General features: G+C 73.4%; 51 protein-coding genes and 1 riboswitch (1 of these 52 only partly in view). Of the genes, 28 read left to right on the top strand and 23 right to left on the bottom strand.

Annotation, left to right across the window (positions count from 1 at the left end; all coding sequences use genetic code 11):
• Window positions 1–910: the 3' portion of an LCP family protein gene (locus ABT127_RS35175; RefSeq protein ID WP_351459286.1), read on the top strand. 602 nt of this gene lie to the left of the window's left edge; only the last 910 of its 1,512 coding nucleotides appear in the window; the start codon falls outside the window, past its left edge; the stop codon is at window positions 908–910.
• Here ABT127_RS35175 and mgtA read toward each other — a convergent pair.
• Entirely contained in the window at window positions 901–3,525 is a 2,625-nt protein-coding gene (mgtA, locus tag ABT127_RS35170; RefSeq protein WP_502971832.1) for a magnesium-translocating P-type ATPase, read from the bottom strand. The genes ABT127_RS35175 and mgtA overlap by 10 nt on opposite strands.
• Window positions 3,526–3,535: 10 nt before the next feature.
• Complete coding sequence (locus tag ABT127_RS35165; protein WP_351459334.1) at window positions 3,536–3,877, bottom strand: ArsR/SmtB family transcription factor; 342 nt, start codon at window positions 3,875–3,877, stop codon at window positions 3,536–3,538.
• A gap of 192 nt (window positions 3,878–4,069) precedes the next feature.
• On the opposite strand from ABT127_RS35165, the gene ABT127_RS35160 reads away from it, so the two are divergent.
• Both ABT127_RS35160 and ABT127_RS35155 read left to right on the top strand, forming a co-directional pair.
• Window positions 4,070–4,459 (top strand): BlaI/MecI/CopY family transcriptional regulator, encoded by a 390-nt coding sequence (locus tag ABT127_RS35160; protein WP_351459283.1) that lies wholly within the window; start codon window positions 4,070–4,072, stop codon window positions 4,457–4,459.
• A gap of 4 nt (window positions 4,460–4,463) precedes the next feature.
• Entirely contained in the window at window positions 4,464–5,402 is a 939-nt protein-coding gene (locus tag ABT127_RS35155; RefSeq protein WP_351459280.1) for a M56 family metallopeptidase, read from the top strand.
• A gap of 74 nt (window positions 5,403–5,476) precedes the next feature.
• Here the strand turns inward: ABT127_RS35155 and ABT127_RS35150 are convergent, their stop codons facing one another.
• The 3 genes from ABT127_RS35150 to ABT127_RS35140 are packed head-to-tail and all read right to left on the bottom strand — an operon-like array spanning window position 5,477 to window position 8,362.
• Window positions 5,477–5,932 carry a tellurite resistance TerB family protein gene (locus ABT127_RS35150; RefSeq protein ID WP_111662923.1) on the bottom strand — a complete coding sequence of 152 codons (456 nt, stop codon included), beginning with the start codon at window positions 5,930–5,932 and terminating at the stop codon, window positions 5,477–5,479.
• A gap of 55 nt (window positions 5,933–5,987) precedes the next feature.
• Entirely contained in the window at window positions 5,988–7,031 is a 1,044-nt protein-coding gene (locus ABT127_RS35145) for a hemolysin family protein (RefSeq protein ID WP_351459276.1), read from the bottom strand.
• On the bottom strand, window positions 7,028–8,362 hold the full coding sequence (locus tag ABT127_RS35140; protein ID WP_351459274.1) for a hemolysin family protein: 1,335 nt from the start codon (window positions 8,360–8,362) through the stop codon (window positions 7,028–7,030). Before ABT127_RS35140 ends, ABT127_RS35145 begins: the two co-directional genes overlap by 4 nt.
• 272 nt (window positions 8,363–8,634) lie before the next feature.
• On the opposite strand from ABT127_RS35140, the gene ABT127_RS35135 reads away from it, so the two are divergent.
• The 4 genes from ABT127_RS35135 (at window position 8,635) to ABT127_RS35120 (ending at window position 12,236) form a co-directional block, all read left to right on the top strand.
• Window positions 8,635–9,639 carry a sporulation protein gene (locus ABT127_RS35135; RefSeq protein WP_351459271.1) on the top strand — a complete coding sequence of 335 codons (1,005 nt, stop codon included), beginning with the start codon at window positions 8,635–8,637 and terminating at the stop codon, window positions 9,637–9,639.
• Between the two features lies 1 nt (window position 9,640).
• Window positions 9,641–9,853: a twin-arginine translocase TatA/TatE family subunit gene (locus ABT127_RS35130; protein ID WP_351459269.1), complete on the top strand. Its 213-nt coding sequence runs from the start codon at window positions 9,641–9,643 to the stop codon at window positions 9,851–9,853.
• Between the two features lie 72 nt (window positions 9,854–9,925).
• Complete coding sequence (locus tag ABT127_RS35125) at window positions 9,926–10,573, top strand: TetR/AcrR family transcriptional regulator (RefSeq protein ID WP_351459266.1); 648 nt, start codon at window positions 9,926–9,928, stop codon at window positions 10,571–10,573.
• Between the two features lie 16 nt (window positions 10,574–10,589).
• The gene (locus ABT127_RS35120; RefSeq protein ID WP_351459263.1) at window positions 10,590–12,236 is read left to right on the top strand and encodes an acyl-CoA dehydrogenase family protein; all 1,647 of its coding nucleotides are present in this window, start codon (window positions 10,590–10,592) and stop codon (window positions 12,234–12,236) included.
• A 4-nt stretch (window positions 12,237–12,240) separates the two neighbouring features.
• On the opposite strand, the gene ABT127_RS35115 is transcribed toward ABT127_RS35120, so the two are convergent.
• A complete protein-coding gene (locus ABT127_RS35115) occupies window positions 12,241–13,431 on the bottom strand; it encodes an NAD(P)/FAD-dependent oxidoreductase (RefSeq protein ID WP_351459260.1) in 1,191 nt (396 codons plus the stop codon).
• Between the two features lie 120 nt (window positions 13,432–13,551).
• Window positions 13,552–14,499, bottom strand: a complete 948-nt coding sequence (sigJ, locus tag ABT127_RS35110; RefSeq protein WP_351459258.1) for an RNA polymerase sigma factor SigJ — start codon at window positions 14,497–14,499, stop codon at window positions 13,552–13,554.
• Window positions 14,500–14,605: 106 nt separating this feature from the next.
• On the opposite strand from sigJ, the gene ABT127_RS35105 reads away from it, so the two are divergent.
• Complete coding sequence (locus ABT127_RS35105; protein ID WP_351459255.1) at window positions 14,606–17,107, top strand: polysaccharide lyase family 8 super-sandwich domain-containing protein; 2,502 nt, start codon at window positions 14,606–14,608, stop codon at window positions 17,105–17,107.
• Between the two features lie 8 nt (window positions 17,108–17,115).
• On the opposite strand, the gene ABT127_RS35100 is transcribed toward ABT127_RS35105, so the two are convergent.
• From ABT127_RS35100 to cobN, 3 genes are all read right to left on the bottom strand, one after another.
• Window positions 17,116–17,712 carry a Uma2 family endonuclease gene (locus ABT127_RS35100; protein ID WP_351459252.1) on the bottom strand — a complete coding sequence of 199 codons (597 nt, stop codon included), beginning with the start codon at window positions 17,710–17,712 and terminating at the stop codon, window positions 17,116–17,118.
• A 71-nt stretch (window positions 17,713–17,783) separates the two neighbouring features.
• Complete coding sequence (locus ABT127_RS35095; protein ID WP_351459249.1) at window positions 17,784–19,766, bottom strand: WD40 repeat domain-containing protein; 1,983 nt, start codon at window positions 19,764–19,766, stop codon at window positions 17,784–17,786.
• Between the two features lie 221 nt (window positions 19,767–19,987).
• The gene (cobN, locus tag ABT127_RS35090; RefSeq protein ID WP_351459247.1) at window positions 19,988–23,668 is read right to left on the bottom strand and encodes a cobaltochelatase subunit CobN; all 3,681 of its coding nucleotides are present in this window, start codon (window positions 23,666–23,668) and stop codon (window positions 19,988–19,990) included.
• A gap of 55 nt (window positions 23,669–23,723) precedes the next feature.
• A riboswitch (cobalamin riboswitch) is annotated at window positions 23,724–23,819 on the bottom strand.
• Window positions 23,820–23,905: 86 nt separating this feature from the next.
• On the opposite strand from cobN, the gene ABT127_RS35085 reads away from it, so the two are divergent.
• The 3 genes from ABT127_RS35085 to ABT127_RS35075 are packed head-to-tail and all read left to right on the top strand — an operon-like array spanning window position 23,906 to window position 27,221.
• Window positions 23,906–25,033: a ferredoxin-like domain-containing protein gene (locus ABT127_RS35085; protein WP_351459244.1), complete on the top strand. Its 1,128-nt coding sequence runs from the start codon at window positions 23,906–23,908 to the stop codon at window positions 25,031–25,033.
• Between the two features lie 14 nt (window positions 25,034–25,047).
• Window positions 25,048–25,704 (top strand): precorrin-8X methylmutase, encoded by a 657-nt coding sequence (locus ABT127_RS35080; RefSeq protein WP_351459241.1) that lies wholly within the window; start codon window positions 25,048–25,050, stop codon window positions 25,702–25,704.
• On the top strand, window positions 25,701–27,221 hold the full coding sequence (locus ABT127_RS35075; protein WP_351459239.1) for a precorrin-2 C(20)-methyltransferase: 1,521 nt from the start codon (window positions 25,701–25,703) through the stop codon (window positions 27,219–27,221). Before ABT127_RS35080 ends, ABT127_RS35075 begins: the two co-directional genes overlap by 4 nt.
• Here the strand turns inward: ABT127_RS35075 and ABT127_RS35070 are convergent.
• A complete protein-coding gene (locus tag ABT127_RS35070) occupies window positions 27,194–27,937 on the bottom strand; it encodes a cobalt-precorrin-6A reductase (protein ID WP_351459236.1) in 744 nt (247 codons plus the stop codon). The two genes, ABT127_RS35075 and ABT127_RS35070, sit on opposite strands and share 28 nt — an antisense overlap.
• A gap of 375 nt (window positions 27,938–28,312) precedes the next feature.
• Between ABT127_RS35070 and ABT127_RS35065 the strand changes: the two genes are divergently transcribed.
• Window positions 28,313–29,083 carry a calcium-binding protein gene (locus ABT127_RS35065; protein ID WP_351459233.1) on the top strand — a complete coding sequence of 257 codons (771 nt, stop codon included), beginning with the start codon at window positions 28,313–28,315 and terminating at the stop codon, window positions 29,081–29,083.
• A gap of 18 nt (window positions 29,084–29,101) precedes the next feature.
• On the opposite strand, the gene ABT127_RS35060 is transcribed toward ABT127_RS35065, so the two are convergent.
• The 4 genes from ABT127_RS35060 to cbiE all read right to left on the bottom strand — a co-directional run bounded on the left by ABT127_RS35060 (window position 29,102) and on the right by cbiE (window position 31,960).
• Window positions 29,102–29,680 carry a YdeI/OmpD-associated family protein gene (locus tag ABT127_RS35060; protein WP_351459230.1) on the bottom strand — a complete coding sequence of 193 codons (579 nt, stop codon included), beginning with the start codon at window positions 29,678–29,680 and terminating at the stop codon, window positions 29,102–29,104.
• Window positions 29,681–29,712: 32 nt separating this feature from the next.
• Complete coding sequence (locus tag ABT127_RS35055; RefSeq protein WP_351459228.1) at window positions 29,713–29,931, bottom strand: hypothetical protein; 219 nt, start codon at window positions 29,929–29,931, stop codon at window positions 29,713–29,715.
• A gap of 62 nt (window positions 29,932–29,993) precedes the next feature.
• Window positions 29,994–30,743 (bottom strand): precorrin-4 C(11)-methyltransferase, encoded by a 750-nt coding sequence (gene cobM / locus ABT127_RS35050; RefSeq protein WP_351459225.1) that lies wholly within the window; start codon window positions 30,741–30,743, stop codon window positions 29,994–29,996.
• Complete coding sequence (cbiE, locus tag ABT127_RS35045) at window positions 30,740–31,960, bottom strand: precorrin-6y C5,15-methyltransferase (decarboxylating) subunit CbiE (protein ID WP_351459222.1); 1,221 nt, start codon at window positions 31,958–31,960, stop codon at window positions 30,740–30,742. Before cbiE ends, cobM begins: the two co-directional genes overlap by 4 nt.
• A 160-nt stretch (window positions 31,961–32,120) precedes the next feature.
• Here cbiE and ABT127_RS35040 point away from each other — a divergent pair, with 160 nt between their 5' ends.
• Window positions 32,121–32,540 (top strand): bleomycin resistance protein, encoded by a 420-nt coding sequence (locus ABT127_RS35040; protein ID WP_351459219.1) that lies wholly within the window; start codon window positions 32,121–32,123, stop codon window positions 32,538–32,540.
• A 131-nt stretch (window positions 32,541–32,671) separates the two neighbouring features.
• Window positions 32,672–34,561 (top strand): DUF6049 family protein, encoded by a 1,890-nt coding sequence (locus ABT127_RS35035; protein ID WP_351459216.1) that lies wholly within the window; start codon window positions 32,672–32,674, stop codon window positions 34,559–34,561.
• Here ABT127_RS35035 and ABT127_RS35030 read toward each other — a convergent pair.
• The 3 genes from ABT127_RS35030 to ABT127_RS35020 form a co-directional block, all read right to left on the bottom strand.
• A complete protein-coding gene (locus ABT127_RS35030) occupies window positions 34,552–34,977 on the bottom strand; it encodes a hypothetical protein (protein ID WP_351459213.1) in 426 nt (141 codons plus the stop codon). The two genes, ABT127_RS35035 and ABT127_RS35030, sit on opposite strands and share 10 nt — an antisense overlap.
• A gap of 113 nt (window positions 34,978–35,090) precedes the next feature.
• Window positions 35,091–36,056: a S8 family peptidase gene (locus ABT127_RS35025; RefSeq protein ID WP_351459211.1), complete on the bottom strand. Its 966-nt coding sequence runs from the start codon at window positions 36,054–36,056 to the stop codon at window positions 35,091–35,093.
• A 27-nt stretch (window positions 36,057–36,083) separates the two neighbouring features.
• Window positions 36,084–37,058, bottom strand: coding sequence for a LysR family transcriptional regulator (locus tag ABT127_RS35020; RefSeq protein WP_351459209.1), 975 nt, complete (start codon window positions 37,056–37,058; stop codon window positions 36,084–36,086).
• 82 nt (window positions 37,059–37,140) lie between these two features.
• Between ABT127_RS35020 and ABT127_RS35015 the strand changes: the two genes are divergently transcribed.
• Entirely contained in the window at window positions 37,141–38,418 is a 1,278-nt protein-coding gene (locus ABT127_RS35015) for an MFS transporter (protein WP_351459207.1), read from the top strand.
• Here the strand turns inward: ABT127_RS35015 and ABT127_RS35010 are convergent.
• Together ABT127_RS35010 and ABT127_RS35005 are read right to left on the bottom strand one after the other, a co-directional pair.
• On the bottom strand, window positions 38,357–38,545 hold the full coding sequence (locus ABT127_RS35010; protein WP_351459332.1) for a DUF397 domain-containing protein: 189 nt from the start codon (window positions 38,543–38,545) through the stop codon (window positions 38,357–38,359). The genes ABT127_RS35015 and ABT127_RS35010 overlap by 62 nt on opposite strands.
• A complete protein-coding gene (locus ABT127_RS35005; RefSeq protein WP_351459204.1) occupies window positions 38,520–39,371 on the bottom strand; it encodes a helix-turn-helix domain-containing protein in 852 nt (283 codons plus the stop codon). Before ABT127_RS35005 ends, ABT127_RS35010 begins: the two co-directional genes overlap by 26 nt.
• A 204-nt stretch (window positions 39,372–39,575) precedes the next feature.
• Here ABT127_RS35005 and ABT127_RS35000 point away from each other — a divergent pair, with 204 nt between their 5' ends.
• The 6 genes from ABT127_RS35000 (at window position 39,576) to ABT127_RS34975 (ending at window position 45,422) form a co-directional block, all read left to right on the top strand.
• Window positions 39,576–39,986: an ATP-binding protein gene (locus ABT127_RS35000; protein WP_351459201.1), complete on the top strand. Its 411-nt coding sequence runs from the start codon at window positions 39,576–39,578 to the stop codon at window positions 39,984–39,986.
• Window positions 39,987–40,068: 82 nt separating this feature from the next.
• On the top strand, window positions 40,069–40,881 hold the full coding sequence (locus ABT127_RS34995) for a DUF4389 domain-containing protein (protein WP_351459198.1): 813 nt from the start codon (window positions 40,069–40,071) through the stop codon (window positions 40,879–40,881).
• Between the two features lie 109 nt (window positions 40,882–40,990).
• On the top strand, window positions 40,991–41,761 hold the full coding sequence (locus tag ABT127_RS34990; RefSeq protein WP_351459195.1) for a nucleotide-binding protein: 771 nt from the start codon (window positions 40,991–40,993) through the stop codon (window positions 41,759–41,761).
• Window positions 41,761–42,582, top strand: a complete 822-nt coding sequence (locus ABT127_RS34985) for a ParB/RepB/Spo0J family partition protein (RefSeq protein WP_351459193.1) — start codon at window positions 41,761–41,763, stop codon at window positions 42,580–42,582. Before ABT127_RS34990 ends, ABT127_RS34985 begins: the two co-directional genes overlap by 1 nt.
• A gap of 27 nt (window positions 42,583–42,609) precedes the next feature.
• On the top strand, window positions 42,610–44,001 hold the full coding sequence (locus ABT127_RS34980) for a helix-turn-helix domain-containing protein (RefSeq protein ID WP_351459190.1): 1,392 nt from the start codon (window positions 42,610–42,612) through the stop codon (window positions 43,999–44,001).
• An 80-nt stretch (window positions 44,002–44,081) separates the two neighbouring features.
• Window positions 44,082–45,422 carry a PP2C family protein-serine/threonine phosphatase gene (locus ABT127_RS34975; RefSeq protein ID WP_351459188.1) on the top strand — a complete coding sequence of 447 codons (1,341 nt, stop codon included), beginning with the start codon at window positions 44,082–44,084 and terminating at the stop codon, window positions 45,420–45,422.
• Here ABT127_RS34975 and ABT127_RS34970 read toward each other — a convergent pair.
• Window positions 45,350–45,991, bottom strand: a complete 642-nt coding sequence (locus ABT127_RS34970; RefSeq protein WP_351459185.1) for an NAD(P)-dependent oxidoreductase — start codon at window positions 45,989–45,991, stop codon at window positions 45,350–45,352. The genes ABT127_RS34975 and ABT127_RS34970 overlap by 73 nt on opposite strands.
• A gap of 119 nt (window positions 45,992–46,110) precedes the next feature.
• On the opposite strand from ABT127_RS34970, the gene ABT127_RS34965 reads away from it, so the two are divergent.
• Window positions 46,111–46,521 (top strand): hypothetical protein, encoded by a 411-nt coding sequence (locus tag ABT127_RS34965; protein WP_351459183.1) that lies wholly within the window; start codon window positions 46,111–46,113, stop codon window positions 46,519–46,521.
• Window positions 46,522–46,582: 61 nt separating this feature from the next.
• Here ABT127_RS34965 and ABT127_RS34960 read toward each other — a convergent pair whose 3' ends face one another.
• Window positions 46,583–47,026 carry an SH3 domain-containing protein gene (locus ABT127_RS34960; protein WP_351459181.1) on the bottom strand — a complete coding sequence of 148 codons (444 nt, stop codon included), beginning with the start codon at window positions 47,024–47,026 and terminating at the stop codon, window positions 46,583–46,585.
• A gap of 109 nt (window positions 47,027–47,135) precedes the next feature.
• Between ABT127_RS34960 and ABT127_RS34955 the strand changes: the two genes are divergently transcribed.
• The 3 genes from ABT127_RS34955 to ABT127_RS34945 all read left to right on the top strand — a co-directional run bounded on the left by ABT127_RS34955 (window position 47,136) and on the right by ABT127_RS34945 (window position 50,644).
• Window positions 47,136–48,065 (top strand): hypothetical protein, encoded by a 930-nt coding sequence (locus ABT127_RS34955; RefSeq protein ID WP_351459178.1) that lies wholly within the window; start codon window positions 47,136–47,138, stop codon window positions 48,063–48,065.
• A complete protein-coding gene (locus ABT127_RS34950; protein WP_351459175.1) occupies window positions 48,062–48,532 on the top strand; it encodes a DUF7144 family membrane protein in 471 nt (156 codons plus the stop codon). Before ABT127_RS34955 ends, ABT127_RS34950 begins: the two co-directional genes overlap by 4 nt.
• A 138-nt stretch (window positions 48,533–48,670) precedes the next feature.
• Window positions 48,671–50,644 (top strand): FUSC family protein, encoded by a 1,974-nt coding sequence (locus ABT127_RS34945; protein WP_351459172.1) that lies wholly within the window; start codon window positions 48,671–48,673, stop codon window positions 50,642–50,644.
• Window positions 50,645–50,650: 6 nt separating this feature from the next.
• Here the strand turns inward: ABT127_RS34945 and ABT127_RS34940 are convergent, their stop codons facing one another.
• Complete coding sequence (locus tag ABT127_RS34940) at window positions 50,651–51,031, bottom strand: VOC family protein (protein ID WP_351459169.1); 381 nt, start codon at window positions 51,029–51,031, stop codon at window positions 50,651–50,653.
• A 245-nt stretch (window positions 51,032–51,276) separates the two neighbouring features.
• On the opposite strand from ABT127_RS34940, the gene ABT127_RS34935 reads away from it, so the two are divergent.
• The 3 genes from ABT127_RS34935 (at window position 51,277) to metG (ending at window position 55,261) form a co-directional block, all read left to right on the top strand.
• Window positions 51,277–51,549, top strand: coding sequence for a hypothetical protein (locus tag ABT127_RS34935; protein WP_351459168.1), 273 nt, complete (start codon window positions 51,277–51,279; stop codon window positions 51,547–51,549).
• A gap of 204 nt (window positions 51,550–51,753) precedes the next feature.
• Window positions 51,754–53,385, top strand: a complete 1,632-nt coding sequence (locus ABT127_RS34930) for a VWA domain-containing protein (protein WP_351459165.1) — start codon at window positions 51,754–51,756, stop codon at window positions 53,383–53,385.
• Window positions 53,386–53,530: 145 nt separating this feature from the next.
• Complete coding sequence (gene metG, locus ABT127_RS34925; RefSeq protein WP_351459162.1) at window positions 53,531–55,261, top strand: methionine--tRNA ligase; 1,731 nt, start codon at window positions 53,531–53,533, stop codon at window positions 55,259–55,261.
• Window positions 55,262–55,383: the final 122 nt, after the last annotated feature.

Genomic DNA, 55,383 nt, shown 5'->3' with positions numbered 1-55,383 from the left:
GTGTCTGCCGAACGACATCTACGAGAACGACCTCAATCCCCATCGCGCCGCCCAGGGCGACCGGATCTTCACGAAGGGCGTGCAGACCGTGTCCGGGCAGCGGGCCCTGGACTACGTACGCATCCGGCACGGCATCGGCGACGGCTCCGACATCGGACGCATCAAGCGCCAGCAGGCGTTCGTCTCCAGCCTGATCAGGAAGATCAAGGACGACGGGTTCACCCCCACCCGGCTGCTGCCGCTCGCCGACGCCGCCACGAAGTCGATGACCGTCGACAGCGGGCTCGGCACGGCCGACAAGCTGCTGTCCTTCGCCATGTCGATGAAGGACGTGGACCTGCACAACACCAAGTTCATCACCGTGCCCTGGAAGTACCAGGGCAGCCGGGTCGCCGTCGTGCAGCCGGACGCCGACGCGCTGTGGGCGTCGCTCAAGGACGACCGGACCCTCGACGGCAAGGACGCCAGCGGCGGGAAGGCGGCCCGGGCCGCCGCGTCGAGCGCCGCACCGTCGGCCGCCGCCACCGAGGACGTGCGCGGGGACGGGGCCGCCGTCGCCGTCTACAACGGCACCCGCACCTCCGGTCTCGCCGGTGCCGCCGCAGCGCTCCTCGCCGGGCACGGCTTCACCGTCACCACCACCGGCAACGCGGCCGGCCAGGACCACACCACGACCACCATCACGTACGGCAGCGGTGAGAAGTCCGACGCGCAGGCCCTCGCCCGGCTCTTCCCCGGCGCCGAACTCGTCGGCGGGGACGGGCTGAGCGTCGTGCTCGGCTCCGACTACACGCCCGGAGACGGTGCGCAGGCCTCGGCGTCACCGGCGCCGACCGCCGTGCCGTCCGGCGTCGCCGCCGAGGCCCGCTCCGCCGACGACGACCTCTGCTCCCACCTGTCCTACGGCTGAGGGGCCCCGGCCTGCGGCTGCGGCATCCGGCGGCGCAGGGCCACCAGCGCCGCCGCGTACAGCGCCAGCACCGCCGCGAGCAGCGGGTAGTAGATCGGCGGCAGGCCCGTCATGCCGAGCAGCGGGCCGAGCGGGGAGAGCGGCAGCAGGACGCCGACGGCCGCGAGGGCGGTCGCCGAGGCGCGGATCGGCGTGGGGGCGCGGCCCTCGGCGGTGCGGCGGCCGGTGCGCAGCAGGAGCATGACGAGGGCCTGGGTCAGCAGGTTCTCGGTGAACCATCCGGCGTGGAAGCCCTCCTGGTCGCCGAGGTCGAGGGTGCCCGGCAGACACCAGGCGAGGACGCCGAAGGTGGTGAGGTCGGCGAGGGCGCCGAGCACCCCGAAGCCGGTGAGCGAGCGCAGGAAGGCCCGCGGCCGCAGGACCGTGGGGCGGCGCAGCGCGGCCGGGTCGGGGCGGTCGTGGGCGAGGGCCAGCTGGGCGCCGTCGAAGCACAGGTTCTGCACCAGGACCTGGGCGGGGAGCATCGGCAGGAACGGCAGCAGCAGGCCCGCGGCGAGCATCGCGATGACGTTGCCCAGGTTGGAGGAGAGCGTGATGCGCAGGTAGGAGGCGATGTTGGCGCTGGAGTGCCGTCCGGCGTCGACGGCGTGGCCGATGGCGGTGAGGTCCTTCTCGGCGAGGACCACGTCGGCGTCCTCGCGGGCCACGTCGACGCCGTCGCGCGGGCAGACCCCGACGTCGGCGGCGCGCAGCGCGGGCAGGTCGTTGACGCCGTCGCCGAGGAAGCCGACGGTGTGCCCGTGCAGGCGCAGGGCGGCGACGACGCGGGCCTTGTCGGCGGGGGTGCAGCGGGCGAACACGGTGGTGCGGGCGGCGAGTTCGGCGAGCGTCCGGTCGTCGAGGTCCGCCGTCTGCGCGCCGACGGCCACATCGCCGGGGTCGATGCCCAGGTCGCGGCAGGCGCGGGCGGCGGTGGCGGGGTGGTCGCCGGTGAGGACCTTGACGGTGACGCCCTGCTCGGCGAGGGCCCGTACGGCGTCGTGGGCGGTGTCGGCGAGCGCGTCGTGGAAGGCGACGAAGCCGTGGAAGTCCAGGCCGCGTTCGTCGGCCGGGGTGTAGCCGCGGGTGCGGGCCGGGCGGCGCGCGGTGGCCACGGCCAGCAGCCGGACCCCGTCGGCGGCCGCCGCGGCGGCGCGGGCCGACAGCTTCTCCCGCTCGGCCGGGTCGTCGAACGCGCACCGCTCGACGACCTCCTCGACCGCGCCCTTCACGACGAGCAGATGGGTGCCGAGTGCGCCGGGTTCCCGTACGACGGCGGTGGCGAGGCGGCGGACGGGGTCGAAGGGCAGCGCGTCGACGGGGTCGTACGTCTCCACGCGGTCGAGGTCGGCGCCGTCGAGGAGTGCCTCGTCGAGCGGGTCCGGGTGCGGCAGCTCGGCGGCCTGAAGGGTCCACCACGCGCAGACGGCGGCCCAGTGCAGGGCGTCGGGGTCGGTGCGGCCGGGGTCGACGACCGGACAGTCCTGGGTGAGGGTGCCGGTCTTGTCGACGCACAGCACGTCGACGGCGCCGAGGTCGTGCAGGGCGGGCAGGCGCCGGACGATGACGCCGTGGGTGCGGGCGAGCAGGGCGGCGCCGCGGGCCAGGCAGGTGGTGACGATGACCGGCAGCATCTCGGGGGTGAGCCCGACGGCCACCGCGACGGCGAACGGGAGGGTCTCCAGGCCGCGGCCGCGCAGGGCCGCGTTCGCCATCAGCACCAGCGGCGGGGTGATCAGCATGAACCGGATCAGGGTCCAGGAGATGCCGTGGACGCTGCGGTCGAAGGCGCTGAGCGGGGCCGGGGACGGGCCGGTGCCGTCCCGGGCGCGCTCGGCGGCCCGCCCGTGGCCCGTGCCGCGCACCGCGGCGAACCGGGTGTCCGCGCCGGTCGCCACGACGATGCCGGTGCCGCTGCCCGAGGCGACGCTGCTGCCCTGGAAGCACAGGTGGGCGGTGTCTCCGGCGGCGGGGGCGTCCACGGGGTGTTTGGGCGCGGGCGCCGACTCCCCGGTGAGCGCCGCCTGTTGCACGGTGAGTCCGTGGGCCTTGATCAGGCGCAGGTCGGCGGGGACGAGGTCGCCCGGCGCGAGCCGGACCACGTCGCCGGGGACGAGGTCGTCGACCGGGATCTCGCGGGCCCGCGGTTCGGCGGCGGGGCTCTCCCTGCGCCGGACGCTCGCGGTGCCCGCGACCAGCTCGCGCAGCCCGGCGCCCGCCCGGTCGGCGCGGTGCTCCCCGTGGGCGCGCAGCGCGCAGCTGACGATCACCAGGGCGAGGATGACGCAGGCGGTGCCCCACGCGGAGACCACCGCGGAGACGAGCCCGAGGCAGAACAGGACGGCGGTGAACGGGTCGCGCAGGCTGCGCCAGAACCGGACGGGCAGCGAGATCGGCCGGGCCGTGGGCAGCGTGTTCGGGCCGGAGCGGGCCAGCCGGTGTCCGGCCTCGGCCTCGGTCAGGCCGCGCGGTCCGGTGTCCAGGGCGCGCAGGGTCTGGAGCACGGTCTGGTCGCCGGCGACGGGGCCCACGGGGGTCGCCGGCCGGGATCCCGGACCGGGGTCGGGCAGGGCCACGGCGGTGCCTTCAGGCTCCGGCGGCGCGGTGCCGGCGCGCTGGAGCCCCGGCCTGCTCGGCACGCTCGGTCAGCTGGCCGACCATCAGCCGCACCACGGTGACGATGTCGGGGTCGTCGACGTAGTACACCTGGCGGCGGCCCTCCCGGCGGGACCGGACGAGCCCGGCGAGCTTCAGCTTGGTCAGGTGCTGGCTGACGGCGGGCAGTGCGCCGCCCACCCGCTCGGCGAGCCCGGTGACGTCGCTCTCGCCCTGGGCGAGCGCCCACACCATGTGCAGCCGCACCGGGGACGCGAGGAGTCCGAACGTCTCCGCCGCCCGGCCGAGCACGTCGGCGGACGGGTCGCCCACGGACGGCTCGCCGGTGGACGGACCGCCGGACCGTCCCGAACCGCCTGACCCTGGCCTCACCGACCCACTCCCGTCCCGTGTCCCGTCCGTCAGTTCCGGCCGCAAGTCTAGAGGCGGCGGCATGCGGACCGCTCCCGCCCGCTCCGGCAGGGATGATGGAGGGGCCGTCCCCGCGACACCAGGAGGAGCAGCGTGCCTGATCCACGTCCACCGTCCCGTCGACGCGCGCAGGGCGAACTGGAGCTCGCGGTTCTGGCCGCGCTGCGTGCGGCGGACGGACCGGCGAACGCCGGCTGGGTGCGCGACCGGCTCGGCGGCGATCTCGCCTACACCACGGTCATCACGATCCTGGCCCGGCTGCACACCAAGAACGTGGTCACGCGCGAGCGCGACGGTCGGTCGTTCGTGTGGACGCCGACGTCCGACGAGGCCGGGCTCGCCGCGCTGAAGATGCGCAAGGTGCTGGACGGCGAGCCGGACCGGGAGGCGGTCCTGGCCAGCTTCGTCACCTCGCTGCCCGAGGGCGACGAGCAGGTGCTGCGGGCCCTGCTGGAGCGCGCCGACGAGGAAGCCGAATCCTGAGACCGTGGGCATCTTCGTCTTCCTGCCGCTGGTGCTGCCGCTGACGGCCTGGCCGGTGGCCCGGCTCGCCGCCCACCGGCTGCATCCGCGCACGGCGACCCGGCTGCTCACGGCCGTCGCCGGGGTGATGGCCGCGTGCAGCACGCTGTGTCTGGCGCTGCTGGTGGTGGTCGGTACGGCGCAGCTGCCGGGCAATCCGCTCCCCGACGGCTGGTCGGACCCGGAGGTGCGGGCCGCGGTGCCGCAGGACGAGATCGCGGGCAAGGCGGCCATTCCGGCGCTGGCCGCGGTCGTCGGCGCCGGGGTGCGCACGCTGTGGCGGCACGTCGGGCTGCGGCGGCGGGCCCATGAGGCGCTGGCCGGTCTGCCGTCCACGGAGGTCGCGGTGCTGCCGGACGCGGAGGCGTACGCGTACGCGCTGCCCGGTCGGCGGGGTGGGCGCGGGCGGATCGTCGTCAGTGCGGCGCTGCTCGCGGGACTGCGTCCGGCGGAGCGGCGGGCGGTGTTCGCCCACGAGCGGGCCCATCTGGCGGCCCGGCACCACCGGCATCTGCTCACGGTGCGGCTCGCGGCGCGGCTCAATCCCTTTCTGCGTCCGCTGAGTTCGGCCGTGGCGTACACGGCGGAGCGCTGGGCGGACGAGGAGGCCGCCGCCCGGGTCGGGGACCGCAGGGCGGTCGCGCGGGCCATCGGCAAGGTGGCCCTGTCCGGCGGCGCGGTGCGCGAGCCGGTCTTCGCGGGTCTGGCCGCGCCGGGTCCGGTGCCGCGCAGGGTCGCGGCGCTGCTGGCTCCGCCGCCGCCGGTGTCCGGCCGCCTCACCGTGTTCACCACCGTGGGGCTCGCCGTGTGGACGGCGGGCGCGGGTGCGGCCGCCTCCGCGATGTCCTCCGCGAACTCGGCCCTCACCCTCGCCGTCACCCTGCACGCGGCGACGCCGTGGTGATGGCGGCAGTTCGTCGTCCGCGGCCCGGTGGGGCCACCGGGCCGCGGACGACGACGGACGCCGGCGCCCGGTGCCTAGAGGTCGAACTCGTGCGGGGCGAGCCCCAGCATCTGGCACGCCTCGCGGACGACGGCCCGCTCGGTGGCGTCGAAGTCGCCGTCGGCGCCGCCGATGACGATGCCGATCTGGATCACCGCGCGCGCCTCGGCCTCCTTCTTCTTGGCCTTGGCGACCTCCTGGAGCACGCTGACCTTGCCGAAGTCGAAGTCGGCGGTCAGCTTGTCCAGGTTGGCCTCGAAGCGGCGCTGGAGGTCGTCCGCCGGGAAGTTCTGCAACACCTCGTTGCTCATGATCAGTTGGGCGACGCGGCGGCGCTCCGACGGGTCGATCGTGCCGTCGGCGGCCGCCACCAGCGCGCACATCGCCATCGAGGCGTCGCGGAAGGCGCCCGACTTCAGGTCGTTCTTCTTCGCCACCAGCTGCGTCTGCATCGTCGACGCGGATTCCTTGATGCGGTCCCACAGGGCCACGAGCGTTCCTTCGGGTCGAGGGTGAGGTCGGAGTCGTTCCAGGATTCTTCTACAGCTATGTAGAAACTATTCGCTCCCCCGGAAAGTTCCGCCCGCCCACGAGTTCGGACAGCACGTCCTCCATCGTCACGAAGCCGATCACGGTGCCCTTGTCGCCGGTGACGGCGGCGAGGTGGCTGCCCTGGGCGCGCAGTGCCGTGAGGGTGTCGTCGAGCGGGGTGTCGATGCGGACCCGGGTCAGCGGGTGCAGGCTGCCGCGCGGGAAGGGGCGGTCCCGGCCGGCGACGCCGAGGGTGTCCTTGATGTGCAGATAGCCGAGGAGCGCGGTGCCGTCCGGACCGGTCACCGGGAAGCGGGAGAACCCGGCCGCGGCCGCCGCCCGCTCCAGACCGGCGGGCGTGACGGTGTCCGGCACCGTGCGCATCGACCGCGCGGGCACGACGATCTCGCCCACCGGCCGGGTGCCCAGCTCCAGCGCGTCGCGCAGCCGCTCCCCGTCGGCGGGCAAGAGCAGGCCCGCCTCGCTGGAGTCGAGCACGATGCGGGCCAGCTGGTCGTCGGTGAAGACCGCCTCGACCTCGTCCTTCGGCTCGACCCCGACCAGCCTGAGCAGCGCGTTCGCGAAGGCGTTGATGCCGAAGACGACCGGGCCGAGGGCGCGGGTGAGGCCGACCAGCGGCGGGCCGAGCAGCAGGGCCGTGCGCACGGGCGCGGCGAGGGCGATGTTCTTCGGCACCATCTCGCCGAAGAGCATGTGCGCGTACGTCGCCGCGGTCAGCGCGATGACGAAGGACAGCGGGTGGACGAGGGCGTGCGGCACCTGGACAGCCTCGAAGGCGGGCTCCAGCAGGTGGGCGATGGCCGGCTCCGCGACGGCGCCGAGCACCAACGACGAGACGGTGATGCCCAGTTGGGCCGTCGCGAGCATCGCGCTGATGTGCTCGAGCGCCCACAGTGCGGTCCTCGCCCGCTTGCCGCCCTCGCGGGCGCGCGGCTCGATCTGGTCGCGGCGTACGGAGATCAGGGAGAACTCGGCGCCGACGAAGAACGCGTTGGTCAGCAGGGTGAGGGCGCCGATGGCGAGCTGGAGGGCGGTCATCGGGCGTCCTCGGGCAGGTGCGGTACGGGCGCCGCGGGTGCGGTGACGCGGACGCGGTCCGCGCGGTGGTGGTCGACGTCGAGCACGGTCAGCCGCCAGCCGCCGAGCTCCACGGTGTCGCCGGGCGCGGGGATGCGGGCCAGGCGGGTGGCGACGAGTCCGGCCACGGTCTCGTACGGGCCGTCGGGCGCGGCCAGTCCGATCCTGGCCAGCTCGTCGATGCGGACGCCGCCCTCGGCCTCCCAGCGGGACCGGCCGTCGGGGCCGGGGTCGGCGGGCCGCAGGTCGGGGGCGCTGACCGGGTCGTGCTCGTCGCGCACCTCGCCGACGACCTCCTCGACGATGTCCTCCATGGTCGCCACCCCGGCGGTGCCGCCGTACTCGTCGATGACGACGGCCATCGTGCGGGTCTCGCGCAGCCGCTCCAGGAGCCGGTCGGCGGGCAGGCTGTCGGGGACCAGGAGGGGCTTGGTGGCCAGCTCGGTGACCGGGGTGAGCGGCCGCCGCTCGGGCTCCAGGGCCAGCACGTCGCGGATGTGGACGGTGCCGATGACGTCGTCGAGGCCGTCGCGGTGGACCGGGAAGCGGGACAGGCCGGTGGCGTGCGTCAGGTCGGCCGCGTCGGCCGCCGTGGCGTGCGCCTCCAGGGACCGGACGTCGACGCGCGGCGTCATCACGTTCTCCGCGGTGAGGTCGCTCAAGTGCATCGTGCGCACGAACAGTTCGGCCGAGTCGGCCTCCAGGGCGCCCTCGGCGGCGGAGTGCCGGGCCAGCGCGACCAGCTCCTCCGGGGTGCGGGCGGACGCCAGCTCCTCGGCGGGCTCCAGGCCGAACCGGCGCACCACGTGGTTCGCCGTGTTGTTCAGGTGGCGGATGAACGGCCCGAAGGCGGCGGTGAATCCGCGCTGCGGCCCGGCGACGACCTTGGCCACGGGGACGGGACGGGCGATCGCCCAGTTCTTCGGCACCAGTTCGCCGATGACCATCAGGACCACCGTGGACAGGGCGACACCGAGCACGGAGGAGACCGACGCGGCGGCGGCGCCGAGTCCCGCCGCCTCCAGCGGGCCGCGCAGCAGCGCCGAGATCGAGGGCTCGGCGAGCATGCCGATCACCAGCGAGGTGACGGTGATGCCGAGCTGGGCACCGGAGAGCTGGAACGTCAGACGCCGTACGGCCTTGAGCGCGCCGGCCGCGCCGCGCTCCCCGGCGGCCGCCGCGCGCTCCAGCTCACCCCGCTCGACCGTCGTCAGGGAGAACTCGGCCGCGACGAACAGCGCGCAGGCGAGCGTGAGCAGCAGCGCGAGGCCGAGCAGCAGCAACTCGGTCATGACCGGCGCACCCCCTGCCCGGGTGTCTCGGTGATCGGCGGTCGGCTACTCGGGGGCTCACCCATCGCGGGCCTGGCTCCTTCGCACTTCGGAGATCGGCTGATCTCTGCGGGTCATGACGGTGGGGCGGCGAGGCAAAAACGCATATCCTTCTACGCGCCTGTAGAACGTGGCCGGGTTCGGTGTAGTTCCCGGCGTCCCCACCCCTGTAACCCCCGCAACCCCCGCAATCCCCGTAGCCCTCGTACGCACATAAGGGAGTGAACGCCTCGATGGTGTTCAAACGACTGCTCGGCTCACTCGGCGTGGGCGGCCCGACCGTCGACACCGTCCTCGCGCCCGGGGCCGCCGCCCCCGGCGGCACCCTGTCGGGACAGGTCCGCCTCACCGGCGGCAGCGGCGACTTCGACATCGAGCACATCACCCTGGAGCTGGTCGCCCGGGTCGAGGCCGAACACGCCGACCACGAGAGCGAGGGCGCGGTGACCTTCGACCGGTTCACGGTCGGGGGCGGCTTCCGGCTGACGGCGGGCGCCGAGCACACGGTGCCGTTCTCCGTGACGCTCCCCTGGGAGACCCCGGTCACCGAGCTGTACGGGCAGGGGCTCGGCATCGTCCTGGGGGTGCGCACCGAGCTGGCGGTGGCCGGCGCCAAGGACAAGGGCGACCTCGACCCGCTCGCCGTCGGCCCGCTCCCGGTGCAGGAGGCGATCCTGGAGGCGTTCGGGCAGCTCGGCTTCGGCTTCCGCTCCGCAGACCTGGAGTACGGGCGGATCGGCGGCACCGGCCAGCAGCTCCCCTTCTACCAGGAGATCGAGCTGACCCCGGCGCCGCGCTACGCCCACGCGGTCGACGAGATCGAGGTGACCTTCCTCGCCACCCCCGGCGGGATGGAGGTGATCCTGGAGGCCGACAAGCGCGGCGGCCCCTTCGGCGGCGGGCACGACGCGCTCACCCGCTTCACCGTCGCCCACGACGGCATCCACCACCAGGACTGGACCGCACTGGTCGACGGCTGGGTCCGCCAACTGGTGGACCACCACGCGTCGTACGGCACCCACGCGGCGTACGACGCGGGTCACCACCACGGGTACGGCGACCACGCCGACCACGGACACCGGTCCGGTCCCGGCATCGGGACGGCCGTCGCCGCGGGTGCGGCCGGGCTCGCCGTCGGCGTGGTCGGCGGGCTCGTCGCCGCCGAAGTGGTCGACGAGGTCGGGGACTTCTTCGAAGGTGACGACGACGAGGGTGACGACGAGGGCGGCGAGGACTGACATGTTCGGCATCAGCGAGATCGCCATCGTCCTGATCATCGCCATCGTCGTGATCGGCGCGAAGAAGCTGCCCGGCCTGGTCCGCAGCGCGGGCAAGTCGGCCCGCATCCTCAAGGCCGAGGCGCGGGCGATGAAGGAGCAGGAGGCCGAGGACGGCCCGGCGCGGCCGCCGCAGGTGATCCGGGGCGAGACGGTGGACCGTCCGGAGCAGTGACGCCGGCGGGTGGCCGTTCCCGAGCGGTGGCAGGCCATGGCGTGATGCTCTGAATGGTGGTTCACTGCTTGCATGGCCTACCGCAAGACCCCCGCCGAGCTGCGCCGGCTCGACGCCGCCCGCGAGCACCTGATCGCCCGCGCCACCGCCGTCGTCGCCGAAGTCGGCTGGTCCCAGGCGTCGGTGACGGCCGTGGCGGACTCGGCGGGCATCGCGGCCGGCTCCGTCTACCAGCACTTCCCGTCCAAGTCCGCGCTCGCCGTCGAGGTCTTCCGGCGGGCCGCGGGCCACGAGGTGGCGGTGCTGGAGGAGGTGCTGCGCGGCCCCGGCGACGCCGTCTCGCGGCTGGCCTCCGGCGTCGGCGTGTTCGCCCGCCGCGCCCTGGAGAACCGCGGCCTGGCCTACGCGCTGCTCGCCGCCCCCGCCGAACCGGCGGTCGGCGCCGAGCGTCTCGACCACCGCCGCCGCTACCGCGCGCTCTTCGCCGAGGTCGTCCGCGAGGGCATCGCCACCGGTCAACTCCCCCCGCAGCACGCCGAGATCACCGCGGCCGCGCTCACCGGCGCCGTCGGCGAGGTCCTCGCCTACCCGCTCGGCGCCCCGGACGACACCGCCACCGGCACTACGGGCAGCACCGGCAGCACCGACGATCTGCTCGCCGAACTCACCGCCACCGTGCTGCGCTGCGCGGGCGCCGCCGCCCACCCGACCACCGCCTGAAGCCTCAGGAGCCCCCATGACCGTGACCAGCCGCCCGACCTCCGTCACCCACGAGGTCACCAACCAGGCACCGCCGCTCACCGGTCACGACGCCGCCGACGACCCGGTCCTCCTCGACGGCGTACGGCGTGAGGGCGCCGAGTGGCACCTCGACGACCTGCACCGCTTCGGCAGGCTCGTCGGCAGCGCGGAGGCCCGCGACTGGGCCGACCAGGCCAACCGCTTCGAGCCCGGGCTGCGCACCCACGACCGCTACGGCAACCGGATCGACGAGGTCGACTTCCACCCCGCCTACCACTCCCTGATGACCGCCACCGTCGGCGCGGGAGCAGCCGGTTCGGCCTGGGCCGACGAGCGGCCCGGTGCCCACGTCGCCCGCGCCGCGACGTTCATGGTCGCCACCATGATGGAGCAGGGCCACATGTGCCCGGTCTCCATGACGTACGCCGTGATCCCCGCCCTGCGCCGCGCCCCCGCCCTCGCCAAGACCTACGAGCCGCTGCTCACCTCCACCGTCTACGACCCGGGGCTGCGCACGCCCACCGAGAAGCGCGGGCTGCTCGCCGGGATGGGCATGACGGAGAAGCAGGGCGGCACCGACGTCCGGGCCAACACCACCACGGCGGTCGAACAGAGCGACGGCACCTGGCGGCTGCGGGGCCACAAGTGGTTCACCAGCGCCCCGATGAACGACCTGTTCCTGGTCCTCGCGCAGGCGCCCGGCGGGCTCTCCTGCTTCCTGGTGCCGCGCGTGCTCCCCGACGGCAGCCGCAACACCTTCCGCATCCAGCGCCTGAAGGACAAGCTCGGCAACCGCTCGAACGCCTCCAGCGAGCCCGAGTTCGACGACACCGTGGCCTGGCCGGTCGGCGACGAGGGCAAGGGCGTGCGGACCATCATCGACATGGTGACGATGACCCGGCTCGACTGCGTCCTCGGCTCGGCCGGGCACATCCGCGAGGCGCTGGCCCAGGCCGCCCACCACACCCGGTACCGCTCGGTGTTCGGCGCCAGGCTCATCGACCAGCCGCTGATGCGCAACGTCCTCGGTGACCTGGGCCTGGAGTCGGAGGCCGCCACCACGCTCGGCCTGCGCCTGGCCGGGGCCGCCGACCGGGCCCAGCGCGGCGACACCGGCGAGCGCGCGTTCCTGCGGCTCGCCACCGCCGTCGCCAAGTACTGGGTCTGCAAGCGTCAGCCGGGCATCGTCGCGGAGGCCCTGGAATGCCTCGGCGGCAACGGCTATGACGAGGCGTCAGGCATGCCCCGGCTGTACCGCGAGGCGCCGCTGAACGGCATCTGGGAGGGCTCGGGCAACGTCAACGCGCTCGACATGCTGCGCGCGCTGGCCCGTGAGCCCGAGTCCCTGGAGGCGTTCCGCACGGAGATCGAGGCGGCCGCCGGAGCGGACCGCCGACTCGACACCGCCTGGCGGGAGTTGAAGGAACAGCTGGTGCTCATTGAGGACGCCCCGCTGCGCGCCCGCCGCGTCATCGAGCGGGCGGCCCTGGTGCTCCAGGGCTCGCTGCTCGTGCGGCACGCGCCGGCGGCGGTCGCCGACGCGTTCTGCGCGTCGCGGCTCGGCGGCGACCAGGGCCTGGCGTTCGGCACGCTGCCGCCGGGGACGGACTTCGCGGCCCTGATCGGGCGGCTGCCCGCCTGAGCGTTCAGGCCGTCGTCCGGGCCGGCTGCGGCACCACGCGGCGGTGGCCGCCGGGCAGGCCGAGGGTGGGGTGGGCGACGCCCCAGGCCGCGCCCTTGCAGACGAGTTCCTTGTAGAGGGCGGCGGTGCGGCCGGTCAGGGCCGCGCCCCTGGCCCGGTCGTCGGCGGTGACGTACTGGATCAGGCCCTCCTTGCGGCCCAGCGAGACGCACTGGTTGAAGTAGCGGATCGGGACCGTCGGCACCTTGCCGCCGGACAGGCGGGCGGCGATGGCGTCGGCCGCCTGCCAGGCCGAGGGGACGCCCGAGGCGCACGACATCCGCAGCGGCTCGTCGCCGGGACCCTGGGCGAGGGCCGCGTCGCCGACGGCGTAGACGTCCGGGTGGGAGACGGCGCGCAGGGTGCGGTCGACGACGATCTGCCCGGTCTCCGAGACCTCCAGGGTGGTGGCCTTGGCGATCGGATGGACGGCGAATCCGGTGGTCCACACCGTCACGGCGGCGGGCAGCGCCGCTCCGCCCGCGGTGACCACCCGGTCGGCCTCGACGGCCGTCACGGCGGTGTGTTCGTGCACCGTGATGCCGAGCCGGTCCACGACCTTGCGCAGGTGGGCGCGGCCCTTGGCGGAGAGCCAGTCGCCGAGGGCGCCGCGGGCGGCGAGCGCCACGTCCAGGTCGGGGCGGGCCTCGGCGATCTCGGTCGCGGCCTCCACGCCGGTGAGGCCGCCGCCGACCACGACCACCGGCTGCCCGGGGGCGAGTGCGGCCAGCCGCTCGCGCAGCCGCAGGGCGCCGGGGCGGCTCGCGATCTGGTGGGCGTGCGCGGCGGCGCCGGGCACACCGTGGTCGTCCCAGCCGCTGCCGAGGGCGTAGACGAGGGTGTCGTACGGGACCGCTTCCTGGGCCTGCCCGCCCTCTTCGGCCGCGAGCGTCACCTCCTTGCGCTCGGCGTCGACGGCGGTGACCGTCGCGATCCGCACCTCGACGCCCGTACCGGCGAACATGTCGGTCAGCGGGCGGCGGGCGAGCTCCTGGCCGGTGGCGAGCTGGTGCATGCGCACGCGCTCGACGAAGTCCGGTTCCGCGTTGACCAGGGTGATGCGGACGTCGTCGCGGTGCAGTCGCCGGGCGAGGCGGCCGGCGGCGGTGGCTCCGGTGTAGCCGGCGCCGAGGACGACGATGCGGTGCTGCTGCATGGCGGGCTCCTACAGGCTCTGGCCGCCCCCGTTCCGGGCGGGCTCGCCTCTTGAACCGGACAGCCCGGCGATTCCTGACAGCACCCCGCCGTGACCCGCGTCACACCACGTCCGGGCCGGTCAGAAGGCGGCCGTCAGCACCGGCTCCCCGTGGTCCGTGGCCGCCCAGGTACGCGTGGCGCGCTCCAGCTTGTCGGGGTTGACCTGGCTGCGGAACGCGGCGATGCCGCCGTCCCCGAACTCCGGGCACATGACGCCGACGATCCGCCCGTCGAGGACCGCGACGACCGCGACCGTGCCGTTGGCCGTCGTCACGTACACGTCGGGCGAGCCGCCGATCAGGTCCTGCTTGGCCTTGGCCGGCTTGAACAGGCCGCGCATGAACGTGGCGACCGCCTTCGCGCCCACGAACGCGCTCGCCCGCGCGGGCACCTTCCCGCCGCCGTCGCCGATCGCGGTGGCGTCCTGGGTGAGCAGCGCGACCAGCGGCTCGGTGCGGCCGCTGGTGGCGGCCTGAAGGAACTCCGCCACGACGCGCCGGGCGGCGGCCTCGTCGATCTCGGTGCGGGCCCGGCCGTCGGCGATGTGCCGCCGGGCGCGGTGGAAGGTCTGCTGGCTGGCGGCCTCGCTGATGTCGAGGATCCCGGCGATCTCGCGGTGGGAGTACGCGAACGCCTCCCTCAGGACGTACACCGCCCGCTCGTTCGGGCTCAGCCGCTCCAGGAGCACCAGGACCGCGTACGAGACCGAGTCGCGCTGCTCGGCGGTGGCGGCCGGGCCGAGCATCGGGTCACCGGCGAGCAGCGGCTCCGGCAGCCAGGCGCCCACGTACGTCTCGCGGCGGGCGCGGGCCGAGGTCAGCTGGGTGAGGCAGTAGTTGGTGAGCACCTTGGTCAGCCACGCCTCGGGCACCTCGATCCGCCCGGTGTCGGCGGCCTGCCAGCGCACGTACGTCTCCTGCGCGGCGTCCTCGGCCTCGCTCGCCGAGCCGAGCAGGCGGTAGGCGAGGGCTTCGAGGCGGGGCCTGAATGCCTCGAAGCGGTCCACGTCGCGCACGGTCACGGCCATGGCACCGGATCCTAACCCGCACCCTTGTTCTCCCCCAGCCCGTCTGCTTGACTCCCGCCGCCACCCACCTGCCCCGCCCCGTCCCCGCACGTCGTGGAGGAAGCCGATGGAGATCACCCGCAGACGACTGCTCGGCGTGCTGGCGGCGAGCGGAGTACTGGCGGCCGTGCCCGCCGGTCCGGCGAGCGCCGACGGCATCGCGGACGGGACGGCGCGGCTGCTCGCCAACACGGTGGGGATCTTCGCCGGGACCGAGGAGTCCAACTCCCGTACGGAGACGGCCGCCAAGGTCGCGGCGGTCGAGAAGACGGCGCGGGCGAACCTCGCCGCCCTCGACGCGGCCTCGCCCGGCGGCGGCGAACTCTTCGCCGGTGTCCCGCTCGGCACCAGCGACCCGAACCTCTCCACCAGCTTCCAGCGCCTGTACGAGATCGCGCTGGCCACCCGCACTCCGGGCATCTCCCCCGACCTGTACGGGAGTTCGGCGGTCCAGCGCCGCGTGGCGGATGCCCTGTCGTGGCTGCACACGCACTACTACGGCGATCAGTCGCGCGGCTATTACGGCAACTGGTTCACCTGGGAGATCGGCATCTCCCAGTACGTCAGCCGCACCCTGGTCCTGCTCGCCGGCACCGGGAGCGTCCCGGCCGCCCTGACCGGCGCTTATCTCGACTCCATGGACGCGTATCTGCGCAACGGCAAGGGCGGCGACGTCGACCTCGACTCCCGGTTCCACACCGGCGCCAACCTCGCCGACATCACCACGAACCGCATCCTCCAGGGCGCGCTCATCGGTGGCGGCGAGGGCGCGGCCCGTATCCGCAAGGCACTCACCGACCAGCTGACCGTCTTCGCGACCATCGACCCGTACGCGCTGCGGCACGGGGTGACCGACGGCTATTACGCCGACGGCTCGTTCCTCCAGCACGCGTCCGTCGCGTACACCGGCTCGTACGGGAAGGGCCTGCTCAGCCGGGTGGTGCAGACGCTGAAGATCCTCGACGGGACGGGCTTCGCGGACGGCGGCGCGCTGGTGCCGGTCATCGACGGCTGGGTGCGCGACGGGTTCGCGCCGCTGATCTTCGAGGGCTGGATGATGGAGGCCGTGAAGGGCCGGGCGGTCTCCCGCACCGGCACCGGGTACGCCGATGCCGCCACCGTCGTCGAGGCGGTGGTCGACCTGTCCTCGCTCGCGACGGGCGACCGGGCGACGGCCCTCGCCGGGTACGTGAAGCACGTCCGGGCCACGTCCCGCGCCGCTCTCGACCCCACGGTGTTCGTGTCGCCGCTGAGCATCGTCCGCTACACCGCGATCCTCGCCGACGCCTCCGTACCGGCCGCCGACCTCAACCCGCCGGCCCGCTCCGTCGCCTTCAACGCCATGGACCGCACGGTGCACCGGCGGCCCGGGTACGCGTTCGCGCTGTCCCGCAGTTCACGCCGGATCAGCAGGTACGAGTACATGAGCGGGGAGAACCTGATGCCCTGGTTCCAGGGCGACGGCGCCCACCACCTCTACCTCTCGGGCCAGGACCAGACCCGGGCGTTCGGCGTCGACCACCTCACGACGGTCTCCCCGTACGGCCTGCCCGGCGTGACGGCACCGGTCGAACTCCGCCGCACGGTCCCCGAGTTGTACGACGGGGACCTCTTCTACGACAACCCCTCGCATCCCCTGGCCTTCACGGCGTCCTCCGAGTCCCAGAACACGTACGTCTACTTCCCGACGGCCACCCAGGCGTACTCGGGCGGCGCGGTCCTCGACGGGCGGTACGGCGCGGCCGGGTGGGTGCTCTCCGACGACGTGCCGTGGCGCGACAAACGGGCCGGGATCCTCCCGGACGACTTCGTCGCGTACCGCGACGCGCGGGCCACCCGGTCCTGGTTCCTCTTCGACGACGAGATCGTGGTGCTGTCGGCGGGCGTCGGCGACGCGCCGGGCGCGGGCCGCGCCGTGACGACGACGGTCGACGCGCGGATCGCGGACCCGTCCGACCGGGTCTCCGTCACGGAGGACGGCCCGTGGACCCACTGGTCGAACACCACCGCGCACGTCTCCGTCGGCTACCTGCGCCTGGCGGGCCCGGCGCCGGCGCCTCTCCTCACCACGGTGACCCGCAGCCGCCGCACGGTCCGCACCACGAACCCCGACACCCCGGTGACGAAGCAGGTCTTCTCCCTGACGGTGACCCAGCCCCCCGGCGCCCACCCGACGTCCTTCGCCTACGCGCTGCTCCCGAACGCCGCGCCGCGCCGCCCGCGCGCCCCGGTCCGCCTCCTCGCCAACACCCCGCACTGCCAGTCGGTCCACCACCCGTCGCTGTCCCTGACAGCCACCAACACCTTCACCTCCGGCACCCACCGCACCAAGGGCCTGACGGTGGACGGCCCGGCGTCCGTCCTGGTCAGACGGCACGGGGACGTGACGCTCGCCGTCTCCGACCCCACCACCGAACGGGACACGGTGACCCTCCTCCTGCCCGGCAGCCGCCTGCACAGGACCTCCGGCGACGAGCGGATACGAGTGAGCCGGGCCCCAGGAGGGACCCGGCTCGATGTGCACACCCGGCACGCCTACGGCCGGAGCTTCACGGTGACGCTGCGCTAGCGGACGCCTCAGAACTCGGCGGTGTCCAGATCGAAGCCGAGGGGTGCCGGGAGCGGGACCGTGAGGCCCATCTTGTACGAGGACTTGGTCGCGTAGTCGTCGCCTTCGGGGGACGCGCAGACGGTGACCTGTCCGGCCTCGCGGTCGATCAGGAGGTAGACGGGGATGGCGGCGCGCGCGTACCCGCGGATCTTCTTGACGCGGTCGTTCCCGGCGGTGGAGTCCGAGGTGACCTCGACGACCAACAGGACGGTGGACGGGTCGTGCCACTCCTCCTTGTTGTCGAAGGTGCCCTTGGGGGCGACGACGAGGTCGGGGATCACGTGGCCGGTCTGGGAGGCGCCGGGGACGTTCAGGCCGATGCCGCTGTAGTTGCGCAGTTCCTGACTTCGCTGGCGCAGAGTCACCTGCCGATTGACCTCGGACACGTACTCTTCGTGCTCGCCGTTCGCCGGAGGCGTCACGTGGATCTCCCCTTCGATCAACTCCACGCGCCACCCGTCGGGGGCGGCCGTACTGAGCTGGGTGAAGGCGTCTTCGATGTCCCGGGCGTCCAGGCGCCCGCTGGGCACGGGTGGGTGCTCCGGGACCGGTGGCTCTGCCATACCGGACATCATGTCATCGGGCCCAGGCCGTCAAACGGCCTGAGCCCGATGTCATGGACCGGTCAGCGTGCTCAGTTCGTCGAGTACAGGTACTTCCAGGTGCTGTACTTCCCCGTGTTGACGTTGTCGCCCGACGAGTTGTTGATGTACGCGGCGCGCATCCGGAACTTGTAGCCCGCGGCGCCGATCGCGCCCATGTTCACCTTCGTCTTGCCGGAGGTGCCGAGCTTGATGTACTCGCTGTCCGCGGAGTGCCAGGAGCCGTTCGCGTAGATCTGGAGGTCCAGACGGAACTTGCGGCCCTTGTAGTAGTTCATCGACGTCGTCTCGTAGACCGTCGAGTTCTTGTGGAAGTAGTAGTACTTGTGCGAGCCGATGGTGCCGCTCTTGTAGTAGTTGGAGAGGGTGACCGAGGAGCGGGCCCGGGTGTAGACGGTGTTGGTGACCGTCTTCGGCTGGTAGCGGGCGTCGCCCGTGAAGACCGCGGAGAGGGTGACGTCGCGGGTCAGGTCCAGGGTGACGGAGAGGTTGCCGCTGGAGTTGACCTTGCCGGACTTCACCAGCTTGTTCGGCTTGTCGCTGCCGTAGGGGTTGGCGTAGATCGCCACGGTGCGGTTCTTGTACGTGGTGCCGAGGTGCGCGGTGAACGTGACGTCGGAGCCGTACTCGTAGACGTTCTTGTTCTTGTTCAGGGTCAGCGAGGTGCTGCTGCGGGAGACCTCGACCGTGTCGGACTTGGTGACCGCGGCGTGGTCGGTGTCACCGGCGTAGGCGACCTTGTAGGTGACCTTGCCGCCGGTGGCCGGGGTGTCGCTGAAGGAGTACGTGCCGTCGGCCTTCGCGGTGACGGTCTTGAGCACCTTGCCGCTCGGGTTGTCCAGGTCCGTCTTGGTGACCGTCAGCTCGGCGGGCGCCGTGAACGGAACCGCGGAGCTGATCTTGCCGCTGACCGTCAGGGCCTTGGCGCGGGTCGCCGTCGACGGGGCGTTCACCGTCAGGGTCGGGACGGTGCGGTTCGGGTCGGTGTAGGAGTGGAAGCGGATGTTCCCGTTGTAGTTGTCGGAGACCGCGAACAGGGTGGCGCCGTCCGGGGACCAGGACAGGACCCCGTCGATCAGGGTGTCTCCGCCGGTGGTGGTCGAGGTGTTGCCGAACTCGTAGGTGCGGATCGCCTCGGTGCCGCCCTGCCGGTAGATGTGCAGGTCGTCCTGGTACCAGGAGCTGGTGGCGGCGGCGACCGTGCCGGAGGGGGAGATGGCGACGCCCGCGCCGTAGTCACCCGACGGGTAGGTGTGCACCTTGCTGAGGTCGGTGGTCGAGTACGCCGGGTGCTCGTACGGGTAGCCGCTGGCCGTGACCAGCTGGCTGCCGTCGGGCGAGAAGGCGAGCTGGTCGTAGAAGGAGCCGTCCAGGCCCTTGGCGACGCGCTGGGTGGCGGTCCCGCCGTTCAGGTCGTAGACCGCGACGACGCCGCCGCTGGTGTCCTTCTCACCGGCCGCGAGCTCGGTGCCGTCCGGCGACACGGCCAGGACCGGCGCGCCGTAGAAGCTCTGCCCGGACTGGCCGAGGGAGACCGCGGGGGTCTCCTGCGTCGGGTCGAGGGAGCCGATGGAGCCCTCTGCGGACGCGCCGTAGCTGAACCACACGGTGGAGCCGGCCACCGCGAGATCCTCCGGGGCGTCGGCGCCGCCCAGGTCGTAGGAGGTGACCTTGGTGATGTCGGCCGTGTCGATCGCGGCGATCTTGTCGGTGTTCTGCACGGCCGCGTAGAGCCGCGCGGAGTCGGCGGACAGGGCCAGGCCCTGCACGCCGGCGAGACCGGTGATGCGATTGACCTCGGTACCGGAGTAGTCGGTGACGACGATCGCGTTGTCCTGCGGGGCCGAGAGATAGACCCGCTTGTGGACGCCGTCGACGGCGATGTCGGCGACGGTCCTGACGTTGAGCGCCTTCGCCGAGTCGGCGACGGCGGTGCCGGAGACGGCCACGCTGAGCGCGGCCGAACCGGCGAGGACCGCGAGAGCGGTCGCGGTGGAGAGAGCGCGTCTGCGCACGAGAGTGGAACCCCCTGGGTGAACCGGCGGACGTGCGGCCGGTACTGCTGTGAGAGCTCACGGACGTCCGGGCGCCGGAGGAACCCCCCACCGGAGAAGCCACTGGTCAACGCGGGCTCGAAGACGCCAGCATCGTAAGTCACCCAGGAGGCCCGCGGGTAGGGATATTCGCCGTGCGACGGCTGTGACATCTTTCCCGCGGACTCCGTACAACCTTTCGGCTACTCGTCGGACTCCAGGTCGCCCTCGGTCTCCAGGTACACCTGGCGCAGCGCCTCCAGGACCTGCGGGTCCGGCTTCTCCCACATGCCGCGCGACTCGGCCTCCAAGAGCCGCTCGGCGATGCCGTGCAGGGCCCACGGGTTGGCCTCGGAGAGGAACTGGCGGTTCGTCTCGTCGAGGACGTACGTCTCCGTGAGCTTGTCGTACATCCAGTCGGCGATGACGCCGGTCGTGGCGTCGTAGCCGAACAAGTAGTCCACGGTGGCGGCGAGTTCGAAGGCGCCCTTGTAGCCGTGGCGGCGCATCGCCTCGATCCACTTGGGGTTCACGACGCGGGCCCGGAAGACGCGGGAGGTCTCCTCGACGAGCGTGCGGGTGCGGACCGTCTCGGGGCGCGTCGAGTCGCCGATGTACGCCTCGGGCGCGGTGCCGCGCAGCGCGCGCACGGTGGCGACCATGCCGCCGTGGTACTGGAAGTAGTCGTCGGAGTCGGCGATGTCGTGCTCGCGGGTGTCCGTGTTCTTGGCGGCGACGGCGATCCGCTTGTACGCCGTCTCCATCTCGCCGCGGGCCGCCTTGCCGTCGAGGCCGCGGCCGTACGCGTAACCGCCCCACACCGTGTACACCTCGGCGAGGTCGGCGTCGGTGCGCCAGTCCTTGGAGTCGATGAGCTGGAGCAGGCCCGCGCCGTACGTGCCGGGCCGGGAGCCGAAGATGCGGGTGGTGGCCCGGCGTTCGTCACCGTGCTCGGCGAGGTCGGCCTGCGTGTGGGCGCGGACGTGGTTGTGCTCGGCGGGCTCGTCGAGGGAGGCCGCGAGGCGCACCGCGTCGTCGAGCAGCCCGATGGTGTGCGGGAACGCGTCGCGGAAGAAGCCGGAGATGCGCAGCGTCACGTCGATGCGGGGGCGGCCCAGTTCCGTGTACGGGATCGCCTCCAGGCCCGTGACGCGGCGCGAGGCGTCGTCCCAGACCGGGCGGATGCCGAGCAGCGCGAACGCCTCGGCGATGTCGTCGCCCGCCGTGCGCATGGCGCTGGTGCCCCACAGGGAGAGGCCGACGGAGGTGGGGTACGTGCCGTCGTTGTCGGTGCGGTACCGCTCGATCAGGGAGTCGGCGAGCGCCTGCCCGGTCTCCCACGCGAGGCGGGAGGGGACGGCCTTCGGGTCGACGGAGTAGAAGTTCCGGCCGGTGGGCAGGACGTTGACCAGTCCGCGCAGCGGCGACCCGGAGGGCCCGGCGGGCACGAAACGCCCCTCCAACGCTCGTACGGAGTGGTCGAGTTCGGCGGTGGTGGCGTTGAGGCGCGGCACGACCTCGCGGGCGGCGAAGGTCAGAATGTCAGCAACCAGATCCAGCCCCTCCGGCGATTGAGGAGCGGGGTCCGGGGCAGAGCCCCGTGACGCCGGCGCCATCGCGGCAGGAACGGCCTCGGGGTCCCACCCCGCGGCCTCCATGGCCTCGACAAGCGCGCGGGCCGCCGCCTCAGCGGCATCCGCATCAACCCGGGTCGCCTTCGACTCATCGAGCCCGAGCGCCTCACGCAACCCGGGAAGCGCCGAACTCCCGCCCCAGATCTGGCGGGCCCGCAGAATCGCCAGCACGAGATTGACCCGGTCGGCACCGCCCGGCGCCTGCCCGAGGACGTGCAGGCCGTCGCGGATCTGCGCGTCCTTGACCTCGCACAGCCAGCCGTCGACGTGCAGCAGGAAGTCGTCGAACCCGTCGTCGTCGGGCCGGGCCTCCAGGCCGAGGTCGTGGTCGAGCTTCGCGGCCTGGATCAGCGTCCAGATCTGGGCCCGGATCGCGGGCAGCTTCGCCGGGTCCATGGACGAGATCTGGGCGTACTCGTCGAGGAGCTGCTCCAGGCGCGCGATGTCGCCGTAGGAGTCGGCGCGCGCCATCGGCGGCACCAGGTGGTCGATGAGCGTGGCGTGCACGCGGCGCTTGGCCTGGGTGCCCTCGCCGGGGTCGTTCACGAGGAACGGGTACACCAGCGGCAGGTCACCGAGGGCGGCGTCGGGCGCGCAGGCGGCGGACAGGCCGGCGTTCTTGCCGGGCAGCCACTCCAGGTTGCCGTGCTTGCCGAGGTGGATCATCGCGTCGGCGCCGAAGCCGCCGTCGTCGGCGGAGGCGGCGATCCAGCGGTAGGCCGCCAAGTAGTGGTGGGACGGCGGGAGATCGGGGTCGTGGTAGATCGCGATCGGGTTCTCGCCGAAGCCGCGCGGCGGCTGGATGAGGACGAGGAGATTGCCGCGGCGCAGGGCGGCGAGCACGATGTCGCCCTCGGGATTGCGGGAGCGGTCGAGGAACATCTCGCCGGGCGGCGGGCCCCAGTGCCGCTCGACCTGCTCGCGCAGCTCGCCGGGCAGCGTCGCGTACCAGCGCTTGTAGTCGGCGGCCGGGATGCGGACGGGGTTCTTGGCGAGCTGTTCCTCGGTCAGCCACTCCTGGTCGTGGCCGCCGGCGTCGATGAGCGCGCGGATCAGTTCGTCGCCGTCGCCGGAGGCGAGGCCCGGTATCGCGGCCGGGTCCCCGAAGTCGTAGCCCTCGTCGAGGAGCCGCTTGAGCAGCACGATCGCGGAGGCGGGGGTGTCCAGACCCACCGCGTTGCCGATCCGGGAGTGCTTGGTCGGGTACGCGGACAGGACGAGCGCCAGCTTCTTGTCCCGGGCGGGGATGTGCCGCAGGCGGGCGTGGCGGACGGCGATCCCGGCGACGCGGGCGGCGCGCTCGGGGTCGCCGATGTAGGCGGGCAGGCCGTCCTCGTCGATCTCCTTGAAGGAGAACGGGACGGTGATCAGGCGGCCGTCGAACTCCGGCACCGCGATCTGCGTGGCGGCGTCGAGCGGGGAGACGCCCTCGTCGTTCTCCTCCCAGTCCGCGCGGGACGAGGTCAGGCACAGCGCCTGGAGGATCGGCACGTCGAGACCGGTGAGGGCGCCCGCGTCCCAGGCCTCGTCGTCGCCGCCCGCGCTCGCCTCGGCGGGGCGGGTGCCGCCCGCCGCGAGGACGGTGGTGACGATGGCGTCGGCGCCGGACAGGGCCTCGATCAGCGCGGGCTCGGGGGTGCGCAGCGACGCCACGTAGAGCGGCAGCGGGCGGGCGCCGGACGCCTCGATCGCGTCGCACAGGGTGTGCACGAAGGCGGTGTTGCCGCTCATGTGGTGGGCGCGGTAGTAGAGCACGGCGACGGTGGGGCCGCCGGCCTGCGACGCCGGGCGCTCCAGCGGGCCCCAGGAGGGCGCGGGCTGCGGCGGTTCGAAGCCGTGGCCGGTGAGCAGCACGGTGTCGGAGAGGAAGCGGGCCAGCTGCGTCAGGTTCTCCGGGCCGCCGTGCGCCAGGTACTTGTGGGCCTCGGCCGCGATGCCGACGGGCACCGTGGAGGCCGCCATCAGCTGGGCGTCCGGGGCCTGTTCACCGGTGAGGACGACCAGCGGCACCCCGGCGGCGGTCAGCCGGTCGATGCCGTCCTGCCAGGCGCGGACACCACCCAGGAGCCGTACGACGACCAGGCCGGCGCCGTCGAGGAGCGCGTCGAGATCGTGCTCGACGCTGATCCGGGAGGGGTTCGCGAAGCGGTACTCGACCGGGGGCGGCGTCTCGGCGGCGGCGGTGTTCGCCGCCCGGGCGCTGAGCAGGTCGGTGTCGGAGGTCGACAGGAGCAGCAGCTGCTGGGGCATGCGTCGGCTGGCCTTCCTCGGGGTGTCCGCGCCCCGGGTGGTCGTTGGACGGCAGGAGTTCCTGGCTCATCCCGTGCCGGGCACGGGACTCACAGTGGCGGGACCGCGCCGGATTCGCACCGGCTTCCTCCCCTGTCGCCGTCGCTGGCGATGTGTGGTCTGTGCCGCCATCGTACGGGGCCGGTGCGCCCCCCGGTACGGGATGCCCGTCACAGGCCCATGGGTATGCTCCCCGGCATGTCCCCCACTCACATATCCGCTGATCCCGCCCGGGGCGACGCCTGCCCGGGCGCGCTGCGGCTGCATGCGGCGGACGACGGTTTCCTGGCGCGGGTGCGGATTCCCGGCGGGGTGCTGACGGTGGCGCAGGCGCGGGCGCTCGGCGCTCTCGCGGGGCGGCTCGGGGACGGATCGCTGCACCTCACGTCGCGCGGAAACGTTCAGCTGCGCGGGCTGCGGGACGGTTGCGGGGGTGAGTTGGCGGACGGGCTGAGCGCGGCCGGGCTGCTGCCGTCGCCCGCGCACGAGCGGGTCCGCAACGTGGTCGCCTCGCCGATGTCGGGGCTCGACGGGGCCGGGCACGTCGACGTACGCGGGTGGCTGCGCGGGCTCGACGCGGCGCTCTGTGCGAGTTCCGTCACGCCCGAACTGTCCGGCCGTTTCCTTTTCGCGCTGGACGACGGGCGCGGGGACGTCGCCGGGCTCGGCCCGGATGTCCTGGTCCGGGGGCTGCCGGGGGGCGACGGGCTGCTCTCGGTCGGGGGCGCCGAGTTCCGGTTGCCGTACGGGGATGCTGCGCGGGCCGCCGTGATCGCGGCCGAGGTGTTCGTGGCGGCGGCGCGTCAGGTTTCCGGCCGCCGGGTGTGGAGGATGTCCGAACTCGGCCTGCCCGCACAAGAGTTGCTGGAACGTCTGGAGCGCCCCGTAGGGGCGCGGGGAACTGCGCGACCAGCCACGACGAACACGCACCCGACGACGACCGGCACAGCCCTCCCCTTCGGTACAGCGACCTCCGATCAGTGGGCGGCACTGATCGACCGAGCCGCAGAACTCCCCGCCCAGGAACTCCGCCTGACCCCCTGGCGCCGCATCGTCATCCCCGGCGCCACCGAGAACGACCCCCCGGACACGACCCCCTGGACCCGGGTCGGCGCCTGCATCGGCAGTCCGGGCTGCGCCAAGTCCCACACGGACGTCCGGGAAGACGCCCGCACCCACCTGGCCGAGGCCCACCCGGCCCTGCCCACCTACTGGTCCGGCTGCGAGCGCCGCTGCGGCCACCCGGCAGGGACGTACATCGACATCACGGCCCGCCCGGACGGCGGCTACGACACCACCACCCGCACCACCCCACACCCCCGTTGAGAGAGCCGAACCCCATGTCCCTGTACGACTACGAGAAGGACGGCGCGGCGATCTACCGCGAGTCCTTCGCCACCATCCGCGCCGAGGCCGCGGCCGGCCTGGCCGCGCTGCCCGCCGACGTCGCCCAGGTCGCGGTCCGCATGATCCACGCCTGCGGTCAGGTGGATCTCGTACCGGACATCGCCCACTCGCCCGGCGTGGTGGCGAAGGCCCGTGCCGCGCTGCGCGCCGGGGCGCCGATCCTGTGCGACGCGCGGATGGTCGCGAGCGGCGTCACGCGCAAGCGGCTGCCCGCGGACAACGAGGTGATCTGCACCCTCAACGAGCCCGAAGTACCCGCGCTGGCAGCCGAGTTGGGCACCACGCGCAGCGCCGCCGCGCTGGAGCTGTGGCGCGACCGCCTGGAAGGCTCCGTCGTCGCCGTCGGCAACGCCCCCACCGCCCTCTTCCACCTGCTGGAGATGATCGCGAAGGGCGCCCCGCGACCGGCGGCGATCCTCGGCATACCGGTGGGCTTCGTCGGCGCGGCCGAGTCGAAGGACGCCCTGGCCGGGTCCGGCCTGGGCCTGGAGTACCTGATCGTCCGGGGCCGGCGCGGCGGCAGCGCGATGACGGCGGCGGCACTGAACGCGATCGCCACCGAGGCGGAGATCCTGGAGGACCGGGCATGAGCGAGGCCACTGCGACCAGGGGCAGGCTGTACGGCGTCGGGCTCGGCCCCGGCGATCCGGAACTGCTGACCGTGGCGGCCGTGAAGGCGATCGGCGAGGCCGACGTCATCGCGTACCACTGCGCCCGCCACGGCCGTTCCATCGCCCGCTCGATCGCCGCGCCGTACCTGCGCGAGGACCAGATCGAGGAGCGGCTGATGTACCCGCTCACCGTGGAGACGACGGACCACCCGGGCGGCTACCGCGGTGCGCTCGACGACTTCTACGCCGAGGCGGCCGCGACGCTCGCCGCGCACCTGGACGCGGGCCGCACGGTCGCCGTGCTCGCCGAGGGCGACCCGTTCTTCTACGGCTCGTACCAGCACATGCACAAGCGGCTCGCGGACCGCTACGACACGACGGTCATCCCCGGTGTCACCTCCATCAGCGCGGCCGCCGCCCGGCTCGGCGAGCCGCTCTGCGAGGACAAGGAGACGCTGACCGTCATCCCGGGCACGCTGGACGAGGACGAGCTGGCGGCGCGGCTGGCGGCGGCGGACTCGGCGGTCGTGATGAAGCTGGGCCGTACGTTCACCAAGGTCCGTACCGCGCTGGAGGGTTCGGGCCGGCTCGACGACGCCCGTTATGTGGAGCGGGCGTTCATGGCGGGCGAGCGCACCGGCCGCCTCGCCGACATCGACCCGGAGACGGTCCCGTACTTCTCGGTGGCGGTGCTGCCCTCGCGGGTGGAGACCGCACCGGCCGACACTCCGGAGCACGGCGAGGTCGTGGTCGTCGGGACCGGCCCGGCGGGCGCCCCCTGGCTGACCCCCGAGTCGCGCGGCGCCCTCGCCAACTGCGACGACCTGGTCGGCTACACGACGTACCTGGACCGGGTTCCGGCCCGGCCGTGGCAGCGGCGGCACGGTTCGGACAACAAGGTGGAGTCGGAGCGCGCCGAGTTCGCCCTGGACCTCGCCCGGCGCGGGCGCCGGGTGGCGGTCGTGTCGGGCGGTGACCCGGGCGTCTTCGCGATGGCGACGGCGGTGCTCGAAGTGGCCTGCGAGGAGCGGTACGCGGACATCCCCGTACGCGTCCTGCCGGGGGTCACGGCCGCCAACGCGGCGGCGGCGAAGGCGGGCGCCCCGCTCGGCCACGACTACGCCACGATCTCCCTGTCCGACCGGCTGAAGCCGTGGGAGGTGATCGCGGAGCGGCTGCACGCGGCGGCCGCCGCGGATCTGGTCGTCGCGCTGTACAACCCCGGTTCGAAGAGCCGCACCTGGCAGGTGGCGAAGGCCCGCGAGCTGTTCCTCGAACACCGGGCGCCGGACACGCCCGTCGTCGTGGCCCGGGACGTGGGCGGCCCGCAGGAGTCGGTGCGCGTGGTGCGGCTGACGGACCTGGACCCGTCGGTCGTCGACATGCGGACGCTGCTGATCATCGGCTCGTCGCAGACGCAGGCGGCGGCGCGCGGGACCGGCACGACGATCGCGTGGACGCCCCGCCGCTACCCGGAGACCCCCGCGACCCGCTGAACCCAGGCGGCGGCCTGGGCGACGGTGACCGCCACCTCCACGCCCTCCGGCACCGGAGGCCGCCGCACGACGACGACCGGGATCCCGGCCTCGCGGGCGGCGGTCAGCTTGGGCGCGGTGGCGGCGCCGCCGCTGTCCTTGGTGACGACCACGTCGATGCGGTGCCGGGCGACGATCTCCCGCTCACCGTCGAGCGTGAACGGCCCGCGGTCCAGCAGCACGTCCATGCGCGGCGGGAACGGCGGCTCGGGCGGGTCCACGGCCCGTACGAGGAAGTGGGCCCCGCCGACGTGCGCGAACGCGGCGAGCCCCTGCCGCCCGGTGGTCAGGAACACCCGGTCGAACCCGGCGACGGCCGCCGCCGCCTCCTCCAGCGACCCGACCTCCCGCCAGTCGTCCCCGTCCCCCGCGACCCACCCGGGCCGCCGCAGCGCGAGCAGCGGAACGCGGGCGTCGGCGGCGGCCAGGGCCGCGTTGAAACTGATCCGCTCCGCGAACGGATGGGTGGCGTCGACCACGACGTCCACCCCGTGCTCCCGCACCCACGCGGCAAGCCCCCCGGCCCCGCCGAACCCCCCGACCCGCACCTCCCCCACGGGCAGCCGGGGCGCACCGACCCGCCCCGCGAGCGAACTGGTGACCCGCACCCGCCCGTCCAGCACCTCGGCCAGCTCCCGGGCCTCGGTCGTCCCGCCGAGGATGAGTACGTGCGGCAACGGGGGCTCCATGGGCGAGATCGACGGGGGCTGCCCACTCAAACACACCGGTCCGCGGGGACGGACGTGAGGCTTCGCAGAACATCGGCCGAGAGGATGAGACCGCGGTCCGAGTCACTGTCCCAGTACGTGAGCAGGCCCACGAGAGCTCCCGTCAGGGAGAACACGGGTGCACCGCCCAGACTGTGGTCGAAGTCGCCCGACACCCGGAGCCAGGGCCCCGAGCGTCACCGACGGCTCGGACTCCCCCGGCTAGACGTTCCAGGGCTCCCGCCGCCGCCCGGACCGGACCGGACGCCCGTACAACCAACCGGGCCCGCCGGGTGTCTTGTCCTCGCCCGGACCGAGATCCGGATCGTTTTTGCTGGGAGAACCATGCGCATCCGAACGGCCGCCATCGCCGCGTGCGGCACCCTGACCCTGCTCGCCGTCGTCGCACCCGCCGCGCACGCGGACAGCCACAGGGGCGACACCCGGTTCACGTCGGTGACGTTCAGCAGGTCCACCGTGAACGTCGGCGTCAGCGCCGCGCAGTCGGTGACCGTCGTCGCCACCGCCAAGGACGACTCCGGGATCAGCGGCATCTGGGGCGGCAAGCTGGTCGGCCCGGACAAGCACATCGCGTTCCCCGACTCCGCGTCGTGCTCCCGGCCCTCGTCCACCACGATGAAGTGCACCTGGAAGTACGTGCTGGACGCGAACGACTCCGACGACTACGCCGACCTCACCAACGGGCGGGCCGGGACCTGGCACCTCGACGCCGAGGCCGCCGCCAAGGACCAGGACTTCTACACGCTCGACAGCAGCAGGACGATCAAGGTGAAGCGGTACGCCCGGCTGGCCGTCACCAAGGCGGGCCCGGAGCCCGTGGGCAAGGGGCGCACCCTGACCGTGACCGGCGCGCTGACCCGGGCGAACTGGGACACGAACGTCTACGCCGGGTACACCTCGCAGCGCGTCGCCCTCCAGTTCAAGAAGTCCGGCAGCTCGGCGTACTCCACGGTGAAGACGGTGACCACGGACGGCAAGGGCAAGCTGAGAACGACCGTCAAGGCGGCGTCGTCCGGCACCTGGCGCTGGAAGTTCTCCGGCACGGGAACGACGAGCGCGGTCACGGCGGGCGGGGACAGCGTCTCCGTCAAGTAGGCCGGTGCGGAGGGGACTTCAGGCGGTGCGCCGCGACGCCTCCGCCAGGTCCCTGACCGCCCGCTCCAGGCGTGCCCGCCGGTTCTCGGGCGTCGCCTGGAGCAGGGGCAGCAGCACCAGGTAGCGGGCGGTCCGGTCGAGGGCGTCGAACGCCGCCCGGGCGGCGGGGTCCGCGTCGAGCGCCGCCGTGAGGTCGTCGGGGACGGCGGCCGTCGCCTGGGACGCGTAGGCGCGGTCCCAGCGGCCGTCCTCCTGGGCCCGGCGCACCTCGGCGAGCCCGGGCTCCCGCATCCGGCCGGCGGCCGCGAGCGCCGCGACCTTCTCCACGTTCACCCGCGACCACAGGCTCCTGGCCCGCCGCGGCACGTACTTCTGGAGGTAGTGGCGGTCGTCGAGGGAGCGCCGCTGTCCGGAGATCCAGCCCCAGCACAGCCCGATGTCGACCAGCTCGTCGTCCGTGACCGAGGCGATCCCCGACGCCTTCTTCGCCACCTTCACCCAGACGCCCTCGCGCCGCGTGTGGTGCCCGGCCAGCCACTCCTCGAAGGCCGCCGCGTCCGGGAACGCCCGGACCTCCACCCCGTCGAACTCGTCCATGCGGGCAACCTAACCCGTGCGGCACGTCGGGTTCAGCGATTGCGCGGGTGGTTGCGCGCCGTGCGCTCGTTGCCGTGCTTGTACGCGCCGGTCCAGCGGGCCATCACGAGCTGGGCGTCCCCCGCCTCGACCTCGGCCAGGAACTTCTCGGCCCGCGCACCGCGCAGGGTGCCGGCGGCGCGGCCCTGATGGGTGATCGTCACGGAGCCGTCGGGCCGCTGGTCGTAGGTGAAGCCGAAGGGGCGTGGCATGGCGCGATGGTAGGCGTCCGACGGGCGGCTCGGGTACCGGATTTCCGGCGCCGCCCGCGGGCTCAGCAGACGTGCCGGTCGCGCTCCGCCGAGTACAGGTGGCTGTCCCGGAACTGGGAGGCGCCGAGGGTGCGGCCCACCAGGATGACCGCCGTGCGCTGGACGCCGGACGCCTTCAGCTGGTCGGCGATGTCGCCGAGGGTGCCGCGCAGGACGAGTTCGTCGGCGCGGCTGGCATAGGCGACGACCGCGGCGGGGCAGTCGGCGCCGTAGTGCGGCAGCAGTTCGGCGACGATGCGGTCGGCGTAGCGGACGCCGAGGTGGAGGACCAGGAGGGCGCCGGACGCGCCCAGCGTCGCCAGGTCCTCGCCGGGCGGCATGGGCGTGGCCTGCTGGGCGACGCGGGTCAGGACGACCGTCTGGCCGACCGTGGGCACGGTCAGTTCGCGCTTGAGGGCCGCCGCGGCCGCCGCGAACGCGGGAACACCGGGGACGACCTCGTACGGGATGCCGTGCGCGTCCAGGCGGCGCATCTGCTCCGCCACCGCGGAGAAGACCGACGGGTCGCCGGAGTGCAGGCGGGCCACGTCGAGTCCGGCCTCGTGCGCGGCCACGAACTCCCGCTCGATGGCGTCGAGATCGAGGTTCGCCGTGTCGATCAGCCGCGCGTCCGGCGGGCACTCGGCGAGGAGTTCGGGCGGCACCAGCGAGCCCGCGTACAGGCACACCCGGCAGGCCGCGAGGGTGCGGGCGCCGCGCAGGGTGATCAGGTCGGCGGCCCCGGGGCCCGCTCCGATGAAGTAGACCGTCATGAGGGATCCGTCCCCGCTGTCTTCGTTGCTGACCATTGGGTGACCGGCATCGCCTGACGCCAGCCCGTGAAACCGCCGACCGGCACGGCGTGCGCGACCGAGAGGCGTGTCAGGTCGCCGCCGTGGCGCCGGTGGCGGTCGGCGAGCAGCGCCTCCGACTCCAGCGTCACCGTGTTCGCGACCAGCCGTCCGCCCTCGCCCAGCGCCTCCCAGCAGGCGTCGAGCAGGCCCGGCGCGGTGAGGCCGCCGCCGATGAACACGGCGTCGGGGGCGGGGAGTCCGGCCAGCGCGTCCGGGGCGGCGCCCGGCACGACGTGCAGGCCGGGGACGCCGAGGCGCGCCGCGTTGCGGACGATCCGCTCGGCGCGTTCCGGCGAGCGTTCGACGGTGTACGCGCGGCACGACGGGTGCGTGCGCATCCACTCCACGGCGATCGAGCCGGAGCCGCCGCCCACGTCCCACAGGAGTTCGCCGGGTGCGGGCGCGAGCGCGGCCAGGGTCGCGGCGCGGACGTGCCGCTTCGTGAGCTGCCCGTCGTGCTCGTACGCGGCGTCGGGCAGCCCCGGCACCGCGCCCAGGCGCAGGGCGTCCGGGGCGCGCACGCAGTCGACGGCGATGACGTTCAGCGCGTCGCCGGGCGGGTGCGTCCAGTCCTCGGCCACGCCCTCGTACGCCGCCTCGGCCTCGGCGCCGAGCTGTTCCAGGACCGTCATGCGGCTCGGGCCGAAGCCTCGGTCGGTGAGGAGCGCCGCGACCGTCGCCGGGGTGTCCGCGCCCGCCGACAGGACCAGCACGCGCCGCCCGTCGTGCAGGACGGCGGCGAGCCGGTCCGCGGGGCGGCCCACCAGCGACACCGTCTCGGTGCCCTCCAGCGGCCAGCCGACGCGGGCGCAGGCGTAGGAGACGGAGGAGGGGTGCGGCAGGATCCGGAGGGCGTGGGCGCCCGCGATCTCGGTGAGGGTGCGGCCGATGCCGTAGAACATGGGGTCGCCGCTGGCCAGGACCGCGAGCCGGGAGCCGCGGTGGCGCTCCAGGAGGCCGGGGACGGCGGGGCGCAGCGGGGACGGCCACGCGACGCGCTCGCCGGGGCATGCGTCGGCCGGGAGCAGGTCCAGCTGGCGCGGCCCGCCGATGATCACCTGGGCGTCGGTGAGCGCGGCGCGGGAGACGGCCGACAGGCCCGGCCAGCCGTCGGCGCCGATCCCTACGACCGTCACGGGTGTCGGATGCGCGGGAGTCACTGCCTGGTACCTCGTGCCGGGTGCGTCATGCTCGGAAGGACGGAATCGACGGATGCACCGTCAAGGACGTCATCGTGGGAGCCGCACTCTATCGGGCGACATCGGCTCCCCCGCCGAGCGCCCCAGGGAGACCCCCATGCCCCCCACCCACCGCACCGTCCTCACCGGCCGCGTCGCCCCCATCATGCCGAGCCGCACCCTGTCGCTGACCGTCGACTTCTACGCGGCCCTGGGCTTCGAGGCCACCACCCACCTGCCCGACGACGGCTATCTGATCCTCGTACGCGACGACGTCGAACTGCACTTCTTCCACGCGCCCCGCACCGACCCGCTGGCCACGGCGCACGGGGCGTACCTGCGGCTCGACGGGGGCGCGCACCTCGCCGACGCGCTGTACGAGCAGTGGCGGGCGACCGGCCTGAGCGCCGACCCGTACGCGACGCCCCGGCTCGTCGAGCCGGACGACACGGTGTACGGGATGCGGGAGTTCGCGCTGGTCGACCCGGACGGGAACCTGCTGCGCGTCGGCGCCGTCCTGGAGTCCACCGAGGGCTGATCCGGCGCCCCTCGCGCGGTCCGTCGCGGCGGCGGACCGACGCGCCGCCCGGCGTCACGGTCCGCGGAACCGCCCCTTCCACGGTGTTACCTCGGATCTCCGGGACACCGAGCGGGAGGAACGAGAGGCACATGGCCAGATTCGGGGCGGCGCGAGCCTGGGTCGTGTCCGCCATGGTGCTGGGGGCGTCGACGACCGGGGTGTCGGCGCACGCGGCCGACGGGGACTCCGGCGACACCGGGCACGCCGCCGTGGTGTGGCCGGTGACGGCGACCCCGCACATGACGGCGGCCGCGCTCGGTTCGGGCGACGACGCGCGGGCGGTCTTCGACTCCGACGAGCTGGCGGACCTGTTCGCGGAGGGCGGGCGGCTGCGCGAGGTCGTCGACGCCGGCAAGGGCCGCGAGGTGAGCTGGGTCCTCGACCCCGATCTGGTGCTCGCCGCGCGGGCCATGGCGCGTGGCTACCGCGTCGCGGACAGCGCCGATTCCACCAACCCGCAGGACAGCACGCAGGGCACCGGGCAGAGCGCGGCCCGGGAGTGGCTGGCCGATCTGAAGAGCGCGGTGCGCGGCCGGGACGTGTGGCTGCTGCCGTACGCCGACGCCGACCTGGCCTCCCTCGCCCACCACCCCTCCAGCGACACCGACGACCTGACGGAGGTCGTCGCGAACCTTGCGGAGGACGCCAAGAAGGACGTCGACTCGATCCTCGGCACCGGCACCAGGACCGGCCTCGGCTGGCCCGCGGACGGCGCCCTCGACACCCGGATCACGGCGCTCGCGGGCAAGCTGAACGTGACCTGGATGCTCGCCTCGGGCCAGGGACTCACCCCGGCGGGCGACGACCCGGTGACCCTCGGCAAGGGCGACGACGCGATCACGGCGCTGCCGTACGACACGGACGTGACGACGGCGCTGGCCCGCATCAAGGACCCGGAGAAGCCGAAGGGCACGGACGGGTCGGCGAGTCCCAGCGCGTCGCCGGGCACGCCGTCCGGCACGTCACCGTCCCCCGGCGGCTCCGGCGCCTCCGGCTCCCCCTCTGCTTCTTCCTCGGCCTCTTCCTCTGCTTCTTCCTCCCCTTCGCCCTCCGCCTCCGCGTCGGAGAAGCCCGACACCCCCGACCCCGAGACCGTCGACCGCGTCACCGCGCTCCTGAAGGCGAACACCCGGCCCGTCGTCGTCCCGCCCCGCGAACTGTCCGGCACCGCCGCGAACGCGCTGGCCGCCGCGATCGACTCCGGGACCGACGACGGCCGGCTGGACCCGGAGGGCATCCGGACCGCCGACGACGACCCGGTCACCGGGCAGGCGGGCGCGTCCTCCGGGTATCCGTCGCGGCTGCGCGCGAGCGAGCTGACGGCTAGTCAGCTCGCCGCCGTGGCCGAGGACCTGGACGGTCTGGCCACGCTCTCGAAGGTGCTCGCCGACCCGAAGGTCACCACGGCCTCCGTGCACGCGGCGATGGCCCGCGCCCTGTCGACGGCCTGGCGGCCGCTGGACGACGCCGACCAGGAGACGTTCCAGCGGCGCACGCAGTCGTTCCTGGACACGTCGGTGGAGTCGCTGCGGATGGTGCCGAAGTCCACGGTCACGGTGACCTCGGGCGACGCCACGATCCCGGTGACCGTCGACAACGGCCTCCAGCAGCCGGTCGCCGGGCTCGAACTGCGGGTCACGTCCAGCGACGCGGAGCGGCTGCGCATCAACGACGGGACGCTGGCGGTGGAGGCGGCCGGTTCGGCCAGCCACACCAATCAGCTCTCCGTCACCGCGAAGGCCAACGGCAAGGCACAGCTCACGGCCCAGCTCTACACGACCAGCGACGGCCGGCCGTGGGGCGATCCGATGACGTTCGAGGTGGACGTCACCTCGGTGTCGACGGGCGCGATCACCGTGGTCGCCGTCGGGGTCGCACTGATCGTGCTGGCGGCGGCGGTCCGGATGCGGAACGTGCGGCGCCGCCGCGACCGGCAGGAGCCGGCCGACGGCCCCGGCTCCCCCGGCGGTCAGGACTGAGCGCGCAGGGTCCGCAGGATCAGCCACTGGTCGCCGTAGGCCATCGCGGTGCCGAGCACGGCCATCACGAGGCCGACCGTCACCCCGCCGACGGCCGTGCCGACCGCGAACCCGGCCGCGCCGAGCAGGGCGTGCACCGCGAAGCGCAGAGCGACCAGGCCGACGGCGAGGAGCCGGGTGCGCTTGTTCTTCCACAGGGCCTTCATCAGGCGCATCCGTGTCTTGAGGACGGTGAGGGAGAGCACCAGGTTGAGGACGATCAGGACCGGGATCACGCCGTACGCGGTCGGGTAGGCGCGGGCGACGTCGAAGACCCCGGCGAAGCAGCCCGCGATCGGGAAGTACCAGGCGGGCAGCCCCCGGAAGTCGTTGAAATCCGCCGTCGCCGTCGTCTTCGTCGCCGTCTGCACGATCATGGCCGTCCCCCTGTGTCCCGAGTGGTCGCCGGTCGTTCCCGGCACCACTGAGCTTCGCGGAGACAGGGGGTCTCCCGGCAGAGCGAGCCGTCCTCACTCGCCCCGTACAAATGTCACTTGTTCTTCTTGACGGCTGCCTCGGCGTCGACCACGCCGAGCCCCAGTTTGTCGTTGTTCTCCGGGTTCTTCGCCGTGGAGCGGATCGCCGACATGATCTCGTCCGGTTTCAGGCCCTCGTGGTGCAGGAGGGCGGCGACGGCGGCCACGTACGGGGACGCCATGGACGTGCCGGACAGCTTCCCGTACCCGGAGGTGTCCTTCAGGGTCTCCTTCGTGCGGTACGTGGGCAGGGTGGAGAGGATGTCGACGCCGGGCGCCGAAACGGCGTCGTCCACACCGAAGTTGGAGAACGACGCCGGGGCGCCGGAGCTGTCGCTGGCGCCGACGACGAGGACCGGGGTGCCGACCTTGTACGTCTGGACCTCGTCGCCGTCGTTGCCGGCCGCCGCGACGACGGTGACGCCCTTGCCGTAGGCGTACTTGATGGCCGCGTTGAGGGTGCCGCCCCGCAGCAGCTTGGCCATCAGGCCCGATTCGCCGAGGGAGAGGTTGATGACGTCGGCGCCGTGGTCGGCGGCCCACTTGATGCCCAGGTTGATGTTCTGGTTGGAGCCGGAGCCGTCGGCGCCGAGCACCCGCACCGGCATGATCTTCGCGCCGGGGGCCCCGCCCGCGATGCCGACGCCGTTGTCGGTGTGGGCGGCGGCGATGCCCGAGACGTGCGTCCCGTGGCCGTTTAAGTCCTTGGGGCTGTCGTCGTTGTCCACGAAGTCGTGACCGTCGACGAGACGCCCCTTGAGGTCCGGGTGGTCGGGGTCGACGCCGGTGTCGACGACCGCGATGACGGTGTCGTCGCCCTTCGACGTGGACCAGGCGTCCGGCAGGTGGAGCGCGTCGAGCGCCCACTGGTCGTCCCGCATGGGGTCGGGCTTGTTGTCGTCGTCGCCGTCCCCGCAGGCCGTCGCGGTCAGCAGCAGGACGGCGGCGAGGCAGTAGGCGAGAGGGGTACGCGTGCGCATGGTCCGAGCCTGCGGCCGGGAACGCGCTCACGCATGTGGGGGCGGGCCGGCCGAGGGACCCCTGTTGGCCGGCCAGTCCGGCACCCACAGCTCGTCGCCGGGCACCGGCTCGCGCGCGTAGCGGCCGGTCAGGTACGTGCGCAGGGTGCGCAGGGCCGGGTGCGGGTTGTCGTCGCGCCACAGCAGCCAGTGCGGGTAGACGGGCGTGGGGCGGGTGACCGTGAGGAAGTGCAGACCGAGGCCGGTGGGGCGGGTGAGCGGGGTGCGGGTGCCGATGAACGTGCCCAGGTCGTCGGACGCGGTGATCGTCCGCGCCATGTGCTCCATGCCGAACGCGGGCGCCGACGCGTCGAGCCGGATGCCGAACACGGACGCGAACTCGGCGTAGTACGCACCCCATTCGGTGCCCGGGTCCAGACCCGGCATCAGGATCCGCAGCCCGGCCAGTTCCGCCGGAGACACGGTCTGCGCACCGGCCAGCGGATGCGAGGGGCCGACCGCGAGCACCACCGGCTCGTCGAGGACCCGCGCCGTGCGCACCGGCGCGGGCAGCCGCTCGGCGGGCAGGCTGTGCGCCCAGAACGCGGCGTCCACGCCGCCGTCCCTGACCGCTTCGAGCGCGGCCCGCCCCGCCGCGCGCACCACGACCACGTCGAGCGCGGCGTCCGGGTGGGCGTGGTGGAAGTCCTGGAGCAGCCCGGCCGTGCTCACGCGCGTGCCGAGCACGTCCACGCGCAGCGGCCGCGCGCCGGGCCGCACCGCCGCCTCCGCCTCCGCGACGGCCGCGAGGACGGCGCGCGCGTGCGGCAGGAACGCCTGCCCGTCGAGGGTGAGCCGCGCCCCGCGCGGGGTGCGCAGCAACAGCCGTACGCCGAGCTGCCGTTCCAGAACGGCGATGCGCTTGGAGGCGGCCTGCTGGGTGATGCCGAGACCGGCGGCGGCGAGCTGGATCTGCCCCTCGTCGGCGACGGCGACGAAGGTGCGCACGGCTTCCGGATCCACCCCGCCATACAACCACGGGTTGTACGGGGATGCCCTGTCGGTTGTTTGATCGGGACGGTGGCGACCGCTTGGATCGCAGGTCATGGGCGATGTGCGGGCGGAACGGGCGGCGGTACGGGCGGAGCGGCTCGGGCGGGACTTCGGGTGGCTGTGGGCGGCGTTCGCGGTCAGCTCCGCGGGCACCATGCTGGCCTTCGACGCGTTCGCGCTGATCGCGGTGACGGTGCTGCACAGCAGCCCCGCGCGGGTGTCGTTCCTGGCGGCGGCCGGTATCGCCGCGGGAGCGCTGTTCGCGGTGCCGCTGGGGCCGTGGGTGGAGTTCCGCCGCAAGCGGCCGGTGATGATCGGGGCCGATCTGGTGCGCTGCGCCGCCCTGCTCACGCTCCCGCTCGCGTACGCCCTGGACGCGCTGAGCTATGCCCAGCTGGTCCTCGTCTCCGTCGTCGTCGCCACGGCCGACATCGTCTTCCGGGCCGCGAGCGGCGCCCATCTGAAGGCGCTGGTGCCGCAGGACGGGCTGCTGACGGCCAGTGCCCGCTTCGAGTCGACGACCTGGACCACGACGGCCCTCGGCCCGCCGCTCGGCGGCGCCGCGATCGGCCTCTTCGGCCCGCTGACCACGATCGTCGGCGACGCGCTGAGCTATCTGCTGTCGGCGGCCGGGGTCCGCGCCATCGCCGCGCCCGAACCCGCGCCGCCCGCACGCTCCGGCAACCGGCTCACCCGTGCCGACCTCGCCGAAGGCTGGCGCCACCTGTGGCGCACCCCGTACCTGCGCGCCCTGTTCCTGAACTCGACCCTCGTCAACGGCCTGATCATGGTCGGCGCCCCGCTGATGGCGGTCCTGATGCTCCGCGAACTCGGCTTCCCCGCCTGGGAGTACGGCCTCGCGTACGGCGTCCCGTGCGTCGGCGGCCTGATCGGCTCCCGCCTGTCGTCACGCCTCGTACGCCGGTACGGGGAGCGGCGCGTCCTGCGCTGGAGCGGCACCGCCCGCGTGTGCTGGCCGGTGGGCCTCGCCTTCACCGGCACCGGTACGGGCGGGCTCCTCACGGTGATGGCCGTCGAGCTGGGCCTGATTACCTGCATCGGCGTCTACAACCCGGTCCTCGCCAAGGAACGCCTCCAGCACACCGACTCCGACCGGCTCGCCCGGGTGCTGTCCGCCTGGACGGTCACCGGCAGGGCGGTCACGGCCACCCTGACCCTCGCCTGGGGCGCGCTCGCCTCGCTGATCGGCACGCGCCCCGCCCTCGCGGTGGCCGGGATCCTGCTGCTCGCGACCCCGGCCCTGCTGCCTACAGTGCCCCGCGACCGGCTGCCCGCACGAACTCAGCGAACGCCTCCGGCGGGACCGTGAAGGTGCCGCCGGCGGGGTTCTTGGAGTCGCGGAGGGCGATGCGGGCTCCGAGGGGCGCGCACTCGACGCAGTCGCCGCCGCTGTCGCCGCTGTAGCTGGACTTACGCCACGCCGCGTTCTCCAGCATCTGGGTCCTCGCCATATTGCTCCTCCATCACGCGGCTGATCAGCGCCGCCGAATCCTCTACGGAGAGAGCAGCGGCCTGCAGGCGAGCGTAACGGAACGAACCCTCCTTGAACGTCCCGGGGTTGGCCGTCGCGTGACCTTGTGCGAAGTCCTCGGTGTAGAGGACATCGGGGTCTCCCTCGAAGCGCAGGAGGTTGAACGTCCCTGTGAGTCCCGTGTGTTGACCCGCCGCGAACGGCAGCACCTGCACGCTCACATGTCGCTGATCCCGGAAACCCAACAAGTAGGCCAGTTGGTTCCACATGACGTTCGGGCCGCCGATCGGCCGCCTCAGCGCGGCCTCGTCGAGCACCACCCACACCTGCGGCGGATCGCCCCGGTGCAGGATGCGCTGGCGCTCCATGCGGGCGGCGACGAGTTCGTCGAGGTTGGGCGGATTCGGCGCCTCCATCACGGCCCGCGCGTACTCCTCGGTCTGCAACAACCCGTACACCACCTGCGCCTGATACGTGGAGATGTACGTGGCCTGCGCCTCAAGGCCCGCGTACTCCTGGAACCACGACGGCAGCTGCGTCCTCAGCACCAGCCCGATCAGCCTCCCGAACGCGCCCCCCGACGGGAAGACGGTGTCGAGCCGCTCGGCGAACTCTCTCGTCGGGACCTTGTGCGCCGTCTCGACCTGGCCGATCAGCGAGGCCGTGCAGAAGAGTCTGTCCCCCAGGGCGGGCTGACTGAGGCCCGCGGCCTCCCGCCAGTACCGCAGCTCGGAGCCGAAGTGGTCGAGCGGCGACGCGCTCGGGTCGAGTTGCCGGACGTGTGCTGCCATGGCTGAACCCCCAACAGGTGTCACGGTTCGTTTCCCCGCCGTGACCGAACGTAGCCACTGGACGGGCGGCCCAACCCCCAACAGAGACAACTGTTGGCATGGCACCCCCACGATCACAGCGGTTCGCATGCGCCCCCTGCCGCCCGGCAGCCCCCCGCGCCACGCTCGAAGGGCTCACATCGGCCCGCGCTCACGGGAGTCACCGTGCACCAGCACCGCATGCACCTCGCCCTCGGCGACCACTCGGCCCGGCACATCCGCCGGATCGTCCGCGCCTACCTGCACCGGTGGGCGCTGACCGAACTGACGGACACGGCCGAGCTGGCGGTGACCGAACTCCTGGCGAACGTGGTCCGGCACGTGCCGGGACGGTTCTGCTCGGTACTGATCCTGCGCGTGGAGAACGGCCTCCGGGTGGAGGTGACGGACCCGGACCCGCGCCTCCCGGAGGTCCAGCAGGCCGGTCAACTGGCCGAGCACGGAAGGGGATTGATGCTCGTGGAGGCCCTGACGGACCGCTGGGGCACGACCCCGAGCCCGCCGGGCAAGACGGTCTGGTTCGAGTGCGACGCAAAGAACCGGGACGGCGCCGCCCCGGCCCCCGTCAGGGGCTAGGGCGGGACGGCGGCGCCCCGGCCCGCCACTCGATCGGTCGCCAGCGGATGCCCCGGCCCGGCGCGCTGGGCAGAGTGGCCGCATGGCCGCCCCCTCGCCCCCGTACGGCACCGTCCCGCCGACCCCCGGTGCCGAGCCCCTGCCCGAGCTCGACGTGCCGCCGCCCGGCCGGCAGCACCGGCTGACGGTGTTCCTGCGGCTGCTGCTCCTGCTGCCGCACGTGATCGTGCTCGCGGTGCTGTCCGTCGTCACGTTCTTCGTGGTGGTGGCCGCCTGGTGCGCGACGCTGGTGCTCGGGCGGGTGCCGGATCCGCTGTGGCGGTGGCTCGCGGGATACGTCGGCTACGAGACACGGTTCGACGCGTCGGCGATGCTGCTGACCGACCGCTACCCGCCGTTCCAGGTGCTCGGGGAGCCCGCCGGCTACCCGGTGCGGGTGCTGCTGCGCGCCACTCCGCTGAACCGGCTCGCGGTCTTCTTCCGGCTGATCCTGGTGATCCCGGCGGCGATCGTGACGTCCCTGTCGGTGGCCGGATGGTGGGCGCTGGCGGTGGTGACGTGGCTGATCGTGCTGATCCTCGGGCGGATGCCGCAGCCGCTGTTCGAGGCGACGGCGGCCGTGCTGCGCTACCGGATGCGGGTCTCGGCGTACCTGCTGCTGCTGACGTCCGCGTACCCGAAGCGGCTCTTCGGCGACCAGTCGTCGGCGGACGCCGCCATCGGGGTCGTGCGCGGCCCGTCGGCGACCCGGCCGCTGATGATGAGCACGTCCGGGCAGGTCCTCGTCGTGGTGTTCCTGCTGCTGGGCCTGCTGAGCGGGGGCGGGAACGCGGTGACGCGCGACGGCGACTCCGGCACCGACTCGGCACCGGCGGGCATCTCCTCCCGCACCTGACGGCGTGTACACCCCGGCTCGCGGCGGCCGCGCTGCCACAGTGACCACGAATGACCCCCTTACCCCACTACATCGGTCTTGCCGGTAAGGCACCGATCCGGGAGCTTTCGTGGCACACGTACACGTGATCCTCAACCAGAAGGGCGGCGTCGGAAAGTCCACGCTCGCCGTGAACCTCGCCGCCGTGACGGCCGACGTCCTCGGAGGCCCCCTCGGCGGTGAGGAACAGCCGCCCGTCGTCGCCGTCTCCATCGACCCGCAGGGCTCCGCCGTGTGGTGGTCCGAGCGCGTCGGCGACGGTCTCCCCTTCGACTTCGTCCAGGCCCACGACGACCTCGCGGGCCTGGCCGCCCTGTCCCGCATCCCCTCCGCACAGCACGTCTTCGTCGACACCCCGGGCTGGCTCGACCTCGCCGAGGGCGACGGCGCCGACCCGCTCGGCAAGGGCGCGGCGGCCGACGCCCTGCGCGCGGTGCTCTCCAACGCCACCGACGTCATCGTCCCCGTCGAGCCCGAGCCGCTCGGCTTCCAGCCCACCCAGCGCACGATCGAGAAGGTCGTGAAGCCGCGCGGGCTGCCGTTCCGCGTCGTCATCAACAACTGGGACCCGCGCGACGGCAAGGCCGACCTGGAGCAGACCCGCGCCTTCGTCGAGGGCCAGGGCTGGCCGCTCGCCCGCACCGTCGTCCGCCACTACAAGCTGCACACCCGGGCCAGCGCGGACGGCCTCGTCGTCACCCAGTACGGCGCCAACAAGGTCGCTCTCCAGGCCCGCGAGGACTTCTTCCGCCTCGCCCTGGAAGTGGGCCTCGCGGCCATCCCGAAGCCCGCCCGCCGCAAGAAGACCGCCCGTACGGCGAAGAAGAAGGTGACCGCCTGATGGGGCGCAGGACCGATCTGTCGTCCCTGCTGGCGTCGGAGAAGGGCAGCGCCGCCACGGCCACCGCGGAGCGGAAGCGGCCCGACACCAAGCCACTGACGGTCTCCGTGGGCGATCTCGCCGAGAACCCCGACAACCCGCGCCACGAGCTGCGTGACCTGGAAGGACTCGCCGAGACGGTCCGCGAGCGCGGGGTCCTCCAGGCACTGGGCGTCGTCCCGGCCGCCGTCTTCCTCGCCGCCCACCCGCACCACCAGGAGGCCGTCGGACCGGCCCCGTACGTGGTCCTGCACGGGCACCGGCGTCTCGCCGCCGCCAAGCTGGCGGGCCTGGACGAGGTGCCCGTCCTGGTCCGCGACGACGCCACCCGCTCCGACGAGGACGCGCTCATCGAGAACGTCCAGCGCGACGACCTCACCGAGCTGGAGCAGGCCCAGGCGATCCAGGGCCTGATCACCGCGTACGGCTACTCGCAGCGGCAGGTCGCCGCCCGCATCGGCAAGACCCAGGGGTTCATCTCGCAGCGGCTGTCCCTGATGAAGCTGCGCGAGGACCTTCAGGAGGCGCTGGCCGACGGCCGGGTGTCGGTCGAGGACGCCCGGCGCATCGCCCGGCTCCCCCGCGACGAGCAGCAGCTGCCCGGACCGGTCACCGGGGCGACCGTCCCCGCCGCCCGTCAGGAGAAGCGCGAGCGCCGAAAGAACGATTACGGCGTAATCGAGCTCGACAGCCGCTCGACGCCCGACGAGATCGTGGAGGCCCTGCGCCGCCACCTGGCCCCGGCCGCCCTCGACCGCGTCGTGGAGCTGCTGCGCCGGTAGCCGCCGACGGTCCCTTACCGTTGGCCCGTGCTCGAAGTGCCGTCCCCGTCCGTGACCCACGCGCCCCCGCCCGCCGAGGCCGTCGCCCCGCTGATGCGCGGCCTCGACGTCCTGCGGCGCCTCACGGACGCGGACGGCACCCTGGCCCTCGCCGAACTGGCCCGGGCCACCGGCCTCGCCCGCTCCACGGTGGACCGGATCTGCGCGACCCTCGCCCACCTCGGGTACCTGCGCCTCGACGGCCGGGACGCCTCCCTCGCCCCGCCGCTCATGGCGATCCCCAACGCCTGCCTCGACGCGCTGCGGGTGCCTCGGCTGCTCGGCCCGCTCGCCGACGGGCTCGCCGACCGGCTCGACGAGTCCGTCTCGATCGCCGTGCCGGACGGCGACGACATCCGCTTCGTCCACCAGGTGCTGCGCCGGCGCGCGCTGTCGATCAGCTTCCGGGTGGGGGATCTGCTGCCCGGGGAGGGCTCGGCGCCGGGGATCGTGTTCCGGCGGGGCGTCGGCCTCGCCGTGGACGACCAGCTCGTCGAGCGCGGGCTGATCGCGGTGGCCATGCCCGTGCGGGGGCCCTCCGGGGAGGTCGTGTGTGCCGTGAGCGTCGTCAGCCACACGAGTCGGCACTCCGCGGATTCCCTGCCGGGGGCGGTGCGGGAGGGGCTGTCGGGCTGTGTGCGGGGCATGGAAGAGGTGCTCCGGGATGATGCCGCTGTCTCGGGGCTCCGCCCCGGGCCCCGCTCCTCTAGCGCCGGAGGGGCTGGATTCGTCCACGCGCTGGCTCGTGGGCTCTCCGTCCTCACCGTGTTCAGTGGTGAGCGGCCCGCGCTGACGCTCTCCCAGGTCGCCGAGGCCACCGGGCTCTCCCGGGCCACCGCCCGCCGCGCCCTCATCACCTACGAGTACCTGGGTTACGTACGGCAGGACGGCCGCCTCCACCGGCTCACCCCCCGCGTGCTCGGTCTGGGCTGTGCGCCGCTGTCCCGGACGACGCTGCCGCGGATCGCGGAGCCGCACCTCGCCGCACTGTCGGACGCGCTCGGTGAGTCGGTCGGCCTCTCGGTGTCCGACGGTGAGTGGGTGCGGTGCACCGCACGGGTCGCGCCGCGCCGGGTGATGAGCGTCGACATCGGCGTCGGCAGCAGGCTGCCCGCCGGGGCCACCGCCGCCGGTCACGTGCTGGCGGCCGGGTCCGGGGAGTCCGCCGAGATCGCGACCGACGGGCCCGAGGACGGGCTCTGGTCGGTGGCCGTGCCGGTGCGCGGGCGGGACGGACACGTCGTCTCCGCGCTCGACGTCACCGCCCACCGGGGCCGCGGCGAGCGCGCCGCCTGGGCGGAGGCACTGCGCGCGACGGCCGCCCGGATCGAGGCGGAGCTGCGGGTCACCTCACGGTTCGTGACCGTCCCCCGCCACTGACGTCACGAGACGCGGGTCTCAGGAGCGTACGGACCTTCGGCCCTACCCGCGCCGATTAAGTCCCAGGACCCTTTACACGTATGCCTTTCTCCGGCTCCAGCAGCTTCACCTCGCCCACCCGTGCGGCACGGACGACCGTGCGCCCCACGGGCCGCTGGCGTGCCGCGCTGCTGGTCTCGCTGGTGTCGGTCGTCAGCATCGTCTCGCTCGGCCTCGCCACCCCGGCCGACTTCCGGACCCGGGCGCTGCTCGGCCTGGTGCCGATCGCCGTGGCGGTCCTGACCTCGGTCATGACGACCGCCGTCGTCACCGGCGTGATGCTCGCCCTCTACATCGTGCTCCAGCTCGTCGACCCCACCCCGTCCGGCGGCTGGGCCGTGGTCGGCCCGCTGCTCATCGGCACCGGCGGGCTGCTCGGCGTACTGATCGCCCGCCGCCGCGAGGAGCAGCAGGCCCGCATCCAGGCCGTCGTCGACATCGCCGAGGCGACCCAGCGGGCCGTGATGCGCGCCCTGCCCGACCACGTCGGCGATCTGCACATCGCCGACTTCTACCAGCCGGCCACCCGCGCGGCCCGGGTCGGCGGCGACTGGTACGACTTCCAGCCCTCCCCGCACGGCGTGCGCGCCGTCCTCGGCGACGTCAGCGGCAAGGGGCTTCCGGCCGTGTCCGCGTCGGCGTCGCTGCTCGGCGCGTTCCGCGAGGCCGGGTACCACGAGGCCGACGTGCGCGAGGTGGCCCGCCGCCTGGAGATCGCCATGCAGCGCTACAGCGCGTGGGCCCGGGTGATGGGCGAGGAGGAGCTGCCGGACGCGTTCTCCACGGCGCTGCTGCTGCACTTCCCGCCCGGCCTCGACGCCGTGGACATCGTGAACTTCGGGCACGAGCCGCCCCTGGTCGTCGGCGCCGACGGCAGCGTCCACACCCCCGACGTGCCGTCCGGCGTACCGCTCGGCATGGGGGCGCTCGGCGCGGAGCTGCCCGGGCCGGTGCGGCTGCCGTTCCGCCCCGGCGACACGCTCGTGCTGTTCACCGACGGCGTCACCGAGTGCCGGGACGACAACGGCGCCTTCTACCCCGTACGGGACCGGCTGCCGGGCCTCGCCGAGCGGCTGCCCGAGGACGCGCCGCCCGGCGAACTGCTCCGGCGCATCGCCTTCGACCTGCACGGACACCGGCACGGGCCGCCCAGCGACGACACCGCGATCACCGTCATCCGGCGGACGGCGGGACGCGTGGCGCCGTATGCGACGTCCTCGGACGCGGTGCTGTACGAGCCCGCCGACGGCACGGCCCTGTACACGCAGGACGCGCAGGACGCTCAGGACATTCAGGACGCTGAGGAGCCTCAGTACGCGACGGACATGCGCGAGCGCGCGTGCCCGTCCCGCTCGACCTCGTCGACGAAGGCGATCGCGTAGTCCTCGGCGCTGATCCGGCTGTTGCCGTCGGCGTCCGCCATCAGCCGGTCGCCGCCGATCCGGAAGTCGCCCGTGCGCTCCCCCGGCGCGATCTCCGCCGCCGGGGAGATGTACGTCCAGTCCAGGTCCTCGACCGTGCGCAGGAACGCCAGGACGTCCCGGTGGGCCAGCGCCTCACCGAGGAAAGCGTCCGGGAAGCCCGGCTGGTCCGCCAGGGCGTGGCCGGGAGCCACCTCCAGGCTGCCGGCGCCGCCGACCACGACGAGACGCCCCACACCCGCCCTGCGCGCCCCGGCGACCAGCGTCTCGTTCACGCGGAGGAACGGCGCCCTCGGGTCGCTGCCGTCACGCGGCGGCGCCACCGCGGAGGCCACCACGTCATGCCCGGCGATCACCTCCGCCGTCCGCTCCAGGTCGGTCAGATCCGCCGCGGCGGCCGTCACGCCCGCCACGGGGGAGTCGCCGGAGCGGCTGATGGCCGTGACCCGGTGGCCGCGCTCCACGGCCTCGGCGGCGATGCGGCTGCCGACCATGCCGGTGGCTCCGAACAGCACGATGTTGAGGGACATGATCACAGCGAAGCACGACGCCCGGTGCCGCGCATGTTGCGGAACGTACGCCATCAGAGGTCAATGGAGAGCGGGGGAACCCTTCGTATCCGCTTCGTATCCGCGGAAAGGAGCCCCTCATGGCTCAGCATGCGGCCCCGGCGCCCCGGCGCGCCTCCTCCGGCCTCTCCCTCGGCAGTGCCGCCGTCGCGGTCCCGGTGATCACCGGTGTCCTCTACGGCTTCTGGGCGGCGAACATCGAGCGCTTCGGGCAGGGCGTGACCGGCGGCAACGTCGCGCTCGGCTTCGTCACCGGCATCATCGTCGCCGCCCTCTGCTTCGGCATCCACCAGTGGTCCCGGCAGCAGGCCGGACGCCATCTCGGGCTGCGGGCGGTGACCTGGGGCGCCTTCGCGGGCATCGCCGTCGGCTTCCTGCGCTCCCTCGGCTCCGGCCTGGTGCTCTGGCCGATCGTGCTCGGCCTCATCGTCGCGGCGGCCACCACCGCGATGACGTACTACCGCTACTACACGGCGGCCGACCCGGTGTGACCCGCGGGACGGCGCACGGGAGCGGGGAGGCCTTCCGGCCTCCCCGCTCCCGTCGTTCTTCCTAGTAGTTGGTGACCCCGAACTCCACGGTGTAGTCCGAGCGGAAGTAGAAGGTGCTCGGGCTGTTGTCGTGGCGCTGCTGGTGCTCGGGCGGGCAGGGCACCGACGTTCCCGAACAGCTGGGCGGGTTGGCACTGATGGACACATAGGCGGCACTCGCCCAGCCATGGGCTCCGGTGAACCAGTACCAGTCCGAGGTGCCGTGCACGGACGAACCGTGCGTCACGCACTCGATGCGGTCCTGGCTGCCCGGCGCCATCCGGTAGACGACGGACGCCGAAGTACTGGGCCCGGAACGGAGATTGAGATCCGTGGACGAGGCCACCGTGCCCCAGACGACGCTTCCGCCACCGCTGTTCGCACTGGCGGGAGCCGCCGCCGACACGGCGAGCACGCCACCCGTGAGCAGGGCGGACGCGACAAGGGCCATGGGCGTACGACGCATGATCGGCCTCCAAGCTCCCCACTCCAGGTAACACCCGTTCGGCCCAACGGACCACCGGAGCGGCCCCGGTCAGCTCGCGCCCCGCCGCGGCGGGCCCTTGCCTGGAACGGTGACCCGAACCCTCCTGTCGTCCGTGCTCCTCGTCCTCGCCTGTCTGCTCGTGCCCCTGGGCACCCTCTCGACCTGGGCGAAGTACGAGATCGGGGACAGCGACCGCTACGTCTCCGCGATGGCGCCGCTCGCCACCCAGCCGGACGTGCAGAACGCCGTCGCGGACGCGGTCACCGACGGGGTCACGAAGAACCTCGACGTGGGGCCCCTGCAGTCCACCGTCGAGGACTATCTGCACGACGCCGTCGTCTCGTTCACCGGCACCGCCGCCTTCCAGAAGGCGTGGAACACCGCCAACCGGGCCGCCCACGACGCCGTGCAGCAGGCCATCGACGACGACAGCGCGGGACCCGTCACCCTCGACCTCGCACCCGTCACCGAGCAGGTCAAGCGGCAGCTCCAGGACGAGAACGTGCCGTTCGCGTCCCAGCTGCCCGTCCCCCACACCGAGATCACCCTGCTGCCCGCCGACGACCTCGAATCGCTGCGCAAGGGGCTCCACATGCTGCAAGTCGCCGGTCTGTGGCTGCCGTTGGCGGCCGTCGTCTTCGCGGTGGCGGGCCTGGCCCTCGCCGTACGCCGCCGCCGGGCCGTCACCGCCACCGGGATCGGCATGGCGCTCGGCGCGGGCGCGCTGCTGCTCGCCCTCGTCATCGCCCGCGCGCTGACGCTCGGACACCTCTCCGACGGCTCCGACGAGGGGGCGGCCGGAGCGGTGTACGACGCGCTCACCGCGACCCTGCGCACGGCGTCCTGGGTGATCGTGGGCGTGGGGCTCGCCGTCGCGCTGGCCTCCTGGCTGACCGGACGGTGGGGGCGCTGGGGGACCGCGCGGCGCGGTGGGGTCACCCGTTCGGCTGCGCCCGGCATGCCGCCGGGGCGGCCCGGAGGGAGCCTTCCCATGACGCAGAAGGAGGGTGCCCCATGAGCCAGTCCACCCCCGGGCAGGAGCCCGGCCCCGCCTGGTCGGCCGACCACCGCACACCGCCGCCCGCCCCGTCCCCCGGGCCGGATTCCGGCAGCGGCTGGGCCACCGGCGGAATCATGTTCGCCGGAGTACTGATGCTCGTCAGCGGGATCCTCGGGATCCTCAACGGCATCGCAGGAATCGCCAAGGACGACGTCTACGGCCGCATCGGCGACTACACGTACTCCTTCAACCTCACCGCGTGGGGCTGGATCCACCTGATCATCGGCGTCCTCGTGGCGATCGTGGGCTGGGGGCTCCTCAAGGGCGCCGACTGGGCCCGCGGCGCGGGCATCGGCCTGGCCGCGCTGTACATCGTGGAGTACTTCATGTTCCTCCCGTACGCCCCGGTCTGGTCCCTGGTCTCCATCGGCATCGGCGTCTTCGTCATCTGGTCCCTGGCCACGGCCCCGGCCCGAACCCGGTAGAGCCCGCTCGCGCAGTTCCCCGCGCCCGGTGCATGCCCCAGGGGCGCGGGGAACCGCGCGAGAAGCGGCCACCGGGCCGAGGACGAACGGCAACCCGGCGAACCCGGCAATCGACCCCCGCCGCACATAATGAACGGCATGCCACCCCGCATCACCCCGCCCGACTGGCTGGTCAGAACCTTGCGACCGCAGCGGGCCCCCGTCCCCTGGCCCGCCGTGGCACGGGCCTCCGTGGCACTGGCCCTCCCCCTCGCGGTGGGCCTCGCCACGCACCACGTCGCCTACGGCGCCCTCGCCGCGATGGGCGCCCTCTCCGGAGTCATCGGAGACACCGCGGACGCCTACCGCATGCGGATCCTCAACATCGCCGTACCGCAGTTGTTCGGCGCGGTCGGGGTCACGCTCGGATCAGCCGTGTTCGGCCAGGGCTGGCTCGCGGTCGCCGTCGTCACCGCCGTCGCCCTCGTCTCCGGCATGATCTCCACGATCGGCGCCGTCGCCTCCGTCTCCGGACTGCTGCTGCTCCTGAACTGCGTGGTCGGCGCCGGCCTGCCGATGCCCGGCGCCTGGTGGCTGGCGCCGCTGCTGATGACCGGCGGCGGCCTGCTGGTCCTGCTGCTCGCCCTGCTGGCCTGGCCCCTGCGGGCAGGCGCCCCGGAGAGAGCCGCCGTCGCGGCGACGTACCGCAGCGTCGCCAACCTCCTGGAGGCCGCCGCCACCGACGACCTCGCCTACGCCGAGACCCGCATCGCCGTCACCCAGTCCCTGAACCAGTCCTACGACCTGGTCCTCGCCCGCCGCGCCCTCTCGCACGGCCGCAACCCCGAACTCGTACGCCTGATGAGCGAGTTGAACGCGGTCACGCCCGTCGTGGAGGCCGCGCCCGCCGCCCACCAGTGCGGAATCCCGCTGTCGCCGTCCGTGCCCGCCGCCGTACGGCACCTCGCCGACACCATCGCCGCGGGCCGCCCGGAGGACGTCGGCCCCCTCGGCCTGCCCGAGCCGGACGGCCCGGCCTCGCGCGCCGTCGACCACGCGCTGCGGCACGCCGCCGAGGTCGCCTCCCGGCGCGGCGAGGCCGACTTCACGTACGTCACCGACGACGGGACCGACAACGACGACCGCCTCGGCCGCCCGGCCGCGCTCCGCGTCCGGGCCCGCCGCGCGACCCGCAACGTCCTGCTCTCCGCGACCTCCTGGCGCTACGGGCTGCGCCTCGCGCTCTGCATCGGCCTCGCCCAGGCGCTGGTGTCGATCGTGCCGGTGCCGCGTTCGTACTGGGTGGCGCTGACCATCACCTTCGTGATGAAGCCGGACTTCGGGTCGGTGTTCTCGCGGGCCGTGCTGCGCGCCCTCGGCACCGCGGCGGGCCTGGTCCTGGCCGCGGCCGTGCTCTCCCAGGTGCCGCTGGGCTGGTGGGACGTGCCGGTGATGATGCTGCTGGCCCCGCTGATCCCCGCGCTCACCCCGCGCGGCTACGGCTTCCAGACCGCCGCCATCACCCCGGTGATCCTGCTGCTCTCCGACATCCTCAACCACCAGGGCACGGCGCTGCTCTGGCCCCGGCTGCTCGACAGCCTGATGGGCTGCGCCATCGCGCTCGTCGCGGGCTATCTGCTGTGGCCGGAGAGCTGGCACACCCGGATCGGCGACCGGCTCGCCGACGCCGTCGCGGACGCGGCGGACTACGTGGAGTGCGCGTTCGGCCCCGCGGACGCCGCCGAACCGGCCGTACGGGCCCGGATGCGGCGCCGGCTCTACCGGGACCTGTCGGTGGTCCGCGCCGAGTTCCAGCGGGCGCTCACCGAACCGCCGCCGACAGGGAGGCGGGCGACGGCCTGGTGGCCGCTGGTCGTCGCCGTGGAGCGCATCGTGGACGCGACGACCGCGGCGCGGGTCCGCGTCCGGCACGGCTTCCCGCCGCCGTCCCCGACGGAGGTGACCCATGTGGTCGGCCAGCTACGGGAGTTGGCACAGGGGCTGCGCAGTTCGGTGGTGCTGTGGGAGGTGCGGGCCGACTTCGGCGCGACCGGAGCGCAGGACAGCGTCCTGGAACACCTGCGCCAGGAGGTGGCGGCCGCCCGGGCCATCGGCGTCGCCGAAGGGCCCTGACGCCGGTCAGCCCGCCGCCGCCCGCTCGGCCGCGCTGCGCAGCACACAGAACTCGTTGCCCTCGGGATCGGCCAGCACCACCCAGCCCGAACCGTCCGGCTGCCGGTGATCGGCGCGGAAGACCGCCCCGAGTCCGGTCAGCCGCTCCACCTCCTGCTCCCGCGAGGTCTCCGGCCGCAGACACAGGTGGATCCGGTTCTTGCCCGCCTTCTTCTCGGGCACCTGGTTGAAATAGAGCGCGGGCCCGCCGGGCATCAGCACCTGCGTCTCGCGGGCGCCGGGCCCGTCCTCCGGGTCCAGCGGGCTGCCGGTGGCCGCGCTCCAGAACCGGGCCAGTTCATAGGCGTCCGCACAGTCGATCGCGACGTTCTGCACCACTGAGACCATGCCCGCGAGCATCCCCGACCGGGACGCCGAACGCCACCGGCGCCGGGATCAGGGCCGAAGGTCCCGGCCGCCCCGTGACCTTGGCCCGGGACCACCGGCCTGGTCCTTCGTCCGGTTCGGCGGCACCGGGCGCGGCTGTTACACAACGTACGGGTGACCCACACGAAGCCGCGCGCACCGCGTCCTACGTTCGACAACGCAGCCCCGCACACCACCGCCCGACCGACCGACGGAGACCGATCTCCATGCGCGCGAACCGCCCCGTCCTCCGCACCGCCACCCTCACCGCCGGCGCCCTCGTCGCCCTGGCCGTCCCCGTGACGACCGCCTCCGCGAACGCGGCACCGGCGCGGGCCGACAACGTCCACTCCCGCGCGGCCGGTTACGCCACCGCGCGGCCCGCGGCGGCCCCGGCGGACTCCAGCGGGGGACTCCTGATCGCCGCCGGTGCGGGTGTCGCCGCGACCGGGGCGGCGAGTCTGGCTTTCGCGCTGTACCGCCGCGACGACCACCGCTGAATCCCGAACCGGGCCCGCCCGGAACCGAGTTGGCCGCGGTACGGCAACCGCGGAACCGCAGATCGCCGGTGATGCGGCGAGGTCGATCGGCTCGCCCCTGCCCAAGATCCCCGTCGGCGGCGGCTAACCTTACGTGTCCGCCCTGGCCAGGGGTTCCAGGGGCGCCGGGACCAACTCGACCAATTCATGCGGAAGGTTGCGCACATGGGCATTCTGGATCTGCTGCGGAACGCGTTCGGGCGGTCCCGCAAGAAGGACGAGACCGCGGCAGCGTCGCCGGAACCGGAGGCCGCGCCGGCCTCCGCCGCCGCCCCCGCGCCGTCCGAGGAGACATCGGCCAGGGTCCCCGCCCCGAAGAAGGCCGGCGCGGCCGACGACCTCGTCGCCGCCGCGTTCGACAACGTGACCGTGCCGAAGCCGGCGGCCCCGGTGGGCGACGAACGCATCGCCTCCGACACGACGGCCCCGGCCGCCGAGGTCCCGCCCCAGGCCACGCCGGAGACACGCACCGAGGCCCCGGCCGACACGACGACCGGGGCCGAGCCGGTCGCCGGGACTCCGGCTGCGGTCGAGCCGGTCGCCGAGGCCCCCGCCGTGGTCGAGCCGGTCGCTGAGATCCCGGCCGAGACCGAGCCGGTCGCCGAGGCACCGGCCGAGGTCGAGCCCGTCGCCGAGACACCTGCTGTGGTCGAGCCGGTCGCCGAGACACCTGCTGTGGTCGAGCCGGTCGCCGAGATCCCGGCCGAGACCGAGCCGGTCGCTGAGACCCCCGCTGTGGTCGAGCCCGTCGCCGAGGCCGAGCCCGTCGCTGAGACCCCCGCTGCGGTCGAGCCCGTCGCCGAGGCCCCCGCCGAGGTCGAGCCCGTCGCCGAGGCCCCCGCTGTGGTCGAGCCGGTCGCCGAGGCTGAGCCGGTCGCCGAGGCACCGGTCGAGGCCGAGCCCGCTGCCGAGACCCCGGTCGCGCCCCAGCCCGAGCCCGCCGCCGAAACCCCGGCCACCGCGGAACCGGAGACCGTCGCGGCGGCGCCCGTAGCCAAGCCCGTCACCAGGACGCGGGCCGCCAAGGCGAAGCCCGCCGTCGCCAAGCCCAAGCCCAAGGCCGAGCCTGTCGCCATCGAGGCGCAGCCGGCCCCGGTGGCCGAGGGCAAGCCCGAACCCGTCGCGGCCCCGGCCCACTCCGCCGCCCGCGTCAGGACCCGCGCCCCGGGCCTCGCCGCCGCCTACAAGGCCGCCGGTGCCGCCCTGAAGAAGCGCGGGCTCGCCGGAACCCGGGCCACGGTCTACCTGGTGCTCGACCGGTCCGGGTCCATGCGCCCGTACTACAAGGACGGCTCGGCGGCGGCGCTCGCCGAGCAGACCCTCGCGCTCGCCGCACACCTGGACGAGCGGGAGACCCCGACCGTCCACACGGTGTTCTTCTCCACGGACATCGACGCCACCGGTGACCTCACGCTCGACGCGGCCGGCCACGAGGGCAAGGTCGACGCGTGGCACGGGGCGGCGGGCCGGATGGGCCGCACCAGCTACCACCGCGCGATCGAGGAGGTCGTCGCCCACCACGAGAAGAGCGCGGATCCGACCGCGCCCGCCCTGGTGGTCTTCCAGGTCGACGGCCCGCCGGACGTGCAGCGCCCGACGAACGAGGCCCTGGCGAAGGCGGCGAGCCACCCGCTGCACTTCCAGTTCGTGGCGTTCGGCGACCCGGAGTCCAAGAGCTTCGACTACCTGCGCAAACTGAAGGCCGCCAACGCCGGCTGGTTCCACGCGGGACGGTCCCCGCTGGAGCTGACCGACGCCGAGCTGTACGCGGGCCTGCTGGCCGGCTGGCGCCCGTAGGCGCCGCGCACCACCGCCCGGGCCGTCCGCGCAGTAAAACACCGCGCGGGCGGCCCACCCATGTCGGCTACGATTTTTAGATTCCGACGGCGAAGGACCGCGACGAAGGTCCCCGCCCCACGTCACAACCCGGGAGCAGCCCTCGATGGCTCGACACCTCATCACCAGCGCCCTTCCGTACATCAACGGGATCAAGCACCTGGGCAACATGGTGGGGTCCATGCTCCCGGCCGATGTGTACGCCCGTTACCTGCGCCAGCGCGGCCACGACGTGCTCTACATCTGCGCGACGGACGAGCACGGCACCCCGGCCGAGCTGGCCGCCAAGGAGCGGGGCATCCCGGTCGCGGACTTCTGCGCGCAGGCGCACGACGCGCAGAAGGCCGTCTACGACGGGTTCGCGCTCGCCTTTGACCACTTCGGGCGGTCCTCCTCCCCGCAGAACGCGGAGATCACCCAGCACTTCGCCCGCAAGCTGAACGAGAACGGGTTCATCGAGGAGCGCGCGATCCGGCAGGTGTACTCGCCCGCCGACGGCCGCTTCCTCCCGGACCGCTACGTCGAGGGCACCTGCCCGCACTGCGGCTACGACAAGGCCCGCGGCGACCAGTGCGAGAACTGCACGCGCGTCCTGGACCCCACCGACCTCATCGACCCGCGTTCCGCCATCTCCGGCTCCACCGAGCTGGAGATCCGCGAGACCAAGCACCTCTTCCTCCTCCAGTCGAAGCTGCAGGGCGAGGTCGAGGCGTGGATCGACGAGGTCGCCGGCGAGTGGCCTCACCTGGCGTCCTCCATCGCCCGCAAGTGGCTGACCGAGGGCCTGAACGACCGCGCCATCACGCGCGACCTGGACTGGGGCGTGCCCGTTCCGGCGGACACCTGGCCGGAGCTGGCGGCCGAGGGCAAGGTCTTCTACGTGTGGTTCGACGCTCCGATCGAGTACATCGGATCGACGAAGGAGTGGGCGGACCAGGCCCCGGCCGGTGAGACGCGCGACTGGAAGTCGTGGTGGTACGAGCCGGAGGGCGCCGCCGACGTCCGCTACACGGAGTTCATGGCGAAGGACAACGTCCCGTTCCACTCCGTGATGTTCCCGGCGACGGAGATGGGTGTCCGTGAGCCCTGGAAGAAGGTCGACTACCTCAAGGCCTTCAACTGGCTGACGTACTACGGCGGCAAGTTCTCCACGAGCCAGAAGCGCGGAGTCTTCACGGACCAGGCGCTGGACATCCTGCCCGCCGACTACTGGCGCTACTTCCTCATCGCCAACGCCCCGGAGTCGGACGACTCGTCCTTCACCTGGGAGCACTTCACGGCGACGGTGAACAAGGACCTCGCCGACACCCTCGGCAACTTCGTCAACCGCGTCCTGTCCTTCTCCCGCAAGCGCTTCGGCGACGACGTCCCGGCGGGCGGCGAGCCCGGCGAGGCGGAGGCGAACCTGGGCGCGGAGATCTCCCGCCTGCTCGCCGAGTACGAGGAGCAGATGGAGGCCCTCCAGTTCCGCAAGGCCGCGGCGGCCCTGCGCGCGCTGTGGTCGGCGGGCAACTCCTACCTGGAGGAGAAGGCCCCCTGGCTCGAGATCAAGACGAACCCGGAGGGGGCCGCCCTGACCCTCCGTACCGCGATGAACCTCATCCACCTCTACTCGGTGGTCTCCGAGCCGTTCATCCCCGCGTCGGCGGCCGCGATGCGCGCCGCGTTCGCGCTGCCCGGTGACGACGCCACGTGGGTCAGCGGCGAGCAGGCCACGGCCCTGACGACGGTCCCGGCGGGCACCGCCTTCACCGTCCCGCCGGTCCTCTTCGCGAAGATCACGGACGAGGACCTGGCGTCGTACAAGGAGCGCTTCGGCGGCGAGCCCGCCGCGTAGGACAGTCGTCACGAGAGGCGGGGGGGGGGCCCTCGAGGGGGCGGCCGGCCCCGCCCTGGCGGGCCCCGCGGCCCGGCCCCCCCCCGGACCGGCCGGGGGGGGGACCCAGCCCCGCGCCGGGC

The sequence above is a fragment of the Streptomyces sp. NPDC001904 genome, from assembly GCF_040297005.1.
Taxonomy (GTDB): Bacteria; Actinomycetota; Actinomycetes; order Streptomycetales; family Streptomycetaceae; genus Streptomyces.
Note: the sequence above shows the minus strand (reverse complement) of the source record. Positions and strands in the feature narration are given on the sequence as shown.

Excerpts from the sequence above, each read along its gene's own strand:
- ABT127_RS35145 (WP_351459276.1), bottom strand. The coding sequence starts at position 7,031 with ATGACCGCCCTCCAGCTCGCCATCGGCGCCCTCACCCTGCTGACCAAC.
- ABT127_RS35140 (WP_351459274.1), bottom strand. The coding sequence starts at position 8,362 with ATGACCGAGTTGCTGCTGCTCGGCCTCGCGCTGCTGCTCACGCTCGCC.
- ABT127_RS35135 (WP_351459271.1), top strand. The coding sequence starts at position 8,635 with ATGGTGTTCAAACGACTGCTCGGCTCACTCGGCGTGGGCGGCCCGACC.
- ABT127_RS35130 (WP_351459269.1), top strand. The coding sequence starts at position 9,641 with ATGTTCGGCATCAGCGAGATCGCCATCGTCCTGATCATCGCCATCGTC.
- ABT127_RS35125 (WP_351459266.1), top strand. The coding sequence starts at position 9,926 with ATGGCCTACCGCAAGACCCCCGCCGAGCTGCGCCGGCTCGACGCCGCC.
- ABT127_RS35120 (WP_351459263.1), top strand. The coding sequence starts at position 10,590 with ATGACCGTGACCAGCCGCCCGACCTCCGTCACCCACGAGGTCACCAAC.
- ABT127_RS35115 (WP_351459260.1), bottom strand. The coding sequence starts at position 13,431 with ATGCAGCAGCACCGCATCGTCGTCCTCGGCGCCGGCTACACCGGAGCC.
- sigJ (WP_351459258.1), bottom strand. The coding sequence starts at position 14,499 with ATGGCCGTGACCGTGCGCGACGTGGACCGCTTCGAGGCATTCAGGCCC.
- ABT127_RS35105 (WP_351459255.1), top strand. The coding sequence starts at position 14,606 with ATGGAGATCACCCGCAGACGACTGCTCGGCGTGCTGGCGGCGAGCGGA.
- ABT127_RS35100 (WP_351459252.1), bottom strand. The coding sequence starts at position 17,712 with ATGGCAGAGCCACCGGTCCCGGAGCACCCACCCGTGCCCAGCGGGCGC.
- cobN (WP_351459247.1), bottom strand. The coding sequence starts at position 23,668 with ATGCCCCAGCAGCTGCTGCTCCTGTCGACCTCCGACACCGACCTGCTC.
- ABT127_RS35085 (WP_351459244.1), top strand. The coding sequence starts at position 23,906 with ATGTCCCCCACTCACATATCCGCTGATCCCGCCCGGGGCGACGCCTGC.
- ABT127_RS35080 (WP_351459241.1), top strand. The coding sequence starts at position 25,048 with ATGTCCCTGTACGACTACGAGAAGGACGGCGCGGCGATCTACCGCGAG.
- ABT127_RS35075 (WP_351459239.1), top strand. The coding sequence starts at position 25,701 with ATGAGCGAGGCCACTGCGACCAGGGGCAGGCTGTACGGCGTCGGGCTC.
- ABT127_RS35065 (WP_351459233.1), top strand. The coding sequence starts at position 28,313 with ATGCGCATCCGAACGGCCGCCATCGCCGCGTGCGGCACCCTGACCCTG.
- ABT127_RS35060 (WP_351459230.1), bottom strand. The coding sequence starts at position 29,680 with ATGGACGAGTTCGACGGGGTGGAGGTCCGGGCGTTCCCGGACGCGGCG.
- ABT127_RS35055 (WP_351459228.1), bottom strand. The coding sequence starts at position 29,931 with ATGCCACGCCCCTTCGGCTTCACCTACGACCAGCGGCCCGACGGCTCC.
- cobM (WP_351459225.1), bottom strand. The coding sequence starts at position 30,743 with ATGACGGTCTACTTCATCGGAGCGGGCCCCGGGGCCGCCGACCTGATC.
- ABT127_RS35040 (WP_351459219.1), top strand. The coding sequence starts at position 32,121 with ATGCCCCCCACCCACCGCACCGTCCTCACCGGCCGCGTCGCCCCCATC.
- ABT127_RS35035 (WP_351459216.1), top strand. The coding sequence starts at position 32,672 with ATGGCCAGATTCGGGGCGGCGCGAGCCTGGGTCGTGTCCGCCATGGTG.
- ABT127_RS35030 (WP_351459213.1), bottom strand. The coding sequence starts at position 34,977 with ATGATCGTGCAGACGGCGACGAAGACGACGGCGACGGCGGATTTCAAC.
- ABT127_RS35025 (WP_351459211.1), bottom strand. The coding sequence starts at position 36,056 with ATGCGCACGCGTACCCCTCTCGCCTACTGCCTCGCCGCCGTCCTGCTG.
- ABT127_RS35015 (WP_351459207.1), top strand. The coding sequence starts at position 37,141 with ATGGGCGATGTGCGGGCGGAACGGGCGGCGGTACGGGCGGAGCGGCTC.
- ABT127_RS35010 (WP_351459332.1), bottom strand. The coding sequence starts at position 38,545 with ATGCTGGAGAACGCGGCGTGGCGTAAGTCCAGCTACAGCGGCGACAGC.
- ABT127_RS35005 (WP_351459204.1), bottom strand. The coding sequence starts at position 39,371 with ATGGCAGCACACGTCCGGCAACTCGACCCGAGCGCGTCGCCGCTCGAC.
- ABT127_RS34995 (WP_351459198.1), top strand. The coding sequence starts at position 40,069 with ATGGCCGCCCCCTCGCCCCCGTACGGCACCGTCCCGCCGACCCCCGGT.
- ABT127_RS34985 (WP_351459193.1), top strand. The coding sequence starts at position 41,761 with ATGGGGCGCAGGACCGATCTGTCGTCCCTGCTGGCGTCGGAGAAGGGC.
- ABT127_RS34975 (WP_351459188.1), top strand. The coding sequence starts at position 44,082 with ATGCCTTTCTCCGGCTCCAGCAGCTTCACCTCGCCCACCCGTGCGGCA.
- ABT127_RS34970 (WP_351459185.1), bottom strand. The coding sequence starts at position 45,991 with ATGTCCCTCAACATCGTGCTGTTCGGAGCCACCGGCATGGTCGGCAGC.
- ABT127_RS34965 (WP_351459183.1), top strand. The coding sequence starts at position 46,111 with ATGGCTCAGCATGCGGCCCCGGCGCCCCGGCGCGCCTCCTCCGGCCTC.
- ABT127_RS34960 (WP_351459181.1), bottom strand. The coding sequence starts at position 47,026 with ATGCGTCGTACGCCCATGGCCCTTGTCGCGTCCGCCCTGCTCACGGGT.
- ABT127_RS34950 (WP_351459175.1), top strand. The coding sequence starts at position 48,062 with ATGAGCCAGTCCACCCCCGGGCAGGAGCCCGGCCCCGCCTGGTCGGCC.
- ABT127_RS34945 (WP_351459172.1), top strand. The coding sequence starts at position 48,671 with ATGCCACCCCGCATCACCCCGCCCGACTGGCTGGTCAGAACCTTGCGA.
- ABT127_RS34940 (WP_351459169.1), bottom strand. The coding sequence starts at position 51,031 with ATGGTCTCAGTGGTGCAGAACGTCGCGATCGACTGTGCGGACGCCTAT.
- ABT127_RS34935 (WP_351459168.1), top strand. The coding sequence starts at position 51,277 with ATGCGCGCGAACCGCCCCGTCCTCCGCACCGCCACCCTCACCGCCGGC.
- ABT127_RS34930 (WP_351459165.1), top strand. The coding sequence starts at position 51,754 with ATGGGCATTCTGGATCTGCTGCGGAACGCGTTCGGGCGGTCCCGCAAG.
- metG (WP_351459162.1), top strand. The coding sequence starts at position 53,531 with ATGGCTCGACACCTCATCACCAGCGCCCTTCCGTACATCAACGGGATC.